General features: G+C 47.7%; 48 protein-coding genes and 1 tRNA gene (2 of these 49 only partly in view). 23 read left to right on the forward strand and 26 right to left on the reverse strand.

What is annotated here, in order from left to right; genetic code table 11:
* A protein-coding gene (locus EJV45_RS14240; RefSeq protein ID WP_129716498.1) for an aminotransferase class I/II-fold pyridoxal phosphate-dependent enzyme crosses the window boundary here: on the forward strand, nucleotides 1-1,041 show its 3' portion. 201 nt of this gene lie to the left of the window's left edge; 1,041 of the gene's 1,242 nt are visible here — the last part of the coding sequence; its start codon lies beyond the left edge, outside the window; its stop codon occupies nucleotides 1,039-1,041.
* Nucleotides 1,042-1,305: 264 nt separating this feature from the next.
* On the forward strand, nucleotides 1,306-1,488 hold the full coding sequence (locus EJV45_RS14245) for a histone H1 (protein ID WP_129716500.1): 183 nt from the start codon (nucleotides 1,306-1,308) through the stop codon (nucleotides 1,486-1,488).
* Between the two features lie 79 nt (nucleotides 1,489-1,567).
* Here the strand turns inward: EJV45_RS14245 and dapA are convergent, their stop codons facing one another.
* Genes dapA through EJV45_RS14260 form a run of 3 tightly spaced genes read right to left on the reverse strand, consistent with a single transcriptional unit; the run spans nucleotide 1,568 to nucleotide 5,238 of the window.
* Nucleotides 1,568-2,446: a 4-hydroxy-tetrahydrodipicolinate synthase gene (gene dapA / locus EJV45_RS14250; protein WP_129716502.1), complete on the reverse strand. Its 879-nt coding sequence runs from the start codon at nucleotides 2,444-2,446 to the stop codon at nucleotides 1,568-1,570.
* 53 nt (nucleotides 2,447-2,499) lie between these two features.
* Complete coding sequence (gene ligA / locus EJV45_RS14255) at nucleotides 2,500-4,515, reverse strand: NAD-dependent DNA ligase LigA (protein ID WP_129716504.1); 2,016 nt, start codon at nucleotides 4,513-4,515, stop codon at nucleotides 2,500-2,502.
* A gap of 30 nt (nucleotides 4,516-4,545) precedes the next feature.
* A complete protein-coding gene (locus EJV45_RS14260; protein WP_129716506.1) occupies nucleotides 4,546-5,238 on the reverse strand; it encodes a hypothetical protein in 693 nt (230 codons plus the stop codon).
* A gap of 223 nt (nucleotides 5,239-5,461) precedes the next feature.
* Between EJV45_RS14260 and tyrS the strand changes: the two genes are divergently transcribed.
* Nucleotides 5,462-6,748 carry a tyrosine--tRNA ligase gene (tyrS, locus tag EJV45_RS14265; RefSeq protein WP_129716508.1) on the forward strand — a complete coding sequence of 429 codons (1,287 nt, stop codon included), beginning with the start codon at nucleotides 5,462-5,464 and terminating at the stop codon, nucleotides 6,746-6,748.
* A 51-nt stretch (nucleotides 6,749-6,799) separates the two neighbouring features.
* On the opposite strand, the gene EJV45_RS14270 is transcribed toward tyrS, so the two are convergent.
* Genes EJV45_RS14270 through EJV45_RS14280 form a run of 3 tightly spaced genes read right to left on the reverse strand, consistent with a single transcriptional unit; the run spans nucleotide 6,800 to nucleotide 10,620 of the window.
* On the reverse strand, nucleotides 6,800-7,783 hold the full coding sequence (locus EJV45_RS14270) for an acyl transferase (RefSeq protein ID WP_370291413.1): 984 nt from the start codon (nucleotides 7,781-7,783) through the stop codon (nucleotides 6,800-6,802).
* 48 nt (nucleotides 7,784-7,831) lie between these two features.
* Nucleotides 7,832-8,188 (reverse strand): hypothetical protein, encoded by a 357-nt coding sequence (locus tag EJV45_RS14275; protein WP_240755290.1) that lies wholly within the window; start codon nucleotides 8,186-8,188, stop codon nucleotides 7,832-7,834.
* Between the two features lie 2 nt (nucleotides 8,189-8,190).
* Nucleotides 8,191-10,620, reverse strand: coding sequence for a penicillin acylase family protein (locus tag EJV45_RS14280; RefSeq protein ID WP_129716510.1), 2,430 nt, complete (start codon nucleotides 10,618-10,620; stop codon nucleotides 8,191-8,193).
* A gap of 200 nt (nucleotides 10,621-10,820) precedes the next feature.
* Here EJV45_RS14280 and EJV45_RS14285 point away from each other — a divergent pair, with 200 nt between their 5' ends.
* The 7 genes from EJV45_RS14285 to EJV45_RS19505 all read left to right on the forward strand — a co-directional run bounded on the left by EJV45_RS14285 (nucleotide 10,821) and on the right by EJV45_RS19505 (nucleotide 22,062).
* The gene (locus EJV45_RS14285; protein WP_129716512.1) at nucleotides 10,821-13,760 is read left to right on the forward strand and encodes a TonB-dependent receptor; all 2,940 of its coding nucleotides are present in this window, start codon (nucleotides 10,821-10,823) and stop codon (nucleotides 13,758-13,760) included.
* A gap of 207 nt (nucleotides 13,761-13,967) precedes the next feature.
* Entirely contained in the window at nucleotides 13,968-16,430 is a 2,463-nt protein-coding gene (locus EJV45_RS14290) for a glycoside hydrolase family 31 protein (RefSeq protein ID WP_129716514.1), read from the forward strand.
* A gap of 21 nt (nucleotides 16,431-16,451) precedes the next feature.
* Nucleotides 16,452-18,407: a 1,4-alpha-glucan branching protein GlgB gene (gene glgB / locus EJV45_RS14295; RefSeq protein WP_129716516.1), complete on the forward strand. Its 1,956-nt coding sequence runs from the start codon at nucleotides 16,452-16,454 to the stop codon at nucleotides 18,405-18,407.
* Between the two features lie 139 nt (nucleotides 18,408-18,546).
* Entirely contained in the window at nucleotides 18,547-19,314 is a 768-nt protein-coding gene (locus tag EJV45_RS14300) for a Ku protein (RefSeq protein ID WP_129716518.1), read from the forward strand.
* A gap of 12 nt (nucleotides 19,315-19,326) precedes the next feature.
* Nucleotides 19,327-21,063, forward strand: coding sequence for a non-homologous end-joining DNA ligase (gene ligD, locus EJV45_RS14305; protein ID WP_205942394.1), 1,737 nt, complete (start codon nucleotides 19,327-19,329; stop codon nucleotides 21,061-21,063).
* A gap of 20 nt (nucleotides 21,064-21,083) precedes the next feature.
* Nucleotides 21,084-21,869 (forward strand): DNA primase small subunit domain-containing protein, encoded by a 786-nt coding sequence (locus EJV45_RS19570; protein WP_240755295.1) that lies wholly within the window; start codon nucleotides 21,084-21,086, stop codon nucleotides 21,867-21,869.
* Nucleotides 21,870-21,918: 49 nt separating this feature from the next.
* Nucleotides 21,919-22,062, forward strand: a complete 144-nt coding sequence (locus tag EJV45_RS19505) for a hypothetical protein (RefSeq protein ID WP_165305064.1) — start codon at nucleotides 21,919-21,921, stop codon at nucleotides 22,060-22,062.
* A 76-nt stretch (nucleotides 22,063-22,138) separates the two neighbouring features.
* Here the strand turns inward: EJV45_RS19505 and EJV45_RS14310 are convergent, their stop codons facing one another.
* On the reverse strand, nucleotides 22,139-22,354 hold the full coding sequence (locus EJV45_RS14310; RefSeq protein ID WP_129716520.1) for a hypothetical protein: 216 nt from the start codon (nucleotides 22,352-22,354) through the stop codon (nucleotides 22,139-22,141).
* Between the two features lie 165 nt (nucleotides 22,355-22,519).
* On the opposite strand from EJV45_RS14310, the gene EJV45_RS14315 reads away from it, so the two are divergent.
* Nucleotides 22,520-23,740 (forward strand): FtsX-like permease family protein, encoded by a 1,221-nt coding sequence (locus EJV45_RS14315; protein ID WP_129716522.1) that lies wholly within the window; start codon nucleotides 22,520-22,522, stop codon nucleotides 23,738-23,740.
* A 594-nt stretch (nucleotides 23,741-24,334) separates the two neighbouring features.
* Here EJV45_RS14315 and mazG read toward each other — a convergent pair.
* The 5 genes from mazG to mnmD form a co-directional block, all read right to left on the reverse strand.
* The gene (mazG, locus tag EJV45_RS14320) at nucleotides 24,335-25,138 is read right to left on the reverse strand and encodes a nucleoside triphosphate pyrophosphohydrolase (protein WP_129716524.1); all 804 of its coding nucleotides are present in this window, start codon (nucleotides 25,136-25,138) and stop codon (nucleotides 24,335-24,337) included.
* A gap of 33 nt (nucleotides 25,139-25,171) precedes the next feature.
* A complete protein-coding gene (locus EJV45_RS14325; RefSeq protein WP_129716526.1) occupies nucleotides 25,172-25,636 on the reverse strand; it encodes a hypothetical protein in 465 nt (154 codons plus the stop codon).
* A 23-nt stretch (nucleotides 25,637-25,659) separates the two neighbouring features.
* Nucleotides 25,660-26,778 (reverse strand): AI-2E family transporter, encoded by a 1,119-nt coding sequence (locus EJV45_RS14330; RefSeq protein WP_129716528.1) that lies wholly within the window; start codon nucleotides 26,776-26,778, stop codon nucleotides 25,660-25,662.
* Nucleotides 26,779-26,859: 81 nt separating this feature from the next.
* The gene (locus EJV45_RS14335; RefSeq protein ID WP_129716530.1) at nucleotides 26,860-27,810 is read right to left on the reverse strand and encodes an aldo/keto reductase; all 951 of its coding nucleotides are present in this window, start codon (nucleotides 27,808-27,810) and stop codon (nucleotides 26,860-26,862) included.
* A 110-nt stretch (nucleotides 27,811-27,920) separates the two neighbouring features.
* Nucleotides 27,921-28,583, reverse strand: a complete 663-nt coding sequence (gene mnmD, locus EJV45_RS14340; protein WP_129716532.1) for a tRNA (5-methylaminomethyl-2-thiouridine)(34)-methyltransferase MnmD — start codon at nucleotides 28,581-28,583, stop codon at nucleotides 27,921-27,923.
* 92 nt (nucleotides 28,584-28,675) lie between these two features.
* Here mnmD and EJV45_RS14345 point away from each other — a divergent pair, with 92 nt between their 5' ends.
* On the forward strand, nucleotides 28,676-29,017 hold the full coding sequence (locus tag EJV45_RS14345) for an MmcQ/YjbR family DNA-binding protein (RefSeq protein ID WP_129716534.1): 342 nt from the start codon (nucleotides 28,676-28,678) through the stop codon (nucleotides 29,015-29,017).
* A 29-nt stretch (nucleotides 29,018-29,046) separates the two neighbouring features.
* Here the strand turns inward: EJV45_RS14345 and EJV45_RS14350 are convergent, their stop codons facing one another.
* Nucleotides 29,047-31,077, reverse strand: coding sequence for a M13 family metallopeptidase (locus tag EJV45_RS14350; RefSeq protein ID WP_129716536.1), 2,031 nt, complete (start codon nucleotides 31,075-31,077; stop codon nucleotides 29,047-29,049).
* 332 nt (nucleotides 31,078-31,409) lie between these two features.
* Here EJV45_RS14350 and EJV45_RS14355 point away from each other — a divergent pair, with 332 nt between their 5' ends.
* Complete coding sequence (locus EJV45_RS14355) at nucleotides 31,410-34,082, forward strand: valine--tRNA ligase (protein WP_129716538.1); 2,673 nt, start codon at nucleotides 31,410-31,412, stop codon at nucleotides 34,080-34,082.
* Here the strand turns inward: EJV45_RS14355 and EJV45_RS14360 are convergent.
* Entirely contained in the window at nucleotides 34,079-34,687 is a 609-nt protein-coding gene (locus EJV45_RS14360) for an HPP family protein (protein WP_129716540.1), read from the reverse strand. The two genes, EJV45_RS14355 and EJV45_RS14360, sit on opposite strands and share 4 nt — an antisense overlap.
* A complete protein-coding gene (locus tag EJV45_RS14365; protein WP_129716541.1) occupies nucleotides 34,688-35,149 on the reverse strand; it encodes a type I restriction enzyme HsdR N-terminal domain-containing protein in 462 nt (153 codons plus the stop codon).
* 84 nt (nucleotides 35,150-35,233) lie between these two features.
* On the opposite strand from EJV45_RS14365, the gene holA reads away from it, so the two are divergent.
* The 3 genes from holA (at nucleotide 35,234) to EJV45_RS14380 (ending at nucleotide 39,467) form a co-directional block, all read left to right on the forward strand.
* Nucleotides 35,234-36,244 carry a DNA polymerase III subunit delta gene (holA, locus tag EJV45_RS14370; RefSeq protein ID WP_129716543.1) on the forward strand — a complete coding sequence of 337 codons (1,011 nt, stop codon included), beginning with the start codon at nucleotides 35,234-35,236 and terminating at the stop codon, nucleotides 36,242-36,244.
* Between the two features lie 107 nt (nucleotides 36,245-36,351).
* Nucleotides 36,352-38,913 carry a zinc-dependent metalloprotease gene (locus tag EJV45_RS14375; RefSeq protein ID WP_129716545.1) on the forward strand — a complete coding sequence of 854 codons (2,562 nt, stop codon included), beginning with the start codon at nucleotides 36,352-36,354 and terminating at the stop codon, nucleotides 38,911-38,913.
* Between the two features lie 149 nt (nucleotides 38,914-39,062).
* A complete protein-coding gene (locus EJV45_RS14380) occupies nucleotides 39,063-39,467 on the forward strand; it encodes an EVE domain-containing protein (protein WP_129716547.1) in 405 nt (134 codons plus the stop codon).
* Nucleotides 39,468-39,606: 139 nt separating this feature from the next.
* Here the strand turns inward: EJV45_RS14380 and EJV45_RS14385 are convergent, their stop codons facing one another.
* Together EJV45_RS14385 and EJV45_RS14390 are read right to left on the reverse strand one after the other, a co-directional pair.
* The gene (locus EJV45_RS14385) at nucleotides 39,607-40,788 is read right to left on the reverse strand and encodes a cation:proton antiporter (RefSeq protein ID WP_129716549.1); all 1,182 of its coding nucleotides are present in this window, start codon (nucleotides 40,786-40,788) and stop codon (nucleotides 39,607-39,609) included.
* Nucleotides 40,789-40,833: 45 nt separating this feature from the next.
* The gene (locus EJV45_RS14390) at nucleotides 40,834-41,355 is read right to left on the reverse strand and encodes an acyl-CoA thioesterase (protein WP_129716551.1); all 522 of its coding nucleotides are present in this window, start codon (nucleotides 41,353-41,355) and stop codon (nucleotides 40,834-40,836) included.
* Between the two features lie 118 nt (nucleotides 41,356-41,473).
* Between EJV45_RS14390 and amyA the strand changes: the two genes are divergently transcribed.
* Complete coding sequence (gene amyA, locus EJV45_RS14395) at nucleotides 41,474-43,003, forward strand: alpha-amylase (protein ID WP_240755291.1); 1,530 nt, start codon at nucleotides 41,474-41,476, stop codon at nucleotides 43,001-43,003.
* 55 nt (nucleotides 43,004-43,058) lie between these two features.
* On the opposite strand, the gene EJV45_RS14400 is transcribed toward amyA, so the two are convergent.
* From EJV45_RS14400 to EJV45_RS14410, 3 genes are all read right to left on the reverse strand, one after another.
* On the reverse strand, nucleotides 43,059-44,111 hold the full coding sequence (locus EJV45_RS14400) for a quinone-dependent dihydroorotate dehydrogenase (protein WP_129716553.1): 1,053 nt from the start codon (nucleotides 44,109-44,111) through the stop codon (nucleotides 43,059-43,061).
* Nucleotides 44,112-44,215: 104 nt separating this feature from the next.
* Nucleotides 44,216-44,863, reverse strand: coding sequence for an NAD(P)-dependent oxidoreductase (locus tag EJV45_RS14405; RefSeq protein ID WP_129716555.1), 648 nt, complete (start codon nucleotides 44,861-44,863; stop codon nucleotides 44,216-44,218).
* Between the two features lie 50 nt (nucleotides 44,864-44,913).
* On the reverse strand, nucleotides 44,914-45,324 hold the full coding sequence (locus tag EJV45_RS14410) for an Rrf2 family transcriptional regulator (protein ID WP_129716558.1): 411 nt from the start codon (nucleotides 45,322-45,324) through the stop codon (nucleotides 44,914-44,916).
* Nucleotides 45,325-45,446: 122 nt separating this feature from the next.
* Between EJV45_RS14410 and EJV45_RS14415 the strand changes: the two genes are divergently transcribed.
* The 5 genes from EJV45_RS14415 (at nucleotide 45,447) to EJV45_RS14435 (ending at nucleotide 52,007) form a co-directional block, all read left to right on the forward strand.
* Nucleotides 45,447-47,357 carry an ABC-F family ATP-binding cassette domain-containing protein gene (locus EJV45_RS14415; protein WP_129716750.1) on the forward strand — a complete coding sequence of 637 codons (1,911 nt, stop codon included), beginning with the start codon at nucleotides 45,447-45,449 and terminating at the stop codon, nucleotides 47,355-47,357.
* 4 nt (nucleotides 47,358-47,361) lie between these two features.
* Nucleotides 47,362-48,648 carry a DUF5103 domain-containing protein gene (locus EJV45_RS14420; RefSeq protein WP_165305065.1) on the forward strand — a complete coding sequence of 429 codons (1,287 nt, stop codon included), beginning with the start codon at nucleotides 47,362-47,364 and terminating at the stop codon, nucleotides 48,646-48,648.
* Between the two features lie 151 nt (nucleotides 48,649-48,799).
* Complete coding sequence (locus EJV45_RS14425) at nucleotides 48,800-49,753, forward strand: SUMF1/EgtB/PvdO family nonheme iron enzyme (protein WP_129716562.1); 954 nt, start codon at nucleotides 48,800-48,802, stop codon at nucleotides 49,751-49,753.
* Nucleotides 49,754-49,784: 31 nt separating this feature from the next.
* On the forward strand, nucleotides 49,785-51,086 hold the full coding sequence (locus tag EJV45_RS14430; protein ID WP_129716564.1) for a Gfo/Idh/MocA family protein: 1,302 nt from the start codon (nucleotides 49,785-49,787) through the stop codon (nucleotides 51,084-51,086).
* 3 nt (nucleotides 51,087-51,089) lie between these two features.
* On the forward strand, nucleotides 51,090-52,007 hold the full coding sequence (locus EJV45_RS14435; protein WP_129716566.1) for a hydroxypyruvate isomerase family protein: 918 nt from the start codon (nucleotides 51,090-51,092) through the stop codon (nucleotides 52,005-52,007).
* A 34-nt stretch (nucleotides 52,008-52,041) separates the two neighbouring features.
* Here EJV45_RS14435 and EJV45_RS14440 read toward each other — a convergent pair whose 3' ends face one another.
* The 4 genes from EJV45_RS14440 to EJV45_RS14455 all read right to left on the reverse strand — a co-directional run bounded on the left by EJV45_RS14440 (nucleotide 52,042) and on the right by EJV45_RS14455 (nucleotide 53,920).
* Nucleotides 52,042-52,722: a hypothetical protein gene (locus EJV45_RS14440; RefSeq protein ID WP_129716568.1), complete on the reverse strand. Its 681-nt coding sequence runs from the start codon at nucleotides 52,720-52,722 to the stop codon at nucleotides 52,042-52,044.
* A gap of 121 nt (nucleotides 52,723-52,843) precedes the next feature.
* Nucleotides 52,844-53,014, reverse strand: a complete 171-nt coding sequence (locus tag EJV45_RS14445) for a spore protein (protein WP_129716571.1) — start codon at nucleotides 53,012-53,014, stop codon at nucleotides 52,844-52,846.
* 33 nt (nucleotides 53,015-53,047) lie between these two features.
* Nucleotides 53,048-53,121: transfer RNA gene (locus EJV45_RS14450), tRNA-Cys, on the reverse strand.
* A gap of 121 nt (nucleotides 53,122-53,242) precedes the next feature.
* Nucleotides 53,243-53,920, reverse strand: a complete 678-nt coding sequence (locus EJV45_RS14455; protein ID WP_370291417.1) for a TrmH family RNA methyltransferase — start codon at nucleotides 53,918-53,920, stop codon at nucleotides 53,243-53,245.
* 59 nt (nucleotides 53,921-53,979) lie between these two features.
* Between EJV45_RS14455 and EJV45_RS14460 the strand changes: the two genes are divergently transcribed.
* Nucleotides 53,980-56,382 (forward strand): BamA/TamA family outer membrane protein, encoded by a 2,403-nt coding sequence (locus EJV45_RS14460; RefSeq protein ID WP_129716575.1) that lies wholly within the window; start codon nucleotides 53,980-53,982, stop codon nucleotides 56,380-56,382.
* Nucleotides 56,383-56,467: 85 nt separating this feature from the next.
* On the opposite strand, the gene EJV45_RS14465 is transcribed toward EJV45_RS14460, so the two are convergent.
* Nucleotides 56,468-56,998, reverse strand: coding sequence for a hypothetical protein (locus EJV45_RS14465; RefSeq protein ID WP_129716577.1), 531 nt, complete (start codon nucleotides 56,996-56,998; stop codon nucleotides 56,468-56,470).
* On the reverse strand, nucleotides 56,995-57,671 hold the final stretch of the coding sequence (locus tag EJV45_RS14470) for a patatin-like phospholipase family protein (RefSeq protein WP_240755292.1). It continues 1,636 nt past the right edge of the window; the window shows 677 of its 2,313 coding nt (coding positions 1,637-2,313); its start codon lies off the right edge, out of view; it ends in the stop codon at nucleotides 56,995-56,997. The genes EJV45_RS14465 and EJV45_RS14470 overlap by 4 nt, the downstream gene beginning before the upstream one ends.

Below are 57,671 nucleotides of genomic sequence, written 5' to 3' on the forward strand. Positions count from 1 at the left end.
GAAGCTGCTGCACAGTTTGGAATGGCCTACCCGATGGGTGCGCGGATGATGTCAGGAAATTCGAAGTATCATGAGCAGCTGGAGCAGGAGCTTGCAGCCTTTGTCGGTAAGCCTGATGCATTCCTTCTTAATTATGGTTACCAGGGAATGGTTTCGATTATTGATACGCTTGTAGACAGAAATGATGTAGTGGTTTATGACGGCGAATCGCATGCGTGTATCATTGATGGTCTTCGTCTGCACATGGGTAAGCGGTTCGTGTATAAACACAACGATATTGAAAGCGCGCGCAAACAGTTGGAGCGCGCTGCCAAGCTGGTTGAAACCACCGGCGGCGGTATCCTGGTGATTACTGAAGGTGTATTTGGTATGTCAGGAGCGCAGGGTAAACTCAAGGAACTGGTTGCGCTTAAATCTGAATTTAATTTCCGTCTTCTTATTGACGATGCGCATGGTTTTGGTACCATGGGTAAAACAGGTGCGGGTACACATGAAGCGCAGGATTGTATTGATGGCGTGGACGTGTATTTTGGTACTTTCGCGAAATCAATGGCCGGAATTGGTGCATTCGTGGCTTCGAGCGAAGAAGTTACCAATTTTCTGCGCTACAACATGCGGTCGCAAACCTTTGCAAAGGCTTTGCCTATGCCGATGGTAATTGGTCTGATCAAACGGCTTGAGCTGCTGAAAAGTAAACCCGAGCTTCGTGAGAAACTGTGGGATATCGCAACGAGCCTGCAGGAGGGACTGCGTGAACGCGGCTTCGACCTGGGAGTAACCAATACCATGGTCACTCCGGTTTTTCTGAAGGGCGAGTTACTTGAAGCTACTGCATTGACTATGGATCTTCGCGAAAACTATGGTATCTTCTGCTCGATCGTGGTCTATCCGGTAATCCCAAAAGGCATGATCGAACTGCGGCTAATCCCTACAGCTGTACATACCCGGGAAGATGTTCAGCGTACCCTTGATGCATTCAGCGAGGTGTCTGCCAAGTTGCAGAGCGGCTATTATAGAGAAAACAAATTTGCCGTAGCGTAACGGTTAAAAGTTATAAAAAAAGCCCCTTCAGGCTGCCTGAGGGGCTTTTTTTGTGGATTATCGTTTTTAAAACTTTGTAAATCAATCGTTTGCCTCTTCTGTGCTGAAGATCAGGTGTTTATAAATGGTTGAAATGTGGAAAAAAACCGTCTGGAGGGCATTTTTTTCTGTTTGCAAAAATTTTTTTATTTCGCTAAACATCATACATTAGTAAAAGCGTATTAATCCAAACCTTAAATAAAAAACTAAAAGGAGTACTTAACGATGAAAAAATTTGAAGAAGTAAAAAATTTAGTAGCTTCATTGGAAGCAGATGCAGACAAGTTCTACAACAAAGCTAACAGTGCAGCGGGAACCCGCGTACGTAAAGGCATGCAGGATCTTAAAAACCTGGCACAAGCTATCCGCCTTGAGGTTCAGGAATCAAAAAACAAAGCTGCGAAGTAGTTTCCTGATTCAATCCATAGAAAAAGCCCGGAATTTCCGGGCTTTTTTGTTTTCAATATGCTGAATGCCTGTTTTAAGGCTAGCTTACTTTTTGTAGTGCCGAAGCAAGATCAGCACTCAGCTTCTCGGTGGCGCTTACAAGCGGCAGGCGCACCGTATCACCACATATTCCAAGGGTTTTGAGCGCTGATTTTACGCCCGCGGGGTTGCCTTCTGCAAAACAGAGCCGGGTAAATTCCACCTGGCTAAGATGTGCCGGTCGCGCTGACTGAAAATCGCCTGAAAGGCAAAAACGGACCATATCAGAGAACTGGCGCGGAACGGCATTAGCGATGACAGATATTACGCCGGCTGCACCCAGCGCAATCATAGGCAGGGTAACCGGGTCATCTCCTGAAATCAGCAGGAACTCTTCCGGCTTATCGCGCAGAATCTGATTAAACTGATCAAAACTTCCCGAAGCATCTTTTACACCAATGATGTTGCTGAAATCGCTGGCGAGCCTGCAAATCGTTTCGGGGCTCATGTTGCTTGACGTTCTGCCGGGAACGTTGTATAACAGCAGGTCAAGCGGCGTATGTTCGCTGAGGTACTGGTAGTGTTTGTAAATTCCCTCCTGTGTGGGCTTGCTGTAATACGGACTGACACTAAGAATAGCACTGTAGCCCGAAGATTCAAAGGAGCGGAGGTCTTCGCTTACGGCCATTGTATCATTGCCGCCGATTCCCGCGACAAGCGGCACGCGATTGTTGTTTACTTCTGCAGTGAATTCCCAGATCTTCTTCTTTTCGTCCTTCTTCAATGTGGCTGTTTCGCCTGTGGTTCCTAAAGAGACGAGGTACTCTACACCTCCGTCTACAACATGGTCGATCAGGTTTTTTAACCCTTCGAAATCGACCGTTCCATCTGCATTGAAGGGCGTAACCAAAGCTACACCCGTACCATGAAATCTGTTCATTCTACTGATTATCTGAATATATGGGACGTTTAGTCCCTGTGTTAAATGCGTTTCTACTTACCGATCATTTCAAGCAAGACCGTGTCTGTGATGATCGGGATCTTAAGTTTTGTAGCCTTTTCAAGTTTTGATGGACCCATATTATCGCCAGCGACCAAATAGTCAAGTTTGCCGGAAATACCGCTCAAAATCTTTCCACCGTTAGCTTCGATCATTGTCTTGAGTTCTTCCCGGTCAAAATTTTCAAAAACGCCCGAAATTACGAATGTTTTTCCGCTTAACTGCTCGCTTTGAAGAACAATTGTGCGTTCTTCAATTTCAAACTGCAGTCCTGCGGCCTTTAGCAGCGCAATCTGCTGTATATGCTCGGGTTTTGCGAAGTATTCTACAATACTTTCGGCAATTCTGGTTCCGATTTCATCTACGGCAATCAGGTCTGCTATACTCGCTGTCGAAAGCCGTTCAATGTTTTTGAGTCCTGCCGCAAGCTTTCGCGCCACTGTTTCGCCAACATACCGGATACCAAGCCCGAACAACACCTTTTCGAAAGGCATTTTCTTTGATTCTTCAATGCCATTAAGCATGTTCTGAATAGATTTTTCGCCGAATCGCTCTATCTTGTGTAATTCTTCAGGTTTGTCGTGCAGGGTATACAGGTCGCTGATATGTTTTACCAATCCCTTCCGGTAAAAAGCTTCAATTGTTTCATCGCCCAGCCCATCAATGTTCATCGCCTTGCGGCCGATAAAGTGCTGGATCTTACCAACGATCTGTGGCGGGCAGGCCTCGTCATTCGGACAGTAGTGTACGGCCTCACCTTCCTTGCGCACCAGTTCGGTATTGCATTCAGGGCAATGTGTCAGATAAACGATCTTTTGTGCATTGGGCTGCCTTTTGTCCGGATTAACCTTAATTACCTTCGGGATGATTTCGCCACCCTTTTCTACAAACACAGTATCATGTTCATGCAGGTCAAGCCGTTCGATCTCGTTTGCGTTATGGAGGCTTGCGCGTTTAACCGTTGTGCCGGCCAGCAGTACAGGCTTCAGATTGGCTACCGGGGTCACTGCTCCGGTCCGGCCAACCTGGTAGGTAACCGCCAGCAGTTCAGTCTGTACCTCGTCTGCCTTATATTTATAGGATATTGCCCAGCGCGGTGATTTTGCCGTAAAGCCGAGCTCCTGCTGCTGTGCATAATTGTTTACTTTGATAACAATTCCATCTATTTCGTAGCTCAGGTGATGCCGGTCCTTTTCCCATTTGTGCACAAACTCAAGTACCTCATCGATGTTATTGACAAGCCGGTTGTGTTCACAAACATGGAAACCCCATTTATCCACCACCTGCAGGCTATCCCAATGCGTTTTAAATTCGTGTTTGTCGGTGTATAAAAAGTAGAGGAAACAATCGAGCGGCCTGCGGGCGACTTCTTTTGAATCCTGCAGCTTGACTGTGCCTGAAGCAAAGTTGCGTGGATTTGCATAAGGAACCTCTCCAAGCGCCTCGCGTTCGCGGTTTAGCCTGTCAAAAGCGGCCCGGTGCATGAATATTTCACCACGTATTTCGAAAACCCCGGGAATATCGCTGCCTTTAACATGATGGGGCACGCGGTGTATGGTTTTTACATTCGTTGTTACATCATCGCCCTGGCTGCCATCGCCACGTGTTACCGCGCGCAGCAGTTTGCCGTTCTCATACGTAAGGCTGATCGAAAGCCCGTCAAATTTAAGCTCGCAGACATACTGGAAGTCATTGCCGATTGCCTTGCGTACACGTTCATCAAAATCGCGCAGGTCCTGCTCATTATAGGTGTTACCCAGCGAAAGCATGGGGTACCGGTGTTTAACCGTCTGAAAGTTTTTTGTAATGTCACCGCCAACACGCTGTGTTGGTGAATTTGGGTCGGCAAGTTCAGGATACTCTTTTTCAAGCAGCGCAAGCTCTTCCAGTTTCTTGTCAAACTCGTAATCGCCAATGGTAGGCATGGCCAAGACGTAGTAATTATAGTTATGCTGGTTCAGCTCCTTTACGAGCGCATCCATTTGTTCCTGTACGGCAGCGTTTGACATGGGACAAAGATATTAAGTTTGCGGTGTGCTTCAACTTTTATCAGGCGAAGCCTGAGCAAGGTAAAGCCCTGTCTGTGTAAAAATTTCTAAAAAGTCGTTACGGAGGATACCACTGTACAACTCGAGCTGCTGGTCCAGCAGCGGTAATTTATCTGCAGCGAACGGCTGGATCCACAATCGCATGCAAATTCGGTTCAGGGCGTAGGTAATATTTTCAATTTTTTGATAACTCAGCAGGTAGCGGCTTGAAAGGAAACCCTTCAGAAAGTCGCGGAAAGCTCCGGTTTCGCGGAAGGCACTTTTCTCCAGAAAATCATCGAGCGGGTCGCCGGTAGCCTGCTCCAGCTGCTTATAAAACGCCTGTACGCTTACCATATTTTCTGCAATTAGCAGGTGGTCGAGCAGAAGTTCGAGCGCAATATGTGCCAGGAAAGAGAGGCGAACAGGCCCGTCTGCTGTGATGGGTTTTAACAACGCTTTCAGCTGACCGGTCTTTTCGGTAAAAAAATCGGAAGAGTGAAAGTATTTGTCTACAGCGAGGTGCCGGTTCCAGCCTGTCAGCAGAGCAATCTCGCTTTCGGTTGTGTAACGCCCCGGCATTTTTTCCGGATGAATATTGGCGCCTTTGGCCGCGTTTTTCAGAAGGTCCGGCAGTACGGTACCCATCGCCCGGTAGGGTTCGGAATGACTGCGGTCAAAGTAAAAATGCGACAAAAAATTCATGTCGTAAAATACGAATATTTAACACAAGCAGCTAAAAAACACCTGCCGGGAATTATCTTTGAAAGCAGCAGCGTCATGAATAATTTTATCTTTAAACAGGCAAAATTTATCTCCGCATTGTTTCCGGAGCTGAAGCTGAACGGGTTAGGTGGTTTTGATGGCGCCGGTCATCCAGCGTTTAAAATACCTGCAAATCCCTATCTTTGCAGCAAAAAAATTCACGATGACTGATTTTGTAGAAGAATTGCGCTGGCGAGGCATGCTCCATGACATCATGCCCAATACACAGGAGAAACTGAATGAAGGTATGACCTCAGGTTATATTGGCTTCGATCCCACAGCTGATTCCTTGCATGTTGGTCATTTGATGCAGATCATGACACTGATTCACTTCCAAACCGCAGGCCATAAACCATATGCACTTGTGGGTGGCGCCACCGGAATGGTTGGTGACCCTTCAGGAAAGTCGGATGAACGTAATTTGCTCGATGAGGCCGCCGTTCAGCATAATTTGAATGGCATCAAAAAACAGTTATCAAAATTTCTCCAGTTTGACGATGCCGGCAATGGCGCCGTTATGGTAAATAACGGCGACTGGTTTAAAGGGTTTGCCTTTCTCGACTTTATACGCGAGGTAGGCAAACACATCACAGTGAACTACATGATGGCTAAAGACAGCGTGAAGAAACGGCTGGAAGGCGATACCGGCATGTCATTTACCGAATTCAGCTATCAGCTGGTGCAGGGCTATGATTTCTATTACCTCTGGAAACACCATAACTGTATTGTTCAGATGGGCGGCTCTGATCAATGGGGAAACATTGTGACGGGTACGGAGCTGATCAGGCGCAAAGATCAGGGGACGGCCTTTGCCCTTACTACCAAACTGATCAAGAAGTCTGACGGAACCAAATTCGGCAAAACCGAAGGTGGTGCGGTATGGCTTGATCCGGAAAAAACTTCACCCTATAAATTCTATCAGTTCTGGCTTAACGCATCTGATGATGACGTAAAAAGCTGGATCCGTATTTTTACGCTGAAGCCGAAAGAAGAAATAGAAGCGCTCGAGGAAGAACACAATGCTGCCCCGCACCTGCGTGTATTGCAGAAAGCACTTGCAGCTGATATCACCATCCGTACGCACTCTGAAGACGCTTTGGAAACCGCATTGAAGACTTCAGAATTCCTGTTTGGAAATGGTTCTGCCGATTTTCTGACAGGCTTGAAACGTGAACAGGTATTGGAGATCTTTGAAGGCGTGCCCCAATTCAGCCTTGCGAAGACTGAGTTGCAGGATGGTCTTGACGTGCTGAGTCTGCTCGCAGAGAAAACAAATATATTTCCATCAAAAGGGGAAACAAAAAAACTTATTCAGGGCGGTGGAATCGCTATAAACAGGCTGAAGGTGTCTGATCTTGCTACCACTTACTCGACAGACTACCTGATTAACGGGGAGTTTTTGCTTGTGCAAAAAGGAAAGAAAAACTACTACCTGATAGTGGTCGAATAGAAACCTTCGAGGTTTCCTAAAACCTTCGAGGTTTCCTAAAACCTCGAAGGTTTACTGAACAAGCAAATTACAGCCTCTGATATCAGCGTGATCGAAACGCCCCAACACCTCAAACGAGCCATCAGGATAAAGGCGCCCCAGATCCTGGGTAGCTATAAAACTGCATGAATTAATATTGGCCAGGTCGATCACATTGATACCGCCAGTTTTGCCGGACTGTACAGGTGAGAGCGGATCATTTGTATCGCGCAGCCGGATCTTCATCCATGGCGGGCAAAAAAACCGCCCCTGGCCTGGAGAATAGGCCTGCGACAACAGCTCTGTCATGCCATATTCGCTATGAATTTCTTGTACGCCGAAACCTGCACAAAGTGTTTCATGTAATTCTTCGCGCACCATTTCCTTTCGCCTGCCTTTCATACCACCCGTTTCCATGACGATGAGGTCTGGAAAGTCTGTGGGATAAATTTCTATGAAGTCGAGCAAGGCATACGTTACCCCAAGCAGGATGGTTTTCTGACCGGATAACTTTAATTCCTGCAGGGCGGCAGCGAGTTCTGTATGATTGTGAAGAAAATAGCCGCTTAGCGGGTGCCTGCTTTTTTTTAGCAGGTCATCTGCCATATAAATCAGCGATGAGCCTTCCCGTTCCAAATAGGCGGGCAGCAATGCCAGTATACAAAAATCTCCGGGATCGCCGTAAAACCGCCTGAAAGCCTGCAGGTAACTTTGCTTGTACCAACTTAGGTCGGTAACAGGATGCCTGCTTTGCACCATACCCGTTGTCCCTGAACTGGTGAAAACGATTGCGGCGGCAGCATCTGCGCTTTTTATTTCGTGCGTTTTAAAAAAACCAATGGGCAGAAAAGGGATGTCGTCACTTCTGACAATTGCCGCAGGATTAATACCAAGGTGACTGATATATTCCCTGTATACGGCACAACCTGATGCCTGCCGACGAAAGATGGCCAGGCACTGTGTTTCGAATGCGGCCGCATCCAGATCTGTTAAAACCAGTTCGGGAGAAATATTCACACAGCAAAAATACGAAATCCAGACAGAGGCGGCGCGCTCCCGCTGATTTTATTCAGCGGCCTGGTTTTTTGCCAGCATGGCCTTGCGGAAATGATGGCCGCAGAACCCGCTCACACCAGCAACGAAGCCGCCCAGAAAACCTGTTAGCAGCACCAGGGCCCACCAGACCTTTACGCCAAACATTTCGGCAACCCGGTTGGCCAGCATATGCTGATTCGGTAAACTCTCAAATACCGCGTAACCCGACCAAAGGCAGAAGATGGCAAAAAATGAACCCCATAACGAGACTTTTGCAGTTTTTCCGATCAAGCCGCAGGTGATAAAACTGACAACGATAATGATCCACCAGGGGAGGGCCATTTGCAGCAGGTAGGCGGCGATTATAACAACGATAAATATGATCATGTTTAGCGCGTAATTTTCATGTATTTGATGATATGTTCTTTTCCATCTGAGGGCGAGTTCAGGAAGAGCAACTCGTCGAGTTTTCCTGCCGCCCAGGTGCCGATCATGTTGTCGTAAAACTTGCTTCCGGGGTTCCCTGACTGACCGCCGGGAAAGATTCCATAACCCTTTGGATTTTTACCAAGCTCAACAACCATGCGCCAGGAAGGGCCATTTGTTTCGCCGAGCGCGTTGATGGTGCTTTTTGACCCGCCGGTAAATAACAAACGCGATCCCATACCGGGAATTTTGGCCAGGTGAGGAACATGGCTGTTCTTTATATAACCCCATTGCCAGCTGCGGCCGATCGCGCCGTATGTCTTTTCAAGGCTGTCTACCGTCTGTTTAAAAGTCTGATTGCAGAGAAAATTTAATGTTTCGGTTTTTGGCGTCCGGGTATCGTCGAACCAGCGTGCATTCGGCTCGTTCAGAATCATCTCCAGTGTGCGATCCCGAGATGGATAACGCATCGGCAGACCATCAAACGTAAAATCATCTTCCCAGATCGCTGTATTTAGATTTTTGACCCAAAGCTCAAAGATGCTGGCCGCAATCTCTCTGGATGCGTAAGTTTTATTCCAGCTGTCTAAAGTCGCGTAAGCTTCCTTTTGCGTAGCGTTGAGGTCGGGCTGATCGATCATCGGCAAAATAGCAGGGAGCAGTTTTTCGGCAAGCAGGCTGTAGTTATCTGTCTGCATGCTGATGATGCTATCCGGCGTAGCCTTATTCATGGCGGCCAGGCGCGCATTGATCCGCCGGCCGCGTTCAGTTGCAGAAAATTCCCAATTGATGTAATATGGGTATGTTTTATCTGTTGATGACTGGTTGGCTGAACTGACAAATCCGCGGGAGGGATTTTTAACCGTAGGGTTCTGGTCGGCCGGGATCCAACCCTGCCAGTCATGCCGCTTGTCGCTGCCGTCGAGAATAAACTTACCCTGGTTTTTCCACTTCAGCGGAAATTTTCCATTGGGAGTAATGGCGATATCATTATCCTTGCTTGCAAAGACAAAGTTCTGTGCAGGAGCCGTATAATAGGTCAGGGCCTCCCGGTAGTCATTGTAATTTTTCCCCCGGTTCAGTTTGTAAAATGTCATCAGTTCATTTGATCGGTCGTGAGCGATCCACCGCAGCGCGGCGCCTTCAGAAACATTTGCTGTTTTCGAATATGATGGCTTTTTAAAATAGACGACAGGACCGTGATGGGTGTAAATTACCGTATCTGATTCAGCGTCGCCGCCACGAAACAAAATCTTTTCAATTCGCCTGGTTGTTGCTTTCCATTTGCCATCATGCCAATATTCACGGTGCGTGCTGTCTTTAAATCTGATCTGATAAAAATCCAGAACATCTGCAGCGACATTCGTTACACCCCAGGCAATATCTTGGTTATAGCCGATCACGATGCCGGGCGCACCAGGCAGCGACACACCATAGGCATTGATACCGGGAGCGTGCAGCTGGATCTGATACCAGATTGATGGCAGCGTAAGATCAAGGTGCGGATCGTTTGCAAGAATCGGATAACCTGAGCGGGTTTTGCTGCCCGAAATGGCCCAGTTGTTTGATCCTATACCATCTTGCTTTTGGCGGGTTTTTACGTTCGCAGCCAAAGGGTTCATCGCATTTTCAGGAACAGCCGGCACCTTCAGCGGATCAAAATCCCATTTCGTGCCTTCAGGAATGATCGGGCTTTCACGAAAGGGGTAGTCGGGGAAAAGGTCAGCAGTGATTTCGGGGCCATATTTTTTTAGAATATTGGTCATGTAGAATTCGTCTGAGCCCATGGCCAGCACCGCCGACATCTGTTTGAGCAGCAGGGCACATTTCAGCGGCGTCCACTGTTCGGGTTTGAAATCAAGGAGCTTGTATTCAAGCGGATAACGTGAGGGATGCAGGGATTTGATGTAAGCATTAATTCCTTCAGTATAGGCTAAGATCATTTCCCTGCTTTTTGGATCGGCCATCATTCCTTTCAGGCTGTTTTCTGCACCATAATACATGCCCATGCGCCGCTGGTAACGATCTACCTCAACGGCCTTGTCGCCAACAACTTCAGAAATGCGGCCCGCAGCAAAGCGGGTTTGAAAGTCCATCTGCCATAAGCGGTGCATGGCCGTAACATAACCTTGTGCCAGGTATAGATCATGGTCGTTCTGCGCAAAAATGTGCGGAATCATCTTCTCATCGAACAGAATGTCGACAGGCGCTTTTGCGCCCGGAATGCGCACCCGTTTATGCTTCTTTACGAAAGTATTTTCGGCGTTCTGCCAAAACCCTGTGAACGGGTTCAGAAACTTCAATACCGGCGGCAGATCGCCGATCTTGATATGAAAAATGAGGCCCAGAAGTACCGGAGCGATGATGCACAATAAAGCCTTTAACTTGTTCATAAAAGAGGTTGGATGTTAAACTTCGACAAAATCTTTCTAATATCAAATTCAGACGATCGCTATCTTCAGATATGAGGCTGATCAGGAGAATCTTCGGTTAGCAGGCTGATCGAATATTATGCAAACATAGTTTGTTTCTTTTGAAAATAACGTTAAGTTTATGGAAGAATCAACCAAATTTTCAATAAATTATCTAAGTTATGAGCAGAATATTTACACGGCTGGCACTTGTGTTAGTTGTGCTGTGCGCCGGATTCTCCCGGGGCAGCGCGCAAAATGTGACCATCAGCGGAACGGTCACAGACAAAGGAACGGGAGAGGCACTGCCCGGCGTTAGCGTTATCTTAAGAGGAAAGAATGCCGGCACGTCTACAGACGCGAACGGAAGGTTTTCTTTCAGCACCGCTGAGAAAGGTCCTTATACCCTGGTTGTTTCTTATATTGGTTACGGTACCCAGCAGCGCGACCTTACCGGCAGCGCATCCGGCCTTGTTTTTCAGCTTGAAACGGCAGTGAATATGCTCGGTCAGGATGTTGTGGTATCTGCATCCAGAACGCCCGAGCGCATCCTGGAATCGCCGGTAAGTATAGAACGTATCGGTGTGGCAGCAATCCGCGATATTCCCGCGCCATCTTTCTACGACGCACTCAACAATATAAAAGGGGTGGAGATGAGCGCCCAGAGCCTCACCTTTAAATCTGTAAACACACGCGGTTTCAATTCGAATGGCAATACCCGTTTCAATCAGTTTGTAGACGGTATGGACAATCAGGCGCCGGGTCTTAACTTTTCTGTGGGCAATATCGTAGGCATGACCGAACTTGATGTGGAAAATGTAGAACTGCTTCCAGGCGCTTCATCTGCATTGTATGGTGCCGGCGGAATCAACGGAACGTTACTTATGACTTCCAAAAATCCCTTTGATTACCAGGGAGCAAGTTTTCAATATAAAACCGGCATCAACCATGTCAATGATGGCAACGTGAGCACACAACCGTTTAATCAGCTCGACGTGCGCCTGGCAAAGGCTTGGAACAACAAGTTCGGTATAAAAACCTCCTTTTCGTTTTTGCAGGCACGTGACTGGTACGGTACTGATACCAGGAACTTTGATCGCACGGGGAGACAACTTAAGTCGGGCGACCGGTCATCTGATCCGAACTATGACGGAGTGAATGTTTACGGAGATGAAATTAACGCCAACCTCCAGAGTGTAAGCCGGCAGCTGGTAGCGGGCTTTGCGGCGCAGCAGCCCGCTGCGTATGGCGCCTTTAATAACCTGCTCGCCATCCCGGGCCTTAACTACGGCGGTATCATCAATGTGATCAATACAAACCCGCAGTTTGCTGCGCTCAGACCGGCCCTGCCACAGCTGGCACCGCTGCTGGGCGTCATGTATAGCCTGAACAGAGGTACAACCCCAAGTCAGGCTGTATCGCGTACCGGGTATAACGAAGCAGACCTGGTTGACTACAACACATCTTCATTAAAAACCTCGACAGCCGTTCATTATAAATTTACGAACACCATTCAGGCCATCGCACAGGCAAACTGGGGTACGGGAACGTCGGTGTACACGGGTACAGACCGGTATTCGCTCAGAAACTTCAGCATCGGGCAATACAAACTTGAATTAAGGGGTGAGGATTTTTACCTGAAAGGTTATACCACCCAGGAGCGCTCCGGCGACGCCTACAACGCCACACTGCTGGGAACCTTTATTAACGAAGCCTGGAAACCAAGCAGTAACCCGGCTAATCCAACAGCGGGCTGGTTTGCACAATATACCCTGGCGTATTCAGGCGCGCGCGCACAGGGTGTGTCAGAAGAAGCGGCACACACGGCAGCCAGAAGTCTGGCAGACCAGGGCCGGCTTCTTCCCGGTTCATCGGGCTTTAATCTGGCGAAAGAGGCAATTACAAAACGGACAATCGGACCGGCAAATGGTGCCAAATTCAATGACAAAACCAACCTGTATCACTATGAAGGGATGTACAACCTGACAAACGCGCTGAACAAGGTAGTCGAGTTACAGCTGGGGGCATCATACCGGTTATATGATCTCCGCTCAGACGGTACTATTTTCGACGACCTGAACCGGAAACTCACTATTAAGGAATATGGTGCCTTTGGTCAGCTCGGCAAAAAGATGTTTGATGAAAAACTTAAGCTGACTATTGCGGGCCGTTTCGACAAAAGCCAGAATTTTGAAGGCCGCTTTACGCCCCGCGTAACAGGTGTCTATACCGTGGCGCCAAACAATAATATCAGGGCGTCCTATCAAACCGGTTTCCGTAACCCGACAACCCAGGAACAGTATATTGATCTGGCTGTGGCGGGCGGATCAACGCGGCTTATCGGCGGGCTTCCTGAATTTATCAATAAGTACAACCTGAACACCAACCGGGGGTATGTGGCAGACGACTATCGCGCCTATGCGGCAACCGCGGCCACCTCACCTACAGGTGTTGGCGACCTGACCAGGCTTAACGGCAGGGAATATACATTTGATCCTGAAGGCCTGCGCCCTGAACGTGTGCAATCTTTTGAGCTCGGTTACAAGGGGTTGATTGACAGGAGTCTGCTTGTTGATGTGTACGGATACTATAATACCTACAATGACTTTATCGGGGCGGTAGAGCTTTTTCAAAAAAACGTAACACCGGCTGATCCGACCGGTCTGCAGTCGCCAATCAAATACAACGTTCCCGTTAATATCGGCGGCGACGTAAATGCGTATGGTGCTGCACTCGGCCTCGACTACCTTGTCGGAAAGTTCAGCTTCAACGCGAATACTTCTTACAACAAGATCGGGGATATTCCGGCTGGCCTTTTGAATACCTTTAACACACCAGAATGGCGCTTCAACGCGGGTGTAGGGGGGAAAGAAATCATAAAAAATGTTGGTTTTAATGCACAGTACCGCTGGCAGGATCAGTTCTACTGGAATTCAACCTTCGGAAGCGGACTTGTACCGTCTTTCGCAACGCTCGATGCCCAGATCAACTACCGTATCCCTTCAGTTAATTCGGTTCTGAAACTTGGCGGATCGAACATAGCAAACAAATACTACACGACATCTTTCGGCAACCCGGCCGTAGGCGCCATTTATTATCTGTCACTGACTTTTAATCCTTAACAGGTCGTTTACAAAGGGCCCCGAAAGGGGCTTTTTTGTTTTCGGGTTCGCGTTTGACGGCACATCTTTAGCCTGCCGGCTGATAACAACGAGCTGCATTGGACTTCCGTTGCATATTATCTATATTCGATGCGGGGAAGGCACAGGCATTTCCAAAGTAAGTGTTACTTTTACACGAAGTACAGATCCTTTTAGAATTTCAGATATATGGAAGAGCAGAACGGGCAAGACCGGGAGATAAGCCAAGAAGAAACGGTAGCAGAAGAGATTGTTCAGCATTTGAACAATCCTGTCACAGATATCAAACCTATTGAAAAACAGTACCTGGGCGCTGTCAGGTCAGTAAGGAAAGAAGGCAACCGCTTTTATTTTACAGATGGCGATGCCAAGGTAGAGATCCGGGTCGTAAGCGATGAGATCATCCGTGTCAGGGTTGCGCCTCACGGCGTTTTTCTTGACGATTTTTCTTATGCGGTGCCTGAAGTTGATCAAAAAGTCATCGTATTCCGCATGTCTGAGGATGAAAGCAGGTATGCCATCGCCACCAATACAATTACCTGTTTTGTTAATAAATCGGACTTCCACGTTTCGTTTGCCGATAACGTGAGCAGCCAGATTATGAGCGAAGACGCCGCCCCCATGCATTGGGAAGAAAATACGGAGTTTGGGGGCTATTATGTATTCGCAACAAAAAAGTGCAACAGGGAAGAAAATTTCTTCGGGCTGGGTGATAAGTCGGGGAACTTTAACCTTCGCGGCAGACGGTTTGAAAACTGGAACACCGATGCTTATTCGTATGGGTGGGACCGAGATCCGCTGTACCGTACCATTCCTTTTTATATCGGTATTCATGGCAGCGCAGCCTACGGTATCTTTTTCGACAATACGTTCCGCTCATATTTTGATTTCGGCAGGGAAGACGAAGCCAAGACAAGCTTCTGGGCAGACGGCGGCGAGCTTCAATATTATTATATTCACGGACCACACATGATGGATGTGGTTAAACGTTACCACAGTCTTACAGGTACGCATCAGCTGCCACCGCGCTGGGCGCTTGGTTATCACCAGTGCCGCTGGAGCTACTATCCCGATGCGAAAGTCAGAGACATTGCGCGTAACTTCCGGGAACGTAAAATTCCCTGCGATGCGATCTACCTCGACATCGACTATATGGACGGTTACCGGTGCTTTACCTGGAATAAAAAATATTTTCCCGATCCCAAAAAGATGATCAAAGACCTGAGCGATCAGGGCTTCAAGACTGTCGTTATGATCGACCCGGGCATCAAAGTGGATGATAATTACTGGGTCTTTAAGGAAGGGAAGGAGAAGCGATATTTCTGCCGCCGCAGCGACGACTATTACATGGAAGGGCACGTATGGCCCGGGCGTTGCCAGTTTCCTGATTTCACCAATCCAAAAGTGCGCACCTGGTTCGGCGGGCTTTACAAGGAACTGGTAGAGATGGGCGTTGCAGGTTTCTGGAACGATATGAACGAGCCGGCGGTTTTTGGCTCGGGCACCTTTCCGAACGATGTGCGCCACAATTACGACGGTTACCGCGGTTCGCACCGCAAAGCGCATAACGTGTATGGGATGCAGATGGTGCGGTCGACCTATGACGGGCTTAGAAAATTGCAGCGGAATAAGAGGCCATTCACCATTACCCGCGCGGGATATTCCGGCGTGCAGCGGTATGCCTGCGTCTGGACAGGAGATAACGTGGCTAGCTGGGAACACCTGAAGATCGGTAACATACAGTGCCAGCGCCTGTCTGTATCCGGTGTTCCTTTTGCCGGCACAGATATAGGCGGTTTTAGCGGCGAACCGGATGGCGAGCTCTTTACCCGCTGGATACAGATGGGGGTATTTTCGCCTTTCATGCGTGCGCATTCGGCAGGCGATACCCGCGAACGCGAGCCCTGGAGTTTTGGCGAACCTTTCGAATCTATAAACCGGAAATTTATTGAGCTGCGGTACCGGCTCATGCCCTATTTGTATTCGGTGTTCTGGGAACATCACCGGTATGGTTTCCCGATTCTGCGACCGCTTGTTATGCTGGAGCAGGAAAATATCAGTAACCACTACCGCCAGGATGAGTTTACTTTTGGCGATAAAATCCTGGTTTGCCCGGTTCTGGAGCAAGGTGCAACTTCCAGGAGGGTCTACCTTCCCAAAGGACAGTGGTACAACTTCTGGACAAACGAACTTTTACAGGGCGGCAGCGAATACGTTGTACAGGCAGCACTTGAAGATATGCCGCTGTTTGCGAGAGCCGGTTCGGTTATACCCGAATACCCGGTTATGCAATATGTCGGTGAAAAAAACGTCGATGAGCTGTTGCTGAACGTATACTTTTCAGACTACGAAGTGAATTCATTCCTGTATGAAGATCATGGCGACACTTTTGCCTTTGAACAGGACATCTATCTGGAAAAAAAATATAACGTAAAAGGTGATGAGCGCAATCTGCATATTGAACAGGTGGTTGAGGGCCTTTATACATCGATGTATGAACTGTATGATTTCCGGGTGATCGGGCTGCCGTTTAACGTGGGGAAAGTACTCGTAGATGACCGGGAAGTACCGGAATTTAGCCTGGACGAAAAGAACTGCCTGCGATTCAAAACAAACCGTAACTTTTCACGGTTACAGATCATCGCCTCATAAACCCAAACACCGAAACGACACATGCCTGCAAGAAAAGCAAGTCCGAAAACAACCGGCAACGAAACACACACAGGACCGGTTTGGTATCACAGCCTGTTTACAGATTATGATATCTTCCTTTTTATAGGCGGGCAGCATTTCAGGATGTATGAAAAGATGGGGGCGCATCCGCTCGTTGTTGACGGGACGGCAGGCACCTACTTTTCTGTGTGGGCACCAAATGCGCAGGAAGTACGGGTTATTGGCAGTTTTAACAGCTGGAGCCGTGCCGATCACCTGCTCTTCAAACGGCTTGACGGGTCAGGCATCTGGGAAGGCTTTATTCCCGCTGTAGGAAAAGGCGATGTATATAAATACTTTATCAGGGGATTTCACGGGCAGGAAATAGAAAAAGGTGATCCATATGCACGTCGATGGGAAACGCCCCCCGGAACGGCATCAATTGTTTGGGACACCGATTTTAAGTGGACGGATAAACGGTGGCTCACGAAACGTGCGAAAAGCGATGTTTTTCACGCACCAATGTCTGTATATGAGATCCATCTGGGTTCATGGCGGCGCGATCCTTCGAATCCGAAGCGTATCCTAACCTGCCGCGAAACAGCCGCAGCGTTGATTCCGTATCTGCTGGACATGAACTTTACCCATGTAGAGCTGATGCCTGTTATGGAATTCCCTTACAACCCGTCGTGGGGATACCAGATTACCGGTTACTTTGGTGCAAGTTCCCGTTACGGAACACCGCAGGATCTGATGTATCTTATCGACGAACTCCATAAACATAACATTGGTGTCATACTGGATTGGGTGCCTTCGCACTTTCCGGGCGATGCACATGGCTTGTATGAATTTGACGGGACGCATCTTTATGAGCATGCAGATATGCGAAAAGGCTTCCATCCCGACTGGAAAAGTTACATATTTAATTATGACAGAAATGAGGTCAGGTCTTTCCTGATCAGCAATGCCATGTTCTGGCTGGATCGTTACCACGCAGACGGGTTACGTGTGGATGCCGTGGCCTCTATGCTTTACTATGACTTTTCACGGAGCGGTGACGACGCCGCATTTAACGACCGGGGCGGACGTGAAAACCTTGGCGCCATCCAGTTTCTTCAGGACCTTAACATTGCGGTTTACGGCAATTTCAAAGGCGTACACACCATAGCCGAAGAAAGCAGCACGTACCCTGGCGTAACCCATCCCGTGCACGCCGGGGGCCTGGGCTTTGGCATGAAGTGGATGATGGGGTGGATGAATGATACACTGGCCTATTTTAAACTTGACCCGATAGCCAGAAAACACCAGCACCACCGACTGACATTCAGTATTACCTATGCTTTTACCGAAAATTTTATGCTGCCCCTGTCGCATGATGAGGTGGTGCATGGAAAATCGCCAATGATCTACAAAATGCCCGGTGATGAATGGCAAAAGTTTGCCAATTTACGGGCATTATACGGGTACATGTTTACCCATCCTGGTACAAAACTTCTGTTCATGGGCGATGAATTCGCACAGACCAATGAGTGGCGCTTCCGTGAATCCCTTGACTGGCACTTGCTCAGTTTCGAACCCCATAAGGGCATGCAGGAAACCGTCAGGAAGTTAAATGAACTTTACCGCAGTGAGTCTGCACTGCATCACTTCAATTTCAGTTACGAAGGGTTTGAGTGGATCGATGCAGATAACGCTGACGAGTCGGTATATCTGTATAAACGTAAAGGCAAAAGGGAGCCCGATACACTCATCATTGCCTTAAACCTTACCCCGGTCGTTCGCTACGGATGCAACATTCCCGTGCATGCAGGGGGGAGATGGATCGAACTGTTCAATTCTGACGATAGAACGTATTTCGGCAGCGGATACGTTAATCCTGACGGCGTAACAGCTACCGGATCCAAACAATCCGGCTTTTCGCTCAAGACAGATCTGCCCGCATTAAGCATGGTCATCTTCAAACGCAAGGGGCGTTAGCCGTTCCTTAAATGTCGTAATCCAGGAAGCTCCTCATCAACAGGGCCGGTATACTCCTTTACGCCTTTCAGGCAATGCTTACTATGTCCTGATAAAACAATCATCAGATCAGCCTGTTGTTAGATTAAACAGCAGTGTTATGAGATCGATCTGGAAAGGAGCCATAGGATTTGGCCTGGTAAATATTCCTATAAAATTGTATTCCGGCGTGCAGAGCAGCAACCTGGACCTGACAATGCTTGACGAAAAAGATCATGAGAAGATCCGGTACCAGCGGGTCAATGAAAAAAGTCATAAAGAAGTCGGGTATGACCAGATTGTACGCGGTTACAAGTTAAACGATAAGTGGGTGGTACTTGATGACCATGACTTTGAAGAGGCTGCACCTGAGAAAACCCGGGTAATCGAACTTGAGAACTTCGTAGAGCTCTCGGCAATCAATCCGATTTATTACGAGACGAGTTATTACGCGGAACCGGAAGCGCAGGGTAAAAAGGCGTATGCGCTTTTGCTGCAGTCGCTGATCAAATCGAAAAAAGCGGGCGTGGCAAGGTTCGTTTTCCGCAAAACAGAAAATCTCTGCGTTATCCATCCGCTTAATGGGGTCATTGTGATTACCAAAATCCGCTTCCAGGAAGAAGTGAGGGAGACCACCGAAGTAAAGGTTCCCGAAATCAAGATCAGCAAAAAGGAACTGGACATGGGCATGGCGCTTATCAAGCAGTACACCGACAAGTTCGATATTTCGGAATTTAAGGATGAGTATAGCAGAGAGCTCATGAAAATTATCCGCGCGAAGGCCAAAGGCAAACGGGCTACCGTTAAGAAGATGAAACCGAAAAAAGAAGTCAGTGACGATCTGTACGATCAATTGATGCAAAGTCTCGGATCAAAAAAGCAGGCATAAAATGATCTCCATATGGCGCTGAAAGAATATCATAAAAAAAGAGATTTCACAAAAACGTCAGAACCCAAGGCAGGGAAGTCAGACAACAAAACCCTTAGGTTTGTGATTCAGCGACACCATGCCAGCCGGCTGCATTACGATTTCAGGCTGGAACTTGATGGTGTTTTGAAGAGCTGGGCGGTTCCGAAAGGCCCTTCATTGAATCCTGCAGACAAGCGCCTGGCCATGATGGTGGAAGATCATCCGTATGACTACCGAACCTTCGAAGGCACCATACCAATGGGGCATTACGGAGGGGGAACGGTCAGTATTTTCGACAGCGGCACCTATAAAGCCCTGGATGCTGATATAAAAAGCCTTCGGAAAGGGCTTAAGGAAGGAAATCTTAAGTTTAGTCTGAACGGTAAAAAGATGAAAGGTGAGTTTGCTCTGGTCAAAATTCATGCGCGTGAAGGTGAACAGGATAATGCCTGGCTGCTGATTAAACACCGTGATAAGTTTGCCACTGACGCAGCCTACGATGCAGAAGACCATGTACGGGCCGCGGTGAAGAAAGCCGGTATAGAATTTAAAAAGAAGGCGGCTTCGCCGGAAAAAAAGCCGAAGAAGGCAGACAAACAGCCAGTCGGTAAGCATGAAGAAGAACCAGCTTTTCCTGACTACAAACCCATGCTGGCAACACTTGTGGATGCGCTTCCGAAAGACGATCCGTCGGTGGTGTTCGAGAAAAAATACGATGGTTACCGGATCGGTGCAGCTGTAGAAAAAGGTAAGGTGACGCTGATCTCGCGGAACGGCCAGGACTATACAAATATGTATGAAGTGGTAGCTAAATCACTGAAGTCGCTTGGTGCCGACGCTTTGCTTGACGGTGAAATGGTTGCCGAAGATGCCAGCGGACAAAGCCGGTTTCAGGCGCTGCAAAACTATGATGCGCAGGAAAGTAACACAAAACTGAAATATTATGTCTTCGATCTGCTTTACCTGAATGGGCATGACCTGACCGGTTTGCCGCTGCTGAAGCGGAAGGACCTTTTAAAAGCGCTGCTGGGAAAATTCAAGAGTCAGTCGGTAAAGTTTAGCGAACATGTTACCGGCGGGGAAAAGCTCTTTAGCCAGGCCGGAAAAGAAGGTTGGGAGGGCGTAATAGCAAAACGCGACGAGAGTTACCGTTCCGGAAAACGGAGTGATAGCTGGATGAAAATCAAACTCAGCCTGGCACAGGAAGCCGTAATTATCGGGTATACGAAACCTGAAGGCGGGCGAAATTATTTCCGGTCGCTCGTACTCGGTATGCACAAGGATGATGAACTGGTGTATATCGGTAATTGCGGTAGTGGTTTTACCGACAAAAGCCTCAAGGAACTTTACAATACCATGCATGCCATTGAACAGAAAACGAAGCCGGTAACAGGTAAGGTGACCATGGAACGTAAAATTGCCTGGCTAAAGCCGGAGCTTGTATGTGAAGTGACATTCAGCGAATGGACTGAAGACGGGCACATGCGGCACCCTGTGTTTAAAGGGCTGAGGCCTGATAAAAAGCCGGTAGAGGTGAAACAGGAGAAAGCAGGGCCGGCATCGAAAGAACAGGATTCACCGAAACAAAACGCTGTGAAAAAAGAAGCAACAAAAGACGAAAATCTGAAGTTTGGCGCAAAATCCGTTAAACTTACAAATCTCCAGAAGGTTTACTGGCCAAAGGAAAAAATCACTAAGGAGAGCTTATCAACTATTACCGCTCGGTAAAAGACCACATTCTTCCAAATCTGAAAGATAAGCCTTTGTCGCTAAACAGGCATCCGAACGGGATTGCAGCTCCTGGTTTTTTCCAGAAGGACCTTGACACGGAGACCATCCCAAAATGGATCAAGTATGCCCCCATGTTTTCGGAGAGCACGGGTAAAGATGTCGATTACCTGATTTGTAACGATGAAGCAACGCTGCTTTGGATGGTAAATCTTGGCTGCATTGAGATCAACCCATGGTTAAGCACCTTTAAAAAGCCTGATGAGCCGCTATTTGCAGTCTTTGATATTGACCCTCACGATATCGAGTTCATTGAGGCCGTAAACGTGGCCCGGACCGCGTACCGCATTCTCGGGGAAATGGGCATTACTTCATTTATCAAAACTTCGGGATCAAAGGGATTGCATATTTTTATTCCGCTGAAAGCGGGATATACCTACGATAACAGTAAGGACTTTGTACATTATCTTGCTACGCAGGTGCTGGCTGAGCATCCCGATACGACAAGTCTGGAACGGAGTCCGTCGAAACGTAAAAATAAAATCTATCTTGATTATCTGCAGAATCGCCGCGGGCAGACAATTGCTGCACCGTATTCTGTACGGCCAAAGCCATATGCTACTGTGTCTGCACCGCTTGAATGGGAGGAGGTTGACGAAAACCTGGACCTGCGGTCTTACACCATCTATAACATGGCAGACCGTTTGAAAGAAAAAGGCGATCTCTGGAAGGATATTTTAAAAACGCGGAATAATCTCCAGAAAGCATTGAAGACGTTCAAGGCTGCTAAAAATAAAGATTCATAAAACCATGGCCCGGTAAGCTTGTTGTTTTTACAGGCTAATATGATTTGACATGGCAAAGAATAAAAATACAACCCCCAAAGAAGAAGAGAAAACCCACAACGAGTCGACCAATAAGGCGCGGGGAGCAAAGACCGATAAGGATTCAAAAACGGCCAAGAGCGCAACAGAGGTAAAGGTGACAAAGAAAAAATAGCACATCGTAGAGTTTGTGCTATTTTTATTTTGCTTGCAGGCTGGTAGGGCCGGCTCTTCGTTCCGCCGCCGGTGGATCAGGCTTCGTCCGGGGCTTTTTTGACCGGATTTACCGGTTGCTCACTGCGTTCGCGCGTTTTTGCCGGATTTTTGAATTTGGGGTCCTTCTCATCATAATCTTTATCTTCAGGTTTTTTTACCACCTTTTCGCCCTGGTCAACTTTATCTTTTGGTATGTTTTCCCGGTAATTGCTTCCGGGTTTGTCTGTTGTTTGTTTCTTTTCTGTATTCATAACAGGCTGGTATTTGATAGATCATTGATTGATTAGAGTTTTAACATCCTGACAGAAACAAATGTTTGCGGAATAAAGGCTGCGCATCCCAAAGGAATTGGAACTAAATTTGCCGCGTTATCAAATCAATTGAGCATTTTTGCCCATATCAAATAGGATCGTATCTTGAATTTTTCGTACTTCATTGCCCGGCGGATGGCCATTAAATCCCAACGCACTTTCTCAAAGCTGATTGTGCGGATTGCCATTGCAGGCGTCATGCTGAGCCTTGCCGTCATGATTCTCTCGGTATCGGTGATCAAAGGCTTCAAGACAGAAATCAGGGAAAAGGTTCGGGGGTATATCGGCGATATCCAGATCTTCAAATATGACCTGAACGGCTCTTATGAAAATTCGCCTTTCCGGCCGGATGACAGTACCCTGCATTACCTTCGTACAAACAAGCGGATCGAACACTTTCAATATTTTGCCACGAAACCCGCGATCATGTCGGCCAATAATGAAATTGAAGGAATCAATTTTAAGGGTGTTGACAAAAACTACCGGTTTGATTTTATAAAAAAGCATCTCGTTTCTGGCCGGACCATCGATTTTCGCGATAGCGTAAAAGCAAACCGCGAGATCATGATCTCGAGTTATACCGCGAACAGACTGAAACTGAAGGCGGGAGATGAGTTTATCATTTATTTTGTTCAGGATCCGCCCCGCCGGCGTAAATTTGAAATTGTGGGTGTCTACAATGTAGGCATCGAGAATATTGACAAGGGTTTTGTGCTGGGGAGCATTAGTCTGGTTCAGCGTCTAAATAACTGGGCGCCGGGTGAAGTTGGCGGGATAGAGGTGCGTGTCAAAGATTTCGCCCAGCTGGGGCCGGTATCTGATCAGGTGTATGAAAAGATTGACAGGAACCTGCGTTCTTACCCTCTGAACAGGGTGTATCCAGGCATCTTCAACTGGCTTGATCTGCTCGATGTGAATACCAAGGTTTTGCTGGTGCTGATGATGATTGTCGGGGTGATTAATATGATCACGGCTTTGCTGATTATGATCCTTGAGCGGGCAAACATGATCGGTTTGCTGAAATCAATGGGTGCAACCGACTATACAATTATGAAAATTTTCCTGTACAACGCAGCTTATCTGGTGCTGATCGGACTCTTCCTGGGCAATATTCTCGGTCTTGGCCTGGGGTTCCTGCAGCTATACACCAAAGCGTTTACATTGAACCAGACCTCATACTTTTTAAACTATGTTCCTGTTGAAATCCATTTGACCGATGTAATCGGGTTGAATGTCGCTACGATCGTCATCAGCCTGATCGTTCTTATCGTCCCGGCGATGTATGTAAGCAGGGTTTCACCGCTGAAGGCGATCAGGTTTAAGTGAGGGAGCAACTGCTCTAGATTTGAGATTTGAGATATGCGTCCTGAGACCTGGATAGTATTCAGGTATTCGTAGTTCGTATTAAGACAGGGCGCAACTGCTCTAGATGTTAGATTTGAGATATGCGTCCTGAGACCCTAATAGTATTTAGGTATTCGTAGTTCGTATTTAGACAGGGCGCAACTGCTCTAGATGTTAGATTTGAGATATGCGTCCTGAGAGCTTAATAGTATTCAGGTATTCGTAGTTCGTATTTTGACAGGCTGCAAAGCCCCTCGGCCGGTCATGCGTATTAAGGGGTTTTGCTCCCTTTATTTAGTCTAATTGGGGGGTTATGCGCCCAGGGCTTTCAACTTTTCACTTTTGACTTTTAACTTAAAGCGGTCTTTCATAGTTTTTCCTTTTTCGTTGGTCTCATTGAGGGGTTCATCGCCCAGACTTTCAACTTTCAACTTTTTACTTTCAACTTAACGAATTCCTTTTTCTTTAATCTAATTGCGAGGTTCTGCGCCCAGTTCCTGACTCATGATTCATGGCTCATGGCTCCTCTCACGGGTCATCCAGACAGAGCGGAGCGGCGGAAGGATCTGGCTACCGTCACAGTCCCTTCGCTTCGTTCCAATATACGTCCATTTCGCCAAGCGTCATGTCGCTCAGGCTTTTTCCGTTTTCAGCGGCGCGTTGCTCCAGGTGCTGGAAACGTTTGATAAACTTTTTGTTCGTTTTTTCCAGCGCGTTCTCAGGATTGATATTTATAAACCTTGCGTAGTTGATCAGCGAAAAAAGCAGATCACCAAATTCTGATTCTGCACGCTCCTGGTCTGGTTGCCCTTCTGTGGTGTTGAACTCATTTTTGAATTCCTGCAGTTCCTCCTCAACCTTTTCCCAAACCTGCTCACGCGTATCCCAGTCAAAACCGACACCCCGTGCTTTCTCCTGAATGCGGCTGGCTTTAACCAGTGCCGGCAGGGAAGACGGTACACCGCCCAGAACAGACTTGTTTCCCTCACGCAGTTTGATCTGTTCCCAATTGCGCTTTACATCCTCATCTGTTTGTACGGCCGTGTCGCCATAAATATGCGGATGCCGGTTTACAAGCTTGTCGCAAACACCGTTCAGCACTTCGGTAATTGAAAATTTTTGTTCTTCTTCTGCAATGCGTGCATAAAAAACAAGATGCATCATCAGGTCGCCGAGTTCCTTTCTGATCTCATCCGGATCCTGCTCAAGGATGGCATCAGAAAGCTCATATGTTTCCTCGATAGTAAGGTGCCTGAGCGTTTCCATCGTTTGTTTCTTGTCCCAGGGGCACTCAGTGCGCAGGGTATACAAAACAGTCAGAAGCCTTTCAAAGGCAGTTGCAGGGTCTGTTCCCGGAAAGGGAATCGGGTTATTTGGCATCGGCTTTATGTAGGCGGCTGTTCAGGCCGCGGTTTACAATGTTGAGTAAGAATGGATGCTAAAATACCAAACCCAGGCGATCAAAAAAAACTGGAATGGCAAACGGAACCATAAGTAGCTGACACCCGGACCGGTGTTATCGCCCTTCTCGTAGCTGATGCGGTTACGCGATGTATAAATATTGGCCGGCAGAACGGCCAGGAAAAACAGGATCAGCAGAAGTGCAGTCGCAAACCGTGTCTGGTCGAAACTGAGGCCGATGGCGGCAAGGATTTCAAACACCCCGGTAAGCATAACAAGCTGCCGTTTGAAGGGGATGCGCGGCGGGATCATCATTTCCATACCCTTTTTGAATCTGAAGTGGCCCATGGCAGTAAACAGCAACATAATAGACATGGCGGAATTGCCCGCAAAGATCTGATGCTGATCCACGTCAGAATATTTGGAAATCAGCAGGACGATAACAAAGGAGATGATCAGTACGTAAAACGGTTTCATTGAGGTGGTTTGGGCTATTAACGTTATTCCCGCTCTTCGAGTTTTATTTTTTTGGTAATGCGGTAGGTCTTTCGTTTTCGATTCGGCTTTTCTTCCTCACCAAGCAACTTGCCCCATGGTTGCAGCGAGTCAACATGGTCAAATATAATTTTCAGGATAGCCAGAAAAGGGATGCACAGAAACATGCCCGATATACCCCAGATCATTTCGCCCAATACGATGCCGATAAACGCGATCAGTGCGTTGATCTTTACTTTTGATCCCACAACCAGAGGCATAAGCACATTGCCGTCAACAGCGTGAACGGCAACGAAGGCGATCACAACAAGCAATACCTTTGCAGCGCCTGCCGTGGCAAAGGTAATAAGTACGCTGACCAGCAGAGCGAACAGAATACCCAGATACGGCACAACGTTAAAGATTCCTGAGACGAGCCCAAGCAGGACAGCATATTTTACGCCCAGCAAGGACAGCACTGCAATCATCATGACCGTTACGATAAGCATTTGAAGAAAGAGGCCAATGATATACTTTTTGATGATCAGCTGAATTTGGTTTACGATAGCGGTTACTGTCTCTGTATGTTCCTTTTTGAATACCGAGGTAAGAAAAGTGAAGAGTACCCGGCGATAATTCAGAATGAAGAATGTGAACAATAAGGTAAAGCCCAGAAACAGAAATGTCGATGAAAGGGTAAGCAGCGTTGTTCCGACTACCGCTGCACTGGTGGTCAGTGCTTTTTCAGCGCTGTCATTAATGTAAGCCAATTGCTTTTTAACATCGATCTCAAAAGTTTCAGAAATCCACTTTTGCAACTCATGAAAGGACGTTGTGACCTGCACCTTCAGCAGCGGCCAGTCCTGCCACAGTTCGGCAAGGCGGGTACCAAAAAAATACATGATGCCTGATATGGCACAGATCATGAGCACCACCGAAACAATGGATGCCAATCCCCGTTTGAACTTCCATTTTTTTTCAAGAAAGCCCGCCAGGGGTAGCAGGATAAGTGCCAGAAGAAATGAAAAAAAGAGCGGAGCCAGGATTGTGTGGCCAAGTATAATGAGGTAGCCAAGGGTAACGATCGAAAATAGTGTGAGTGCCAGCTTTGCCAGGAATGGCAGAGACAATGTTTTGTCGGTCATGGTTTCAGATTGTGAACTGACTGGCAAAGCAAAAGCCTTACCGATTTTTTACCGGCAAGGCTTTTAGATCGATTTCGACTGCTAATAATTGCTTGCCTTGTTCAGCAGATCTACTTCAGCGGCGCTTAGGGTTACATTTACCGCGTCAGAAAAAGATTTAAGTTGTTCAAGTCCTGTCACACTGGCAATGGGTGCGGTAACCGACGGGCGTGCCAGCAACCAGGCCAACGCAACGCTGGCCTGCGATATGTTGTGATTTTCTGCCACCTCGTCCAGTGCTTTCAGGATCTCCATTCCGCGATGGGTAAAATATGATTTCATGGCGGCTCCGCGGGCGCTCTTTGAAAAGTCTGCTTCGCTGCGGTACTTGCCTGTCAAAAATCCGCTTGCCAGCGCATAATAATTGATAACGCCAAGTTCCTGTTCAAGACACACCTTTTCCTGTTCTGCTTCAAAACCTTCGCGTGAAAACAGATTATACTCGGGCTGAAATGTCTGATATTTCGCCAGATGATTTTCTTTACTGAAGGTGAGCGCCTCTTTAAGCCTTTCGGCGGAAAAATTCGAAGCACCGATCCACCGTACCTTTCCCTGTTTCACAAGTTCATCAAATGCCCCTAACGTCTCTTCGAGCGGTATCTCAGGAACGTCGTAATGGCTCTGGTAAAGGTCAATATAATCGGTCTGCAGACGTTGCAGCGACGCGTCAACTGCAGAAAAAATATGTCTGCGGGAGAGGTCCTTTCTGCCCTGGCCCATATCGCCGCCCACCTTTGTTGCCAGCACAACCTGATCCCGGTTGCCACGGCTTTTCATCCACTTTCCAATGATCGTTTCAGATTCGCCGCCCCGGTTGTCAGGAACCCAGCGTGAATAAACGTCGGCAGTATCTATAAAATTGAACCCCGCGGCAAAGAACCCGTCCAGGATCTCAAATGATTTTTGTTCGTCAACGGTCCAGCCAAATACATTCCCTCCGAATGTAATCGGAGCGACCAGCAGGTCTGAACCGCCAAGTTTTCTTTTTTCCATGGTACTGTTTTTTTATTCAACAATTGAATCGCCTGCCTGTTTAAGAAGACCGTCGCCTGAGTGTAAATAATCTGTATCCGGACTTGCCGCTGTCAGACTTTACACTGGCTTTAAAATCGTCTTGCGCGCAGCATTTCCCGTTTTCCCGGTGCCCCGGGCAATTTCTCGATCTCGCAGCCGGCGGCCTTTAACGCTCTCTTTAATTTACCGGTGATGGCATACGTCACAAAAATTCCCCCCGGTTTTAACAGCGATGCGGCATGCGCAATGCACTCGTCTGTCCATAATTCAGGCTGATGCCTGACCGAAAATGCATCGTAGTACAAAAGATCAAACTGATCAGTAGTTTGAAAGTCCTGAAAGGACGTAACCGGGATATTGAACGAGCCGCCGCCGGGAAGCGGTGCCTCTCCCTGAAGCGCTATTGTATAGCCGTTTTGAAGCGTTTCCCAGGCGGCTGCATGTACAAAGTTCTGGTATCCCGTTGCCGAAAGTTCGGCATGACTCAGCGGATACGCTTCTACCGAAGTATAGTTTAGTCTGAGTTCTGACTGGATACAGTAGTCAAGGCTGAGCAGAAAATTGAGGCCGGTTCCAAAGCCTACTTCAAAAATGGAAAGTTCCGTTTTACCGGTTTTAGCTTCCAGCAATCCGGCATTGATAAAAACATGCTGCGATTCCTGCAAAGCACCATGTTTGCTATGGTAGTGTTCGCCGATCTGTTCGCTGAAAAAAGTGTTTGAACCATCGGCCGTAGGCGTAAGAATATTCATGTAAGAGCAAACTTACACGATTTTCAGGATATGCGCCGGGCTGAACTGACACGATTAAAATACGATTATATTTGGTCATCAATATTGCTGCAATGGATATCGAAACTTTCAGAGATTTTTGCCTGGGCCTGCCGGGAACGACTGAAGACGTAAAATGGGGAGACCATTTGTGTTTCCTGGTAGAAAATAAGATTTACATTATGTGTTCCCTTACAGCCCCGCACGCTTTCAGCTTCAAGATCGAACCTGAAGCATTCGATGAGCTGATCAAACGTACTGGTGTTTTGCAGGCGCCATACTCGGCAAAGCGGCAGTGGGCGTTGGCCGAGAGCCTGGACGTTTTTCCAGAGCACGAGCTGCAGTCATGGGTTGCAAACAGCCGCCGGCTTGTTATTTCTAAATTAACAAAAAAGCTACAGGCGAAGTACCTGTAGCTTTCAATGCTGTAAGCGTTATCTGTGAGTTACCACATCCGGATGCGGTCTTCAGGCTTTTTATAAAGTTTTTGTCCTGGTTGTACATCAAAGGCTTTATACCAGGCGTCCATGTTGACAGGAGCGCCGATGGTACGGAATTCACCGGGTGAGTGCGGGTCAGTCTTGATCTGCTGCGCTGCGCTTTCTGGCAGGATATTTCCGCGCCAAACCTGCGCCCATGACAGGAAGAAACGCTGATCAGGTGTAAAACCATCTATTTTCTCATTTGACTGGCCCTGCCTGGTCATTTTGAAAGCCGTGTAAGCCGCATTCAGTCCGCCAAGATCGCCGATGTTTTCGCCCATGGTCAGCTTACCGTTAACATGAATGGTATCGAGAACGGTGTATGCATCAAATTGTTTTCCAAGGGCAGCAGCCTTCTCATCAAACTTTTTGCGGTCTTCGGCTGTCCACCAGTTCTTCAGGTTGCCATCTTTGTCATACTGACTGCCGCTGTCGTCAAAGCCGTGTGACATCTCATGTCCGATTACCGCACCGATTCCGCCGTAGTTTATGGCATCATCCGCATTAGGATCAAAGAATGGAAACTGCAGAATGCCCGCAGGGAATACGATCTCATTCATGGTTGCGCTGTAATAGGCGTTTACTGTAGGAGGTGTCATGCCGAAACGTGTTCTGTCTACAGGTTTACCCAGTTGGTCTACAGACTCTTTGTAACCCCACGCGCCTACATTACGCAGGTTCTGAAAGTATGTTCCGCGATTAATGACAAGTCCGTTATAGGTTTTCCATTTTTCAGGATAGCCAACCTTAGGTCTGAACGCATGGAGCTTGGCAAGCGCCTTTTCCTTTGTTTCAGGGCTCATCCAGTCCAGGCCTTTAATCCGAATTTCGAACGCCTTGCGCAGATTGGCAATCAGCTCGTCCATACGCGCCTTTGCCTCTGGTTTAAAGTATTTGGCTACGTAAAGCTGACCGAGTAGTTCGCCTACAGCGCCATCAGTCAGTTGAGACATCCGCTGCCAGCGTGGTGTCTGAACGCGCTGACCTGTTTGCGCGCGGGTGTATTCAAAAGATGCCTGTACGAACGGGGAGCTAAGATTTGCCGCAGACCCGCGCAATACATTCCATTCAAGGTAAGTCTTCCAGTCGGCAACAGGCACAGATTTAAGCATGCCATCTACGGTTGTAAAAAATTTTGGAGAGGAAACCAGGATACTGTCCTGAGCGGGAACCTTGAATTTGAGCAGGTACTTGCTCCAGTCAATGTTTGGGGTCGTTTTGCTGAATTCTGCTACGGTAAACTTGTTATAGGTTTTGTACGGGTCGCGCATTTCTACACGGCTCATTTGCGCTTCGGCAAGCTTTTTCTCAATTTCAAATACTGTCGAGGCTTTTTTTGCTGCCTGTTCAGGCGAGCTTCCGGTAAGCGTGAAAAGCGTAACCATGTATTTGTTGTAGGCTTCGCGAATCGCTTTAGAGCGTGCGTCGTCTTTCAGATAATAGTCGCGATCTGCAAGTGAAGTACCGCCCTGGCCCAGGTTGACCATGTATTTGTTTACATTTTTTCGATCCTGACCTATGCCAAAACCGAAAAGAGGCGCCCCGATGCCCGAAGTGCGCATAAATGCGATCTCATTTAAAATTCCCTGAACATCTTTAATCTGTGCTATTCTGGCCAGATCAGGTTTGATCGGAGTATAGCCCAGTTTTTCAATCGTCAGGCTATCCATAGCCGCTGCATAAAAATCGCCCACACGTCTTTTTACCGAGCCGGCCGGTGCATTTCTGTCAGCAGCTGCCTCTTCCACAAGCCCGCGGACAGCGTTGATGTTAAAATCACGAAGTTCGTTGAAACTTCCCCAACGGGTTTCTTTTGCCGGCACCGGATTGTTTTTTATCCAGGTACCGCTTGCATACTGGTAAAAATCGTCGCCTGGTTTTACAGACAGATCCATATTTGCCGGATCAATAAATTTCCGCTGCGCAGAGGCGTCAACCGCGCCTGCCAGGAAACCTGCTGCAAGAACAAGCTTTGCTACTTTTTGATAGTTCATAAAATTCAACTCAATAAAAGGCTGAATTTATGAAATTGATAATAAATACCTGGGAAGTTAATAGAAATATTACCTGTTGAACCAATAGTACAGCTTGTCTATGCCCAACCGCCTCAAAAGCTCCCCGGAGAACAAGAAGTGTTTCAAAGTTTTCATTCTGAATAAGTTAATACCTGATTAACACTTTTTAACACAATTTATTGTGTGTAAACTGAAAAAATCCTACTAGCCACGGTATTCCTTACTTAGACGGGTTAAGTTCGAATTGGATCAGCAGCTTTAGCCTTTCAGCATAAATCTGTATTTTTACAACCCAAAATCTGAGCAAAAGAATGAGCATTTCTACGAAGTACGATCCACAGTCAACTGAAGATAAATGGTACAGCTACTGGCTGGCCAAAAAGTTTTTTCATTCTGAGCCTGATGATCGTGAACCTTACACGATCGTGATCCCGCCGCCGAACGTAACGGGCGTGCTGCACATGGGGCACATGCTGAACAACACCATTCAGGACGTGCTGATCAGGAAAGCGCGTATGGAAGGCAAAAATGCTTGCTGGGTACCGGGAACCGACCACGCTTCTATTGCAACCGAAGCAAAAGTAGTCGCCATGCTGAAAGAGCAGGGTATAAACAAAAAAGATCTTTCCCGCGAGGAATTCTTAAAGTATGCCTGGGAATGGAAAGAAAAATACGGCGGAATTATTCTTGAACAATTGAAGAAGTTGGGCGCAAGCTGCGACTGGGACCGCACCCGGTTCACGATGGAAGAGGATCTTTCTGAAGCTGTGATCGATTCTTTCATTCACCTGTATAAAAAGGGCTGGATCTACCGGGGAATCCGCATGATCAACTGGGACCCCCAGGGCAAAACTGCCGTTTCTGATGAAGAGGTGATCCGCAAGGAGGTAAATCAAAAGCTTTTTTACATCCGCTATGAGGTAAAATCCGACGGCGGCGTACAGGAGTTTCTTACAATAGCAACGACCAGACCGGAAACGATTATGGCTGATGCCGCCATTTGTATCAATCCGAATGATCCCCGTTATGCCCATTTACGCGGCAAAACCGTTCATATTCCGATCATTAACCGGGAAATTCCGATTATCGAGGATGAGTATGTAGACATGGAGTTTGGTACCGGCTGTCTGAAGGTTACACCGGCTCACGATCTGAACGACTATGAGCTGGGTATTCGCCATAAGTTGCCGGTGATTGACATTCTGAACGATGATGGTACCCTGAATGAACTTGCTGTGATCCTGGTGGGTGAAGACCGGTTTGCTGCCAGGAAAAAGATCGGCGCCATGCTTGAAGAAGGCGGGCACCTGGAAAAAATCGAAGAGTATAAATCGCAGGTTGGTTTTTCAGAACGCACTGATGCCGTTATCGAGCCCAGGCTGAGTCTTCAGTGGTTCTGTAAAATGGGTGAGCTTGTTAAACCTGCACTTGAAGATGTTTTAAACGGTGAGATCAGGCTGATTCCTGAAAAATTCATCAATACCTATCGGCATTGGATGGAGAATGTCAGGGACTGGAACATCAGCCGGCAGTTGTGGTGGGGGCAACGTATTCCCGCCTGGTATGATGATAAGGGTAACTGGGTTGTAGCCAAAACGCGTGAAGAGGCGCTCGAAGCGTTCTGGGAACAGAAACACCTTGACGAAGATCCGGCTGCAGATAAAGAAGGTTTTAAAAATCAGCTTGCCGGTTTTATCCGGCAGGATGACGATGTACTCGACACCTGGTTTTCCTCGTGGTTGTGGCCCATCTCGGTGTTTGACGGATTTAAAAACCCGGATAACCCGGAGATCAACTATTACTATCCGACCAATGACCTGATTACGGCACCCGAAATTCTGTTTTTCTGGGTGGCAAGGATGATCATGGCCGGTCATGAGTTCAGAGGGCAGAAACCGTTTACAAATGTTTACCTGACGGGTATTGTGCGCGACAAGCTGGGTCGTAAGATGTCGAAGTCGCTGGGTAATTCGCCAGACCCGATCGGTCTGATTGAAAAGTATGGGGCAGATGGTGTACGTGTAGGTATGCTGTTGTGTTCCCCTGCTGGGAATGACCTGATGTTCGATGAAAGCTATTGCGAGCAAGGCCGCAACTTTGCAAATAAGGTTTGGAATGCATTTCGACTTGTAAAAGGCTGGGAAGTAAACAGCGATCTAGAGAATCCGAACCAACAGGCCATTACCTGGTTTGAAAACCGTTTTAACCAGGCTTTGGCCGAAATCGAAGACGATTTCAGGCAGTACCGGCTGTCGGAAGCACTGATGTCAATCTACAAACTTGTCTGGGATGATTTCTGCGCCTGGTACCTGGAGATGGTAAAGCCTGCTTATCTGCAGCCGATCGATCAACAGACGTATGAAGCCACAGTGAGTTATTTTGAAAAGATAGTATGCCTGCTACATCCGTTTATGCCTTTCCTGACCGAAGAGCTTTATCACGACGAGATTTTTGGGAAACGTGCCGAACTGGATTGCTGTATTGTTGCCGCGTACCCAAGGGCTGCAGCGGCAGACAGTGCCATGCTTAAAGATGCGGAGGTGATTAAAAACCTTGTTGCTGAGATCCGCAATGTCCGGAATCAAAAACAGCTATCGCCGAAAGAGGCGCTGAACCTGCAGATCAAAGTGAATTCAGGTCTCGATTATGAAAGATGGCTGAATATCGTTTTCAAACTTGCGAACATTGCCGAGGTTGAATTTGTGAACGATAAGATTCCAGGCGCGTTGAGCTTCCGAGCGGGAACAGACGAGTTTTTTATCCCGATGGAGGAGAATATTGATGCAGAGGCTGAAAGAGAGCGTTTAAATACAGAGCTTGTGTATCTTCAGGGTTTCCTGAAGTCTGTTGAAGCCAAACTTGGCAACGAACGTTTTGTGCAGAATGCAAAGCCTGAGATTGTTCAGAACGAGCGAAATAAGCAAGCAGATGCGCTGGCTAAAATTAAAATCATCGAAGAAAGCCTGGCTTTGCTCAAAGCTTAAGCCGCCTGCTTTCTTCGTTTTGTATATACCCGGATCTTTCGCAAGGTCCGGGTAAATTTTTTACTGGTAGGGTAACTGCGGTGCCGCGTCAGGTTATTAAAAACAAGGGCAAAAATCAGCAGGATCAATACACCCGACAGGACGGGGCTCAGAACATAGAGATACCCGAGGCTTTTTATCTTTTCCGGCCCGGCTACGGCAATCAGGGCTGTTGCGCCTCCCGGCGGATGCATGGTCCGGCTCATCTGCATACCCACTATCGAAAGGGAAACCGCTAAAGGGGCGGCAAGCCACAATGTTTCGGGCAATAACTTACAGACTGAAACGCCAATCAGGGCAGAAAGCACATGCCCGCCCACAAGGTTACGGGGCTGCGCCAGCGGACTCTGAATGGCACCATACACCAGTACACTCGAAGCGCCAAACGATCCGATAAGAAATACGTAGTCCTGGATCCCGCCGCTGAGGTGGTTGCACAAAGCAATACACGCAATAGCAGCGAACGAACCGATAAAGGCCCAGACATGCTCCCGGAAATCGATGAGCGTTTCTTTATACAGGATAAACCGCGAAACCCGCAGTCCCCTTTTAATTCTTTTTCTCATTTATAACTCTTCATAAACCGGCAGTTTTTCAAAGAATTGAAACAAGCCGGCATCATGGTCAATGCGTGCGTAGTAGTGGTTGAGGCCGTTCGTTACAGCAAGCCACCGCGCTTTATGGACAAGGTTGTACCGGGCTGCCTGGTCGAACACCTTCTGGTCTATGCGCACACCGGGTGCCTTACATTCCACCAGAACTACCTTGTTGCCTTGCCTGTCGTATACCAGCAGGTCGCTTCGTTTTTGCATCTGGTGTAATTGCAGCCCGCCTTCGATGCGGATCAGTGTTTTCGGAAAAGCATGCGCTGAGGCGAGAAACTGGATAAAATGCTGCCTTACCCACTCCTCTGGTGTAAGGAACAGGTGTTTTTTTCGAATTTCGTCAAATATGTATGTATTGCCGTCCTTCTCCGTGAGGCGGAAAGGGTAGGGCGGCAGGTTTAAAGGAACGGGTTCAAAAGACATCTCTGATGCGGAAGCGGGTATACCGCTTCGTCATGTTGGTAATTTTTAAACAAATGGTGCCGCAATATCGTAATTTTGCCGCCAATGACGGCTGCCGAAATTATCAAAGAACTGAAAGCACGGAAATTCCGGCCTGTATACCTGCTGCATGGCGAGGAACCGTATTATATTGACGAGCTGACGGGTTATATTGAAGCGCATGTATTGAGCGATGCCGAGAAAGGTTTTAATCAGACGGTGCTGTACGGGAAAGACACCGATATGGCAACTATTTTAAATGCGGCCAAACGTTACCCGATGATGTCTGATTATCAGGTTGTCATTGTTAAAGAAGCACAGGATCTGAAGTGGTCTGACAGCAAGGCCGAAGAATTTGTTCTCGCCTACTTCGAAAAACCCCTCCCGAGTACCATTCTGGTCCTGGCTTATAAGTACGGCAATTTTGACAAACGAAAAAAGATCTATAAGGCAATCGACAAAACCGGCCTGATTTTTCAGTCTGAGGTTGTTCGCGATTACAAGCTTGTTCCCTGGATCGAAGAGCTCATCGCTTCCCGTGGCTGTAAGATCGAACCGCAGGCCTCTGCACTGATGGCCGAATACCTTGGTGCTGATCTCAGCAAAATCTCGAATGAGGTAGATAAGCTTCTTCTGAACCTGGGCAAGGGTGTTACCATTACTACCGATCACATACAGCGTAACATAGGCATAAGCAAAGAGTATAATGTTTTTGAATTACAAAAGGCCCTCGCTGCGCGCGATGTGCTTAAATGTAACCGCATTATCAATTATTTTGCGGCCAACCCCAAAGCCAACCCGCTTGTCATGGTAATGGCAAACCTGAATGGTTATTTTACAAAGGTTCTCAAATATCACTATCTTTCAAACAAAGCCGATGCACCTAAGGAGCTTGGTGTAAGTCCTTATTTCATAAAGGATTATGAGCTAGCCGCACGAAGTTATCCTGGTGGTAAGGTGTTTCAGATCATTTCATTGCTGCGCGAATACGATCTGAAAAGCAAGGGTGTAGACAGTACGGGCAACACCAGTGATGGCGACCTGCTTAAAGAGTTGCTGTTTAAGATTATGCATTAGCCGTGGCACAACACATGAAAAAGCGGCCTGTAACGGTAACGTTATATCGATTTGTGAACAGGTAACAGTGTTTACATTATTTTAGCATTCCATTTAAACTTATTAGCATGAAGAAAAATTTACTTGCCCTGGCGGTGGCTATTGCCGCTACAAGCTGGTCTGCGCATGCCCAAAACCGTCCGGCGGGTGCCGATACAGTGAGGCGGGCACCTGGCGGCACCTTCGGGATGCCCGGCGCTACGCAGCGCGCTCAACCAAAGCCATATGAGTCAGTCATTACAAACAAAGCGCTGACCCGCAAGGGCATGATTACATCACATAAGGTAGAAGACAAATTTTACTTTGAAATCCCTGATTCGATCCTGAACCGGGATATCCTGGTTGTTAGCCGTATCTCAAAGGCCGGTGCGGAGGTACGCGGCGCTTCAGGCTACGCGGGCGATGATATCGGCAGCCGTGTAATCCGTTTTGAAAAGGCTCCGAACAACCGCATTTTTATGCGTAAAATGTCGTTCCGTACTTTCAGTGCAGACAGTACTGCCGATATGTACCAGAGTTTACAGCGTTCAAATGTACAGGCAATTGCAGCGGCATTTAACGTTGCAGCCTATACACCGTCAAAAAACGGAAGTGTGATCGACATGACCGACTATCTGAATCAGGATAATGATATCTTCTTTTTTGCAAGTCCGATGTACAAGACCAGGTTCAGACTTGGCATGCAGCAATCAGACAGGAGTTATATTCAGAATATCAGAAGTTTCCCAACAAACGTAGAGATCAGCACGGTTAAAACGTATGCATTAACTGCACCGAGTTCTGGTGCCTTTGGTGCACCTGCGTCGCCTATGGCAGCAATGGTTTCGGGATCAAATACGGTTGAGCTGAACAGTTCAATGGTTCTGCTCCCAAAAGTACCGATGAAACCGCGTTACTTTGATCCGCGCGTAGGTTATTTCGCCGTTGGTTATACCGACTTTGATCAGAACCCGCAGGGTGTGAAAGAAATCGAGCTGGTTAAACGCTGGAGGCTTGAGCCAAAAGCTGCTGATATGGCAAAATACAAGCGCGGCGAACTGGTTGAGCCTGCAAAGCCAATCGTATTTTATATTGATCCGGCCACTCCGAAAAAATGGGTGCCGTATCTGATCGCAGGGGTTAATGACTGGCAAAAAGCTTTTGAAAAGGCAGGCTTCAAAAATGCAATTATTGGTAAAATGGCGCCAACGGCTAAAGAAGACTCAACATGGAGCCTTGATGATGCCCGCCACTCGGCAATTGTTTACAAACCTTCTGAAATTCCGAATGCAAGTGGTCCGAGTATCTCAGATCCGCGCAGCGGCGAAATCATGGAAAGCCATATCAACTGGTACCATAACGTAATGAAACTTGTGCATGACTGGTATATGATCCAGACAGCAGCCGTTGATCCGCGTGCCCGCAAAATGACATTCAGCGATGAATTGATGGGAGACCTGATCCGTTTCGTTTCGTCGCACGAGGTTGGCCACACCCTTGGTCTTCGCCATAACTATGGATCAAGCTCTACAGTAGATGTGGAAAAACTTCGTGACAAAGCATGGGTAGAAGCAAACGGCCACACGCCATCTATCATGGACTATGCCCGCTTCAATTATGTGGCACAGCCTGAAGATAAAATTTCGAAGAAAGGCCTTTATCCGCGGATCGGCGACTACGATAAGTGGGCAATTGAGTGGGGATACCGCGTGCTGCCGGGAAAAGGTGGGGCATCTGAGATTGCCGAATTGAACAAGATGACGCTTAAGGCTGCCGAAAATCCAAGATTGTGGTTTGGTACAGAAGTAAATCCTGACGATCCCCGTTCGCAAAACGAGGACCTTAGCGGCAATGCGATGAAAGCAAGCACGTATGGTATCAAAAACCTAAAGGTTATTCTGAAAAGCTTACCCGAATGGACCCGCGAGTCAAACGAAGGTTATGGCAACCTGTCAAATATGTACGGCCAGCTTACTACACAGTTTGGACGTTATATGGGCCACGTGACCAAAAATATCGGCGGGATCATGGAAACACCAAAAACAGTTGAACAAAGCGGATCGGTGTATGTACGTACACCAGCTGAGACGCAGCGTGAAGCGATGGCGTTCCTGAACGAAAACCTGTTTAAAACACCAATGTGGATGATAGACCAGTCCGTTCTTGATCAGATTGACGAGAATCCACTGGAAGTAGTCGGCAGACAGCAAAATACGACCTTGTCGCGGCTGGTAAGCAGCTATACAATTCTGAAGCTTGTTTCTGCCGAAGCGGCCGATGGAGCAAAAGCTTATAAAGCAACCGACCTTCTTGGCGATCTGCAGAAGAATATTTTTACTGAGCTGAACACCAATCAGGCTGTTGACGTGTACCGTCGTAACCTGCAGAAGATCTACGTTGATAAACTGATCGGGATCGTTAAACCAGCACCTGTGTCGCAAGCTTCTGCTGCCATGGGCCGCGGCTCAGCCGGAGGCCCGTCGCGGGCGGTGACTGCCAGTAACAGTGATGTTGTTTCGGTTGTAAAAGGCCAGCTACGCGAGCTGCAGGCCAGGCTGAAAACAGCTTCGGGTTCTGCAAACGGCATGACCAAATACCATCTGGAAGATCTTTCAGACCGTATCGAAGCTGCGCTTGATGCGAAAGGATAAAAGTTGAGTTTTGAGGAAAAAAGTCCTGCACCGGTGGTGCAGGACTTTTTTTTGGCACGCGCGGGACGCGCGCGCCAGCTTTTTTTTACGGCACGCGCAGGACGCGCGCCAATAGAATTTTAGTAGATTTGGAGCCTAAAATCAATCGTATGAACTACTGGCTGGTTAAATCAGAACCACATAAATACTCCTGGGAAAAGTTTAATGAGGACAAACGTACGTTTTGGGACGGGGTGCGAAACTACCAGGCCCGGAACAACCTGCGCGACATGCGCGAAGGTGATTTGGTACTCTTTTATCATAGTAATGAGGGTAAATGTGTAGTTGGCGTAGCCAAAGTGGTACAGGAGTCTTATCAGGACCCGACAACTACCGATACGAACTGGCTCGTAGTTGATCTTTCTCCTGTAGAAAGCCTGAAAAAACCGGTCACGCTTGAACAGATCAAAGCCGAGCCTGCATTGAAAGATATTTCGCTGGTGCGTCAGGGACGGCTCTCGGTTATGCCATTACGTGCGGACGAATTTGATAAAATCCTTGAAATGGGCAGTTAGCGGTCGGGGCAGCACCTTTCAGGCTCAAACCCGATTGCCGTGGAAAGCCCGCAGCGAGGAACGAGCGCGGACTTGAAACAGAAAGCGGGGCTGTTCTTCGCCAAAAGCGCCGGACCCTGCTTTTCAAAACAGTCTTATTTTAACGGGTGGCGACGCTTTTGCCGGTTGCTAACAGGCCGATGCTCATGATCAGGCTCGAACCCAGCACGACGACAAAAAGAAAAGGTGTGCCGATCTCCGGTATTTTGATCGAATTTGGCAAATTGTAATATAGTAATATGCTGATCAGGCCTCTGGGGGCTATAAATACCTCCGGACTCACACCATCCCGCCTTACGAATTTCAAATACAGAAATCTGATTACATATATTGAAATCAGGATAAACAGTCCGTTTACAAGCACGAGCTGATCATTTAAGGCATAAACATTCATTGTGAAGCCAAACATCACAAAAAAGAATGTCCGGATAATAAAAGCGCTTTCGGCAGATAACTGGTAAAGCTGCGACAGGTCTGTCTGCAGGTTTTTATAAATGAAAATACTCCTGAAATAGGCATGGTTGATGGCATCTGCATTGTTGAGAAACAGGCCGAATGAAAGAATCAGGATGAGTGCAGACAGATGGTATGACTGACCGATTGCATATACCAGGATCAGGATACTGATGATCAGGAAAAACTTGATGTGGTGCGAGATGCGGCCCATCAGATAGATGAGCAGGATGCAGGAAACTGCAGAAACAAGCACGATCAGGACGGTACTCAACGCCAGGCCCGTAAACGAACTCACCGAAATGTGCTGATTGGAAACCGCGAAGTTAAATACAATGACACCGAGGATATCTGAAAATGAGGACTCATAAATAATGTATTCCTTTCCTCTTTTGTCGAGGGCCGCTGCAGAGGGAATGGCAATTGCGGAACTGATTACGCTGAACGGAATTGCATTCGTAAAGCAGGTATACAAAGGCAGACCTGTAATCTGGTAGATAATATAAGTGATAACCGATACCGTTGCCAGCAGTATAAAGAATGCCGATAAAAAGGCTCCTTTGATCAGCCTGTTTTTCTGTTTTTCGTACTTCAATTCGAGCGAGCCTTCAAACACGATCAGGATAAGTCCGACCGTGCCAAGTGTGGGCAGAATTGACAGAAAATCGAATGTTTTGATTGCGAGACGGTCTACCAGCAATCGCAGGCCGATGCCGAGAAGCAGCAACAGCAGCACCGAGGGCAGCCGTGTTTTGCTTGCAACAAGGTCGAAGAGATACGAGAAGATAACCAGTCCGCTAAGAATGATCAGTATGGTGTATGTGGTCATAGAGGTTTGCTAAATGGTCACATTGCGGGATGAATTGCAGGCCGGCTACTCAGCAGCAAATAGTGCACGAAGCTCTTTCGCATCTTTTGCCTGCATTTTACCGCCAAGCACCAGGCGCAGCTGCCTCCGCCTGAGCGCCCCTTCAAACAGCTCAATCTCTTCGGGCGTTTCCGGTTTCAGCTCAGGAACGGGAATGGTGCGCGCACTTTGATCGACAGCCACAAAGGTGTAATAAGCTTCGTTTGATTTGATACGGTGCCCCGAGGGGATGTTTTCTGCCCACACGTCAAGCCGTACCTCAACTGAAGTATTGAAAGCGCGCGTAACCTTGGCCTCGATCGTGATAACATCACCGAGCTTGATAGGCTGCTTGAATGATACATTGTCTACTGAGGCCGTTACGACGATACGGTTGCAATGTTTCTGAGCAGAAATCGCTGCGGCGATGTCCATCCAATGCAGAAGCCGGCCGCCCATCAGGTTGTTTAAGGTGTTGGTATCATTCGGCAGTACCAGTTCATTCATCACAACCAGCGACTCGCTGGCAGCCTTTGCTTTTAAACTCATATAACAAAAGTAACAAAATAGGCCGGCTTTCCGGGTCGGCCGGGGGAAATCGAAACGCTTACAGAACAATCGGGAATGAAAGATGTTATATCTCCGCATTGACCAAACAGCATTTGATATGCCTGAATCAGCAGGGCAGTGCACCGCGCCTATGAACAATCAACTACTCATACAATATTTTCATTGGTACTACAATGAAGACCAACTTCTCTGGGAAAAGGTAAAGAACGACGCCGGCTGGCTTTCAGAGCTGGGAATTACGCTGCTCTGGCTTCCGCCAACATATAAAGGGAGGGAGGGAGCAAACTGCATTGGTTATGAGCCTTATGATCTTTTTGATATTGGCGAGTTTGATCAGAAAGGCAGCGTGGCTACACGTTATGGCGACCGAAGCCAGTATGAGGCGGCCGTTGCGGCCCTCCGTTCACACGGTGTTGGTACCGTGGCAGATGTAGTCTTTAATCACAAAGCCGGGGGCGATGAGCTCGAACGTGTAACCGTTCGCCGCGTTGATCCGAATAACCGTGAAGCGTTTATTTCTGAAGACTTCGAGATCGATGCCTGGACAAAATTTACATTTCCGGGCCGAAAGGGTAAGCATTCAGCGTTTATCTGGGATTTTCATTGCTTTAGTGGCGTAGACTGGGCCGAGGATCTGCAGGAAAGCGCTATTTTTTCTATTCAGAACCAATACGGGGAAGGCTGGGAACCGGTGCCAAGCACGGAAAACGGAAACTACGACTTTCTGATGTTCGACGATATTGATTTCCGCAATAACAATGTCAGGGAAGAACTGAAGCATTGGGGTTCCTGGTATCTGGAGAGTTTTAAACCGGCAGGTTTCAGACTGGATGCGGTTAAACACATCAATACCGGTTTTGTAAACGAATGGGTAGATCATATCAACGCTGTCAGTGAAGAACCCTTATTTATCGTTGCAGAAAACTGGAGCGTTGAGAGTTTGCAGGCACTTGAAGATTACCTTGACGCCACTGGCTCCCGGTTCCAGTTGTTTGACTCGATGCTTCATCACAACCTCTACCAGGCGTCGATTCAGGGAGAAGCGTACGATCTGAGCCAGATATTAAACAATACACTCGTGTCAACGCGGCCTGAACGGGCGGTTACCTTTGTAGATAACCACGATACACAACCGCTGCAGTCGCTGGAATCTTACGTGGATTTCTGGTTCCGGCCACTGGCGTACGCGCTCATTTTGCTGCGCGAACAGGGTATACCATGCCTGTTCTTCCCTGACTTGTACGGGGCTATCTATCAGGATGCCGGCGCGGAAGGTGAAGAGCACGAAATTATGCTGGCCAAAGTCGAAGAATTACCCGTTCTGGCCAAGGTACGCGCGCAGCTCGCATACGGGATGCAGCGTGATTATTTCGATTTCCCGAGCTGTATCGGCTGGACCCGCGAAGGCGATGCTGAAAAACCTCAGTCTGGCTTTGCTGTCATCATGAGCAACGGCACGGAAGGGTTTAAAGATATGGAGATGGGCGCGGCCTTCGCAGGGAAAACAATGGTAGATGTGCTTGGCAAACGCGAAGGTGAGGTCATCGTGAACGAGGAGGGCTGGGGAAGCTTTCACTGCGCTGCAGGAAGCGTTTCGGTATGGGTGTTAAAAGACGCGAGCCTCTAGGCTGCGGTAACCGCAGCCTGATCCATTGGATTTTGGCCAATGGACGGTGGCCGGATTAAGATCGACCGATGCCCTGAAATTTCAGGATCGCCTTACAAATACGTTTAATAAGTCCCGGGCCTTCATAAATAAAACCGGTATAAAGCTGCAATAGCGCTGCGCCGGCGTTTAATTTCTCAAGGGCGTCTTCGGCAGAGTGAATACCACCCACGCCAATAATCGGAAAAGCACCGCCAGATTTGTCATGCAGATACCTGATCACTTCTGTTGAACGTTTGCGCACGGGTTTTCCGCTCAGTCCGCCGGCCTGTTCAGTGAGCGAGCGTTCAGCTCTCAGGTTATGCCTGTCAATCGTGGTGTTTGTCGCGATAATGCCGGCAATCCCGGTCTCCCTGACAATTTCAATGATGTCATCAAGTTGTTCATTCGTCAGATCGGGAGCAATTTTAAGCAGGATCGGCCTTGACAGGTCGTTTTTCCTGTTCCGCTGCTGCAGGGTATTTAAGATATGCATCAGCGGTTCCTTTTCCTGAAGGGCACGCAAACCCGGTGTATTCGGCGAGCTTACGTTGACAACGAAATAGTCGACAACGTCAAACAGCCTGTCGAAACATTTGATATAGTCACTCACCGCGTCTTCATTCGGTGTGTTTTTGTTTTTGCCGATGTTCCCGCCAACCACAATACCAGGTTCTTTCTGTTTGAGCAGCCGCAGCCGCTCTGCCATGGTATCTACGCCTTTGTTGTTGAACCCCATGCGGTTGATGATCGCTTCGTCTTCCTGCAGCCGGAACATCCGCGGTTTGTCGTTACCCGGTTGCGGAAGGGGTGTAACGGTGCCAACCTCTATAAATCCAAAGCCAAGACTGCTGAGCGATTCTACGTATTCGCCGTTTTTATCAAAACCGGCGGCAAGGCCAACCGGATTTTTGAAGCGGATACCAAAGACTTCCCGCTCGAGGCCGTGAACATTCACATCAAAGCTGCTGCGAATAATGGTTCTGCCGAGCGGCAGGCTGTCATGCGCCCACCTGAGTCTTTTCACAACGAAGTGATGAATCTTCTCAGGATCAAACTTGAAAAAGATCGGTTTTATGATCCGGTACATAAACGCGAAGATAAGAAGCATTTTCGATATGCAGATATCCCTCCGCGGGCGGATTTGAAAAATCCTTCGCCGTTTCAGGCGAAGGATTTTATGAACAGGCAGAATTAGTAAGCCGCCGTGAACTGCGCCCGGTGGTGTTTGGGCTCTACAACCTCATCTGCAATGACCACGGCAAGATCTTCTACTGACAACACGGACCTGCCATTGGTATCAAATACCGGTGTGGTCCCGCCAAGCCTGAAATTGCCTGTTCTGCCGGTGGTGATTCCGGGATGCATTTCGATTGCCGGACTGAAAAATACCCAGTCTGTGCCCGTTTCGGTTTTCAGGTGATTAAAATAATCACGTACCGCTGTTGCTCCTGCTTTGTATTCGGCAGGAAAGTCCGGGCCGTCTACAAGTTGTTTTCCGTCAATCTGCAGGGTGCCCGCACCGCCGATCACGATAAGCCTGCTAACACCCGCCCGCACCGAGGCCTGCTGAATTGCCTTTGCCCCGGCCAGGTAGTCCTGATAAAGATTCGGGTTGGTCCAGCCTGCATTAAACGCATTGATTACCACATCTGCACCTGCCACCGCTTCGGCTAATGCAGCAACGTCATTGACGTTGGCGGGTCTTTTTGTTACGCCGGCGGCATCTGTGATGTTTACAGGATTTCTGGCAATCGCGATCACGTTTACACCCCGGTTTGTTAGTTCCTGCTGAATGGCTTTCCCCGTAAAACCTGAGGCGCCTATTAGTGCTACTTTCATGTTATTTAATTTATTGTAATAAATATTGTTACAGTTTTAATCAAAAAAAATTACGTGAACCGCTTGCTGAAACTTGCAAGTGTTTCCGATTCAAGCTGGCGTACCAGGGCCTGTTCGGCGCTGTGGTAGACCTCTTCGAGATGTCCGTTGATCTGTTTGCCGACGGGGCATTTGGGATTTGGCTCGGTACGGTTCTCGCCAAGAATGTTTTTCTCGCGCACCGCGTGGTAAACATCTGCCAGGCGTATGTCTGCCGCAGGTTTTGCCAGCGCAGCGCCGCCGTTTTTCCCTTCGCGCGCCTGTACAAAACCATGTTTCCGCAGGTTAATGAGTTCTTTTCGTACCAACACAGGGTTGATGTTGATGCTTCCCGCAAGGTAAGACGAACTCACGTAAGATCCCTGAGCCTGCTGAAGCAGGATCAGAATATGTACGGAAACAGCAAAGCGGCGGTTGTTCATCTGTAATAATTGTTGTTACAGTACAAATGTCTGAAATGTAATTGATATTTCCAAATGCCGGGCATAAGCCGGGGCAGGGCAACTATGCCCCCTCGAAAAAAATGCGTAATTTTGCGGCCTCCATGATTTCCATTAACAATTTAACATTTAACATCGGCGCAAGGGCGCTGTATGACGAGGCAAATCTGCACATCAAACCGGGTGAAAAGATCGGCCTGATCGGCGCAAACGGCACAGGAAAGACCACGCTGCTGAGGCTTATTGTTGGTGATTATTCGCCCTCCTCAGGAAGTATTTCAAAGTCAAAAGACTTAAAGATCGGTTACCTGAACCAGGATTTGCTGTCTTACCAAAGCGACAAAAATATTGTTCATGTAGCCATGGAGGCTTTTACCCGGCAGAACCAGCTGCATACAGAAATAGAGGAAATCCTTAAAAAACTGGAGACAGAATACAGTGACGAGCTGATTACCCGGCTAACAGACCGGCAGCAGGAGTTTGAGCAGTTAGATGGGTACAACATTGAGTACCGCGCGCATGAAATTCTTGCCGGGCTTGGCTTTAGCGAAGGTGATCAGAAACGTCAGCTAGATACATTTTCAGGGGGCTGGCGTATGCGGGTTATGCTAGCCAAAATCCTGCTTCAGCAACCAGATATCCTGCTGCTCGATGAGCCTACCAACCACCTTGACCTTCCATCGATCAAATGGCTCGAAGGTTACCTGGGTAACTTTGAAGGGGCGGTGATCATCGTGTCGCACGACAGGTGGTTTTTGGACCGTGTTATTAAAAAGACCGTAGAATCGCGCAAGGGAAAACTCACCCCATACGCCGGGAATTATACATTTTACCTGGAGGAGAAAGGCATCCGTGAAACGATACAGCGCGGTGAGTTTAAAAACCAGCAGGCGAAGATCAAACAGGAGGAGCGGCTTATCGAGCGTTTCCGTGCGAAGGCTTCAAAAGCGAAGATGGCGCAGTCACGGATCAAGATGCTTGAAAAAATGGATCGCATTGATGACGTTGATGATGATAATCCGGAGGTGAACTTCAGCTTCCGTTTTACGAAGCAGTCGGGCAGGCATGTAGTCAATATCGAACACCTCAGCAAAAGTTATCCGGGCGTTCCCATCCTGAATAACGGTGAAGCCATTATTGAGAAGGGTGATAAGATTGCACTGATCGGTGCCAACGGACGCGGTAAATCTACCCTGTTGAAGATCATTGCCGGGACGGAAACATATGAAGGAAAAGTAGAAACGGGGCATAACGTAACCATGACCTTTTTCTCGCAGCATCAGCTGGAGGCGCTTACGCTTGAAAATACGATTCTTGAGGAATTGCAGTCTTTTGCCCCGACGTACAGCGAAACAAACCTGCGTTCATTGCTGGGATCGTTCCTTTTTACGGGCGATGACGTTTTCAAAAAGATCAAGGTGTTGTCCGGTGGGGAGAAATCGCGCGTAGCGCTTGCCAAAGCATTAACCGCCGATGCGAATTTCTTGATTCTCGACGAGCCAACGAACCACCTTGATATACAGTCTGTGAATATTCTCATCCAGGCACTGCAGCAGTATGAAGGTACCTTCATCATTGTTTCTCACGACAGGTACTTCCTGGATAATATAGCAAATAAGATCTGGTTTATCGAGGAACAGAAGATCAAGGACTATCCTGGTACGTACCAGGAATACGAGGTCTGGAACAGCAAACGTGCAATTCCAAAGGCTGCGCCTATCCCGGTAAAGCAGGAAGAGAAGTCAAGGAAAGACGAGCCAAAGCCTTCTACGCCGAATACTGCGCAGCAACTGAAAAAACTTAATGATGAGCTGGGACGGGTAGAGAAAGAAGTGGAAGAACTTGAAAAAGCGGTAAAGCTTGCTGAAACGGCTCTTGCTGACGAGCAGGTCTACAGCGATCAAAGTAAGCTTGCTGAGGCGAACAAACGTTACCAGGATGCAAAAGGCAGTCTTGACTCAGCCCAGAAGCGCTGGGAAACGCTGGCGGCCGATATTATGGAACTCGAAGGATAACATCATGAACAGGAGCCGGATTTTCGAAATTTTCAGAAACCTCTGCCCGATTAAGATCCTGTTCCTGATCATACCTTTTTTCGCATCGGCACAAAACGGAACTTCTTATGAAAGCCGGGTATACCGGGCAAATATCAAAACTGTTCAGTTTATGCCCGAAGGCCAGGAATCGGTGCTACCGCTTATCCAGCTGAATGGTGCAGGCAGGTTGTTGCTCGGTTTCGACGACCTTGACGGCGGCGTCAAAGATTACTGGTACAGCGTGGAACATTGTACCTGGGATTGGAAATCATCGGGACTTCCGGCTATAGATTACCTGGATGGTCTTTCTGAAGACCGGATTACAGACTATCGCTACGCTTCAGGTACACTGCAGAAGTACACACACTATCAGCTGCAGCTGCCTAATAGTCGCCTGAGGTTCCGTGTAAGCGGTAATTACCTGCTCAAAGTATATGAAGACGGTGATAAGAATAAACAGGTTATCTCTCAACGCTTTTACCTACTAAGTCAGCAGATCGGGATATCTATGCAGTCGGGTGCCTCTCCGGAGGTAGCTGCACGCGACCGCAGGCAAAAGATCGACTTTGTCTTGTCGCCCGCTATGGCGATACAAAACCCATCTGCCGATATCAAGGTTGTGGTGACACAAAATAACATACCGTTATCAGCTAACTTCAGTACACGGCCATTGTTCATTAAACCGGGACAACTGTTATATACAGATCCTGCGACAAATGATTTTTGGGCTGGTAACGAGTTTCGTAAGTTTGATACCCGAAACATCCGCGCTCCGCTTTCAGGGGTGAAACAGATCGATAAATCGAATCCGGTAAACGTAACGCTCTTTACCGATCAGCCACTTGACCGGCAGGCCTACAGCAATCAGGCTGATGAAGACGGAAAGTTTTTTATTCAGCATGCAGACGGCCGCGACCCGCAGACCGAAAACGATTATACCATGGTACGGTTCAGTCTTCAGGGATCGCTTAACCCGGATCAGGACATGTATGTGGCCGGCATGTTTAGCAATTACAGCCTTAGCGCGCCTTACCGAATGCAATACGATGCGCAGCGGAAAGTCTACTTTCTTGACCTGTTGCTTAAACAGGGATTGTACAATTATAAATACCTGATGGTAGACCGGCGAACGGGTAAAACGGATGCGCAGTTTCCCGAAGGCTCTTTTTTTCAGACGATCAATTCCTACCAGGGTTTTGTGTATTACCGCAAGCCGGGCAGCCGCTGGGACGAACTGAGCGGCTTTGCTGAAATCCAGGTACGCAGGTAATTCCCCCTGCGGGCGACGTATACAAAATTGACAGTCAGACGGTTTGTAACAAAAATGTTTGGATACCGGGAAATGTTTGAGCCCCGGTTTTGCTATTTTAGAAGCGCTTTCGCGACCGTACTGAAAAGTTGATACGTTTTTAACCACACAAATGAAATTTCATGAATTGATTGTTCTTGCCTGTCTGGCCGGCAGCCTGCCGGGCTATGCGCAAAAGGCATATACACAAAAGATAAACGGTACCCAATTACAATTTGACATGCAGGCCATTCCGGCCGGCTCGTTTCAAATGGGTAGCAAAAGCGGAAAGGCTGACGAGCAACCCGTTCACAATGTAAAGCTTGATCCTTTCTGGATGAGCAAATTTGAAGTAACCTGGGATCTGTTTGAACCGTTTTTGTACAAAGATTATGAGGTACGGCAAAGCGAAGGCCCGGTACCGGCTGAAGTTGATGCAGTGGCCAGGCCGACTAAGCCCTACCTGGATATGACATTTGGTATGGGTAAACTCGGACAGCCTGCGCTTGCAATGACCCAATACAATGCGATTCAGTTCTGCAAATGGCTTTACACCCGCACCGGCGTGTTTTACCGTTTGCCGACAGAGGCAGAATGGGAATATGCCTGCCGCGCGGGAAGTAAAACTGAGTTTAGCTTCGGTAACAATGCCGCTCAGCTCGGAGATTTTGCCTGGTTTAAAGATAATAGCGGCAACAAAACCCATAAGGTCGGAGAAAAGAAACCCAATGCCTGGGGCCTTTATGATATGCACGGCAATGTGGCTGAGTGGACGTTCGATCAATACGAAGAAGATTTTTACAAACAACCCAGGGCTGCGGGAGCCAATCCTGTCGCTGTGCCTGAGAAGTTATACCCTAATGTCGTTAGAGGCGGCTCTTATGATGAAGCTGCTGAAAACCTGCGGTCGGCAGCCCGGCTTGCCTCAGACCCGGCCTGGAAGCAGCTTGACCCGCAGATACCAAAAAGTAACTGGTGGTTCCCGGAAGCGCCCTTTGTTGGCATAAGACTCGTCAGGCCTGCAAAGGCGCCCACGAAGGCGGAAATTGACGCCTATTACAATAAGCCGCCTATAAAAGACTATTAAAATAATCTGACCTGATAAAAACTAAACCACAATGAGCGAAAGAAGAGACTTTCTAAAAAATTCAGCCCTGCTTGCGGGCGGCGCTATGCTGAGTAACATCCCGCTGGCCGGCGCGTTCGCGGCCGGAAGCGACACCATCAAAATTGCATTAATCGGCTGCGGTGACCGCGGCACGGGCGCGGCATTCCAGGCATTGCAAACCAAGTACAACCTGAAATTGGTTGCTATGGCTGATGCGTTTCAGGATCGCCTGGACAGCAGCTACAAAGCGCTTTCAGATAAATTTAAGGACAAGATAGATGTGCCGGCTGAACGCCGTTTTGTAGGCTTCGATGCCTATCAAAAAGCGATACCGCTGGCCGATGTCGTGCTGCTGGCAACGCCTCCGGGCTTCCGCCCGATTCATTTCGAAGAGGCCGTTAAACAGAGCAAACAAATCTTTATGGAGAAACCGGTAGCTGTTGATGCTCCGGGAATAAGACGTGTACTTGCCGCAGCAGAAGAAGCAAAAAAGAAAAAACTCAACGTGGTTGTGGGTCTTCAGCGCAGGTACCAGACCAACTACCGGGAAGCCTTGAAACGCATAGAAGACGGGGCGCTTGGTAACATCGTTTCCGGACAGGTTTACTGGAACAGCGGCGGTGTATGGGTTCGGCCGCGCAAAGCCGGTCAAACGGAAATGGAGTACCAGATGAGAAACTGGTATTATTTCAACTGGCTTTGCGGCGATCATATTGTAGAGCAGCACGTGCACAATATTGATATTGCCAACTGGGTAAAAAATGCATATCCGGTAAGTATACAGGGAACGGGAAGCCGCGCCTGGAGAACCGGAAAAGACTATGGAGAAATCTACGACAATCATGCTGTGGAGCTTACCTATGCAGATGGTGCGGTGATCTATTCGCAATGCCGGCATTTTGAAGGTATCTCGAACCGGGTCGATGAAACTTTCCAGGGTACCAAGGGGCGTGTCTACCTGAGCGCCGGCAACAAGGCGGTATTGTGGGATCACTCGGGCAAGGAGATTTACAACCACCCGGGCAAGGGTAATCCAAACCCTTATCAGACTGAACATGACGAGCTCTTTGCAGCTATCAGCAGTGGGGAATATAAATTTAATGATGCAGAACGTGCCGCAAAGAGCACCCTTACAGCAATTATTGGCAGGTATGCAACTTACTCGGGCAAGGTGATTACCTGGGATGAAGCATTAAATTCGAATCAGGTTCTGGCACCGGATAAATTTACCTGGGATGCGCAGCCAAAAGTACTGCCAGATGCAAACGGAATCTATCCGTATCCACAACCCGGAAAAACCATGGTTATTTAAGACATGAACAGGACAGAATTTTTAAAAGCGAGCGCACTGACAGCCGGACTCGTCTCAAGCGGCAGTCTTTTTCAGGATGCAGCTGCTTATGCGGGTCCGTCTGCAGCAAAAACATTCAACCTCAATTACGGACCTCACGAAGGGCAGTTTGAAAACCACGCAGGTAAGAGTTTTACAGACCAGATCCAGTATATGTATGACCAGGGTTTTCGCTCTATCGAAGATAACGGTTACCTGGGCCGTTCAGTAGAGCAGCAAAAAAAGATCGGCGATCTGCTTGCAAAACTGGGTATGACCATGGGCGTATTTGTGGTAGACGGCGGCGACAACTGGAAAACATCACTCACAACAGGAAAAAAAGAATTTGTAGACAAGTTTGTAGACACCTGTAAGCGCTCGGTAGAAGCAGCCAAACGTTGTAATGCGAAATGGCTTACCGTGGTGCCGGGTTTTTATGAACGTAAGCTTCCCTATGGCAACCAGTTTTCTAACGTGATCGAGGCCATGAGACGCGGAGCGGAGATATTCGAACCGCACGGGCTTGTCATGGTGCTTGAAACCTTGAGCGATACCCCTGAGTTATTTTTACAACAAACGCATGAAACGTATGCGGTGTGTAAGGCCGTAAAGAGCCCGTCTTGTAAGATCCTTTATGACATTTACCACATGCAGCGCACAGAAGGTGATCTGCTAAAAAATATAGAGCGCTGCTGGGACGAGATTGCCTATTTCCAGGTAGGGGATAATCCGGGAAGGAAAGAGCCGGGAACGGGCGAGATCAACTACAAAAATGTTTTTAAATACATTCACGGCCGTGGTTATCGCGGCGTTATGGGCATGGAGCATGGAAAATCTGTAGGAGGAAAGGAAGGAGAAGTTAAACTGATCCAGTCTTACCGGGAAGCTGATCAATTTCTTTAACATAAAAAGTCCGGAATACCGGGCTTTTTTATTTTCAGGGTGTTTTTACGTAATAAGCCTTACCCAGGCCGATCGTTGTGGAGTTCTCTTCGCGCGCATCGCCGCCTTTTTTTGCCGGCATGAAATAGAAACAAAACGTTTGAGGTTTGCCGCCCGGGTATCTGAACGTTACGCTGTAGCCGTTTAAAAGGTATGTTCCGAGGATGACGCGGCGCCTGGTCTGACCTGACAGTGCTGCAAACGAAGCGCTAAAACTGCCGTCGTTTTTAAAATCGATTGTCTGTGCCTGATCCAGCCCAACTGCCCCCGTTCCTTTGCTTGCAGACAAGATGCGGTATTTGCCGTGCAGCCGGTCATTCGGGCTTGCCGGCAGTACTTTATAATACAATCCGCGTTTCCATGTTTCGGTTTTACTGCGTGCATCGGGCCAGTTGATCAGCATGCCGGTAGCCTGTTCTTCCCAGTTTCCCCATAGTTCTGCTCCATCTCCTTTGCTGCCTGCTCTGTTGATTTGTTCGGGGGATAGGCCGGTTACAAATGATTTGTAAATACGGCCGTCTGCATACAAGACATAATGATTGATAATCATTACCGGTTCAGCGCCCCGCCGGTAAGCCATCTGTTCATATACCATGATATGGTAGGACGACTTGCGCTGAGCATGCAAAGGAAAGAAGAATTGCAGCAGGAATAAGAGCAGGAAAAATGATCGCATGTGGTTTCATTGATTTACAGCTGTTACAGGGAGTATAAACCAAGTTCGCAATAAATCTGAAAAGCACAAAAAAACACCCTGTGATCGGCAGGGTGTTTAATATTTTCAAAGAAGTCTCTGACTATTTAGCCAAAGAAGCCAGAACAGCATTGTTTTTTGCAAGCTGATCTTTAGCTGACTGCTGTGAACGGCTACCTTTCTCGATGTTGGTGGCCAATTTCAAAAACTTAACTTCTAAACGTGAGACAGTTTTGTTTCTTCTGTCTTTTCTCTTTAATCTGGTAACTGCCATGGTGTAACCTTTTATTTTTTTATTTGTACAAACTGGAGGTCGAGAGCGGATTCGAACCGCTGTACAAGGTTTTGCAGACCTCTGCCTAGCCACTCGGCCACTCGACCATTAAATTTCAAGGTTGCAAAAATAGGAAATTCAAATTAAGAAACAAACATATTTGCTTTTATTTGAAAATGACCGCCTGCCCGCAGGTCGAATCCTGAATTCTTTACGCTTATCTTCTTTCTAATGCATATGTCTGGTGAGTTCTGAACAGAAGATCGCCGCACTGATGGCAACGTTCAGCGATTCGGCACCACCTTTCCTCGGGATGGTTACCGCCCTCGATACGAACGAACGCAATTCTGCTGAAATGCCCTGGCCTTCATTGCCCAAAACAACCAGGCCTTCCTTGCCCCAGGGTATGTCATAAATGCTTTCACCATCGAGCAATGCTCCATATACCGGAAGATTTGCTGAACGGATCAGCGCCGCCAGATCCGTGTAAAAGATCTCCATTCTGGCCAGGGAACCCATTGTTGCCTGTACGGTTTTTGGATTGTACGCTTCTACGGTATTTGCAGAACATATGATTTTGTCAAAACCAAACCAGTCAGCGGTGCGAATAATCGTACCCAGATTGCCGGGATCCTGAATCCCATCAAGCAGCAGACTGAATTGTCCGCGAAGCGCATCTGCTGCAATATGCTGCTGTTGCGGCATGTGCACAAGTGCCAGCATATCCTGCGGCGTTTGCAAAGTACTGATGCGCTCCAGCTCGGTTTGGTTTACCTCAAATAACTTTATATTTGTACCGGTATCTTCAAAATTTGCGGGCAGGTTTCCGGTATGATAAATGCTGTGAAGGCGATAGGCTGAACCAAAAAATTCTGTTATCGCTTTTATACCTTCAATGATGAACAAACCGTTTTCTTTACGGAACTTTTTTTGGTGCAGGGATTTTATAAAACTTATTTGAGACTTTGAAAGCATACAGGCCGATCTTCAGGGAATATTCAATCACTGCAATATTACCACTATTTATTCTTTTAATTGCGGCATGCTCATCTACAAAATACATTGAAGATTACCAATCGATTGTAAAAAAAGTTACCATTGACAGCGTAGACAGGCAATTTGAAGAAGAGGCCTACAACTATGTGCAAAAAGACATCAGGCCGAATTCAAAATTTGGTATCAACGTGTTTTTCTATAATCTTTTCAATACCAAAGACGGAAAATACAAGACCACAGGTATTAAGCCGATAGGGAGCCCGCCACCCATCCTTGACAGTGCCCTGGTAGAAATATCGCGTGCGCAGATCGAGAAGTTTTTAAAGAGCAAGGGTTACTTCGACGCCAGGGTCGGTTCAGATCTTGAAGTTGAGGAGCAGCGAGCATCGATCCTTTTCAAAGCTAATCCGGGTCCGCTTTATCACGTTGAGAAAGTTTCTCTGGAGATCCCTGACGGCGCCTTAAAGGCTGTCTATAACAATTTCAAGAAAGGCGATACGCGCCTGCACGATGGCATGCGTTATGACGAAGATTCGCTGGTTTATGAGCGTGAACGCATTTACCAGATCGCAAAGGAAAACGGATATTATGATTTTCTGCGTCCTTATATACGTTATGATGTGATAGATACAGCCCACCATTCCCGGAAAGTGGGCCTGCGCCTGTATGTAGACAATCCGGAAGGCCGCACGGGCCACAAACAGTACAGGATCGGCGAAACAAATATTCTCATTGCGCCAAACCCTGACGGTTTCCCCGATTCGGTGCGTTTCAAACTCAATCCTGAGAAAGTAAACAGCATCCGGTACACGGATTTTTCAAAACGTTTCAGGCGAAATCCCATTGTACGGTATGACTTTCTGAAAAAAGGCGACCTGTACGACATCAGAAACGAAAACCTGACGTATGACCGCATGTACGAACTGAACGTCTTTAAGAACGTTAAGATCGACTTTTACAAGGATTCAGTTTCCAGAGATACCGGCCGCCTGATCCATCCGATTATTCAGCTTATCCCTCAAAAAAGAATGAGCAACCGGGTCGAAGGCGAGATCCCGTTTAATGCAGGTACAGTCGGTTTTACCCTTAGCAATACGTATACAAACAATAATTTGTTCCGGGGCGCTGAGCGCTTCGAATTTCAGATCAAAGGCGGGCTGCAATCGCGAATAGGGCAGGAGCGCGGTATTTTCAGAGATATATACCAGCGGGATCTTTCAGTGAGCGCAAACTTAACGGTTCCCCGACTAATCATTCCTTTTTATAACCCGCCACTGGGTGGCAATGGTATGCCGCATACCACATTCTCATCCAGTTTTGTATATGCCCTTCAGCAGGATGTAGCAACCCGCCGCATCTTTATCAATTCAATTACGTACGACTGGGTAGAAACGAAATCTAAACTGCACTCATTTACGCCGCTTAATTTCGAGTACAGGTTCGGTGATTTGTTGCTTACCCAAACTGAAATCGAAAACATATTGGGCAACCTGGCTTCATTGCCTTTATTAGAGCGAAGCGACCTGACGCTAGGTATGAAATACACCTATACGCTGAACGGTAATAAACTAAATCAATACCGCGACTTCATTTATTTCAGGGGAAACATTGACATTGCCGGCAACTTACTCTATGGGCTGTCAAGACTGGGCGGGGTGCATCCAAATCCCGACGCCAAGTATTATGGTACCATACTGGGCCTGCCTTATAACCAGTATGTACGCCCCGAGGTTGATTTGCGCTGGTATAAACACCTGGGGGGCAGCCGGCAATTTGTTGCCCGGCTGAATGCCGGAATCGGATATGGTTACGGAAACTCAAACATTGTTCCTTTCGAGAAGATGTTTTTCGCAGGCGGCTCAAACGGCCTCAGGGCCTGGCAGGCACGTACCGTAGGCCCCGGTAATTACAACCGTGAAGTGCTCGAAGATGCAAGGCAACGGCAGCTGCTATTTGGGATTGATCAGCTTGGCGAAATGCGTGCCGAAGCAAACCTCGAGTACCGGTTCAGGCTGCTCGATAAATTTATTGGTGCCAAACTGAATGGAGCCTTTTTTATAGATGCGGGCAACGTCTGGAACATTCGCCGCGGACCTGGTAAATCAGACCCTACTTTCTTCAAACTCGACAAATTACCTCAGCAGCTCGCAGTGGGTACAGGTATAGGTTTCAGGTATGACGTAGATTATTTCGTTTTCAGATTCGATATAGGACTGAAACTGAAGGATCCGCAATTTATCGGCTCAGACCAGTGGGTCATCACAAAATATTTTGGCGATACCCGCGCGTTCAAAGATGATTATTATGCCCGGCATGAACCTGACCGTTATCGTTTCTTTCAATACAACTTCGGCATAGGAATGCCTTTCTAAATTATCATAACGTATCGGGACAGAACAAGCAGCATTTCCGGCAGTTGAGCTGCAGACTGCTTTCGGGTTTGTCTGGAATTTTGTTTTAAAACAGGTTTTTTAAACTATCAAAAATCGTCTCGAAGAAGGTGCTTACGTTTAGCCCGTTGCTATGGCTAAAGTAGAAAAAGACGAGCAGCACGATCACGGCAATGATGATAAGCCTTTTGAATGCGAATGCGATAAAAACGATGATAAGGGGTATCAAAACGAGCCACAGCGTACTGATCGTGAATGGATTCAGGTTGTTCTCTTTTTTATAAACGTATACCAGTTTGCTATGCGTACCGGCTTCATTTTTATGCTTGATGTAAACAAATGTGGACCGTTCGATAGATAGCGGCAGCAAGGCAACACCATCCTGAAAACGGAGTACCTGGGTAAAGCCGCTTACGCTGAACGTATATGTTCCATTAATTTTTTCCAGCGGATTGCCGGTGCTGTCAGCGGCAATGACGGCAAGTTTTGAATTTTTAAGCAGGCTTTCCTTGATAAGAAAGTTATTAATAGATACGCCCTGCGCGAAGGTGGTAGATGCAAAAAGCGAAATTACGATCAGCAAAAATAGCTTCTTCATTCAATAGATCGTTTGTTATAGATAAGAAAGCCTAAATGTAGCAAAAGTCCGTTTCTTTTTATGGCTTCGTTATACTTATTGTAACTCAGGCTAACCGGACCAAGCGGCGTATGGTATACCAATCCGGCGGTAGCCGCATAGTTTAGTTTGCTAAGCACCTCTGCATACCGGATACCCTGCTGCCCCACCCGTTCGAACTCGCGGAAGGGAAGGAACAAACTACCTTCGAGCCTGAGATCGAGGTTTTTTCGCAGGTTGTATACGTTTCTCAAACCTCCTGCCACATAATTGTAAGCCCGTAGTTTTTCTACGAACAGCGAACGGGTATCCTGGAGCGGATAGAACGCCGGTGCATTCAGCAGTGTGCTGTAATAGGTGTAAAATAAAGGCTGATTGGAAACGACACCTTCAATCTGGTAACCCAGGGTATATTTGCCGCTTGTGAACATGTAATTTTCGTCGCTTAGCCTGGCAGCGCCCCATTGTCTGTCTTGCCTGAACGTCAGGTTCTCGCGGTAACCTGCGTCGTTTCTGAAAATGTTTCCCTGACTGTAATATTCCCTGCCCGAAAAAAAGTTCAGGTGCAGCTGCAGGCTTCGTCCCCGGCTGGCGTATTGTTTTCTGTTCAGGGTGTTTTTCTCGAAAGACAGTGTACTTCTGTAACCATTAAACT

Origin of the sequence: Pedobacter sp. SYP-B3415 (assembly GCF_004138205.1) — a bacterium.
GTDB lineage: Bacteria > Bacteroidota > Bacteroidia > Sphingobacteriales > Sphingobacteriaceae > Pedobacter.

Bases quoted from the DNA above. Each gene is read 5' to 3' on its own strand.
- EJV45_RS14410 (WP_129716558.1), bottom strand. From the start codon at position 45,324: ATGAACAACCGCCGCTTTGCTGTTTCCGTACATATTCTGATCCTGCTT.
- EJV45_RS14355 (WP_129716538.1), top strand. From the start codon at position 31,410: ATGAGCATTTCTACGAAGTACGATCCACAGTCAACTGAAGATAAATGG.
- EJV45_RS14380 (WP_129716547.1), top strand. From the start codon at position 39,063: ATGAACTACTGGCTGGTTAAATCAGAACCACATAAATACTCCTGGGAA.
- EJV45_RS14375 (WP_129716545.1), top strand. From the start codon at position 36,352: ATGAAGAAAAATTTACTTGCCCTGGCGGTGGCTATTGCCGCTACAAGC.
- EJV45_RS14390 (WP_129716551.1), bottom strand. From the start codon at position 41,355: ATGAGTTTAAAAGCAAAGGCTGCCAGCGAGTCGCTGGTTGTGATGAAT.
- EJV45_RS14365 (WP_129716541.1), bottom strand. From the start codon at position 35,149: ATGTCTTTTGAACCCGTTCCTTTAAACCTGCCGCCCTACCCTTTCCGC.
- mnmD (WP_129716532.1), bottom strand. From the start codon at position 28,583: ATGAATATTCTTACGCCTACGGCCGATGGTTCAAACACTTTTTTCAGC.
- dapA (WP_129716502.1), bottom strand. From the start codon at position 2,446: ATGAACAGATTTCATGGTACGGGTGTAGCTTTGGTTACGCCCTTCAAT.
- EJV45_RS14435 (WP_129716566.1), top strand. From the start codon at position 51,090: ATGAACAGGACAGAATTTTTAAAAGCGAGCGCACTGACAGCCGGACTC.
- EJV45_RS14245 (WP_129716500.1), top strand. From the start codon at position 1,306: ATGAAAAAATTTGAAGAAGTAAAAAATTTAGTAGCTTCATTGGAAGCA.
- ligA (WP_129716504.1), bottom strand. From the start codon at position 4,515: ATGTCAAACGCTGCCGTACAGGAACAAATGGATGCGCTCGTAAAGGAG.
- EJV45_RS14385 (WP_129716549.1), bottom strand. From the start codon at position 40,788: ATGACCACATACACCATACTGATCATTCTTAGCGGACTGGTTATCTTC.
- EJV45_RS14420 (WP_165305065.1), top strand. From the start codon at position 47,362: ATGAACAGGAGCCGGATTTTCGAAATTTTCAGAAACCTCTGCCCGATT.
- EJV45_RS14415 (WP_129716750.1), top strand. From the start codon at position 45,447: ATGATTTCCATTAACAATTTAACATTTAACATCGGCGCAAGGGCGCTG.
- mazG (WP_129716524.1), bottom strand. From the start codon at position 25,138: ATGCCAAATAACCCGATTCCCTTTCCGGGAACAGACCCTGCAACTGCC.
- holA (WP_129716543.1), top strand. From the start codon at position 35,234: ATGACGGCTGCCGAAATTATCAAAGAACTGAAAGCACGGAAATTCCGG.
- EJV45_RS14405 (WP_129716555.1), bottom strand. From the start codon at position 44,863: ATGAAAGTAGCACTAATAGGCGCCTCAGGTTTTACGGGGAAAGCCATT.
- EJV45_RS14330 (WP_129716528.1), bottom strand. From the start codon at position 26,778: ATGACCGACAAAACATTGTCTCTGCCATTCCTGGCAAAGCTGGCACTC.
- EJV45_RS14290 (WP_129716514.1), top strand. From the start codon at position 13,968: ATGGAAGAGCAGAACGGGCAAGACCGGGAGATAAGCCAAGAAGAAACG.
- EJV45_RS14465 (WP_129716577.1), bottom strand. From the start codon at position 56,998: ATGAAGAAGCTATTTTTGCTGATCGTAATTTCGCTTTTTGCATCTACC.
- EJV45_RS14400 (WP_129716553.1), bottom strand. From the start codon at position 44,111: ATGTACCGGATCATAAAACCGATCTTTTTCAAGTTTGATCCTGAGAAG.
- EJV45_RS14285 (WP_129716512.1), top strand. From the start codon at position 10,821: ATGAGCAGAATATTTACACGGCTGGCACTTGTGTTAGTTGTGCTGTGC.
- EJV45_RS14430 (WP_129716564.1), top strand. From the start codon at position 49,785: ATGAGCGAAAGAAGAGACTTTCTAAAAAATTCAGCCCTGCTTGCGGGC.
- amyA (WP_240755291.1), top strand. From the start codon at position 41,474: ATGCCTGAATCAGCAGGGCAGTGCACCGCGCCTATGAACAATCAACTA.
- EJV45_RS14310 (WP_129716520.1), bottom strand. From the start codon at position 22,354: ATGAATACAGAAAAGAAACAAACAACAGACAAACCCGGAAGCAATTAC.
- EJV45_RS14325 (WP_129716526.1), bottom strand. From the start codon at position 25,636: ATGAAACCGTTTTACGTACTGATCATCTCCTTTGTTATCGTCCTGCTG.
- EJV45_RS14300 (WP_129716518.1), top strand. From the start codon at position 18,547: ATGAGATCGATCTGGAAAGGAGCCATAGGATTTGGCCTGGTAAATATT.
- ligD (WP_205942394.1), top strand. From the start codon at position 19,327: ATGGCGCTGAAAGAATATCATAAAAAAAGAGATTTCACAAAAACGTCA.
- EJV45_RS14260 (WP_129716506.1), bottom strand. From the start codon at position 5,238: ATGAATTTTTTGTCGCATTTTTACTTTGACCGCAGTCATTCCGAACCC.
- EJV45_RS14425 (WP_129716562.1), top strand. From the start codon at position 48,800: ATGAAATTTCATGAATTGATTGTTCTTGCCTGTCTGGCCGGCAGCCTG.
- EJV45_RS14275 (WP_240755290.1), bottom strand. From the start codon at position 8,188: ATGATCATATTTATCGTTGTTATAATCGCCGCCTACCTGCTGCAAATG.
- EJV45_RS14345 (WP_129716534.1), top strand. From the start codon at position 28,676: ATGGATATCGAAACTTTCAGAGATTTTTGCCTGGGCCTGCCGGGAACG.
- EJV45_RS14445 (WP_129716571.1), bottom strand. From the start codon at position 53,014: ATGGCAGTTACCAGATTAAAGAGAAAAGACAGAAGAAACAAAACTGTC.
- EJV45_RS19505 (WP_165305064.1), top strand. From the start codon at position 21,919: ATGGCAAAGAATAAAAATACAACCCCCAAAGAAGAAGAGAAAACCCAC.
- tyrS (WP_129716508.1), top strand. From the start codon at position 5,462: ATGACTGATTTTGTAGAAGAATTGCGCTGGCGAGGCATGCTCCATGAC.
- EJV45_RS14360 (WP_129716540.1), bottom strand. From the start codon at position 34,687: ATGAGAAAAAGAATTAAAAGGGGACTGCGGGTTTCGCGGTTTATCCTG.
- EJV45_RS14280 (WP_129716510.1), bottom strand. From the start codon at position 10,620: ATGAACAAGTTAAAGGCTTTATTGTGCATCATCGCTCCGGTACTTCTG.
- EJV45_RS14335 (WP_129716530.1), bottom strand. From the start codon at position 27,810: ATGGAAAAAAGAAAACTTGGCGGTTCAGACCTGCTGGTCGCTCCGATT.
- EJV45_RS14440 (WP_129716568.1), bottom strand. From the start codon at position 52,722: ATGCGATCATTTTTCCTGCTCTTATTCCTGCTGCAATTCTTCTTTCCT.
- EJV45_RS14350 (WP_129716536.1), bottom strand. From the start codon at position 31,077: ATGAACTATCAAAAAGTAGCAAAGCTTGTTCTTGCAGCAGGTTTCCTG.
- glgB (WP_129716516.1), top strand. From the start codon at position 16,452: ATGCCTGCAAGAAAAGCAAGTCCGAAAACAACCGGCAACGAAACACAC.